The sequence below is a fragment of the Cerasibacillus terrae genome, from assembly GCF_008039555.1.
GTDB lineage: Bacteria > Bacillota > Bacilli > Bacillales > Amphibacillaceae > Cerasibacillus > Cerasibacillus terrae.
The window spans coordinates 57,672-115,342 of sequence record NZ_VDUW01000001.1 but is presented as its reverse complement, the minus strand read 5'-3'; the positions used below and the strand labels follow the sequence as shown (position 1 = coordinate 115,342).

At 34.7% G+C, this 57,671-nt stretch carries 56 protein-coding genes and 1 riboswitch (2 of these 57 cut by a window edge); of the genes, 29 read left to right on the top strand and 27 right to left on the bottom strand.

The annotated features are described in order from the left end of the window. From FHP05_RS00560 to tenI, 6 genes are all read right to left on the bottom strand, one after another. Window positions 1-1,222: the 5' portion of a PTS galactitol transporter subunit IIC gene (locus FHP05_RS00560; protein ID WP_147665053.1), read on the bottom strand. Its footprint begins 128 nt before the window's first position; the window shows 1,222 of its 1,350 coding nt (coding positions 1-1,222); it begins with the start codon at window positions 1,220-1,222; its stop codon lies off the left edge, out of view. A 78-nt stretch (window positions 1,223-1,300) separates the two neighbouring features. Next, window positions 1,301-1,759 (bottom strand): PTS sugar transporter subunit IIA, encoded by a 459-nt coding sequence (locus FHP05_RS00555; RefSeq protein ID WP_147665051.1) that lies wholly within the window; start codon window positions 1,757-1,759, stop codon window positions 1,301-1,303. A 42-nt stretch (window positions 1,760-1,801) separates the two neighbouring features. Next, entirely contained in the window at window positions 1,802-2,821 is a 1,020-nt protein-coding gene (locus FHP05_RS00550; RefSeq protein ID WP_147665049.1) for a thiazole biosynthesis adenylyltransferase ThiF, read from the bottom strand. A 98-nt stretch (window positions 2,822-2,919) separates the two neighbouring features. Continuing rightward, the gene (locus tag FHP05_RS00545; protein ID WP_147665047.1) at window positions 2,920-3,684 is read right to left on the bottom strand and encodes a thiazole synthase; all 765 of its coding nucleotides are present in this window, start codon (window positions 3,682-3,684) and stop codon (window positions 2,920-2,922) included. A gap of 3 nt (window positions 3,685-3,687) precedes the next feature. Beyond that, entirely contained in the window at window positions 3,688-3,891 is a 204-nt protein-coding gene (thiS, locus tag FHP05_RS00540) for a sulfur carrier protein ThiS (RefSeq protein WP_147665045.1), read from the bottom strand. Further along, window positions 3,888-4,532 (bottom strand): thiazole tautomerase TenI, encoded by a 645-nt coding sequence (tenI, locus tag FHP05_RS00535; RefSeq protein WP_147665043.1) that lies wholly within the window; start codon window positions 4,530-4,532, stop codon window positions 3,888-3,890. Before tenI ends, thiS begins: the two co-directional genes overlap by 4 nt. A 171-nt stretch (window positions 4,533-4,703) precedes the next feature. Continuing rightward, a riboswitch (TPP riboswitch) is annotated at window positions 4,704-4,812 on the bottom strand. Between the two features lie 250 nt (window positions 4,813-5,062). Between tenI and FHP05_RS00530 the strand changes: the two genes are divergently transcribed. Beyond that, on the top strand, window positions 5,063-5,920 hold the full coding sequence (locus tag FHP05_RS00530; RefSeq protein WP_147665042.1) for a metallophosphoesterase: 858 nt from the start codon (window positions 5,063-5,065) through the stop codon (window positions 5,918-5,920). 102 nt (window positions 5,921-6,022) lie between these two features. Continuing rightward, the gene (locus tag FHP05_RS00525; protein ID WP_147665041.1) at window positions 6,023-6,478 is read left to right on the top strand and encodes a YkyB family protein; all 456 of its coding nucleotides are present in this window, start codon (window positions 6,023-6,025) and stop codon (window positions 6,476-6,478) included. Between the two features lie 292 nt (window positions 6,479-6,770). Here FHP05_RS00525 and FHP05_RS00520 read toward each other — a convergent pair whose 3' ends face one another. Continuing rightward, window positions 6,771-7,088 (bottom strand): hypothetical protein, encoded by a 318-nt coding sequence (locus FHP05_RS00520; RefSeq protein WP_191126191.1) that lies wholly within the window; start codon window positions 7,086-7,088, stop codon window positions 6,771-6,773. Window positions 7,089-7,225: 137 nt separating this feature from the next. Between FHP05_RS00520 and FHP05_RS00515 the strand changes: the two genes are divergently transcribed. Further along, window positions 7,226-8,137, top strand: a complete 912-nt coding sequence (locus FHP05_RS00515) for a DMT family transporter (protein ID WP_147665039.1) — start codon at window positions 7,226-7,228, stop codon at window positions 8,135-8,137. A 73-nt stretch (window positions 8,138-8,210) separates the two neighbouring features. On the opposite strand, the gene FHP05_RS00510 is transcribed toward FHP05_RS00515, so the two are convergent. Continuing rightward, window positions 8,211-8,354, bottom strand: a complete 144-nt coding sequence (locus tag FHP05_RS00510; RefSeq protein ID WP_147665038.1) for an FbpB family small basic protein — start codon at window positions 8,352-8,354, stop codon at window positions 8,211-8,213. Window positions 8,355-8,456: 102 nt separating this feature from the next. Beyond that, window positions 8,457-8,633, bottom strand: a complete 177-nt coding sequence (locus FHP05_RS00505; protein ID WP_147665037.1) for an aspartyl-phosphate phosphatase Spo0E family protein — start codon at window positions 8,631-8,633, stop codon at window positions 8,457-8,459. Window positions 8,634-8,814: 181 nt separating this feature from the next. On the opposite strand from FHP05_RS00505, the gene lepB reads away from it, so the two are divergent. Continuing rightward, on the top strand, window positions 8,815-9,339 hold the full coding sequence (lepB, locus tag FHP05_RS00500; RefSeq protein ID WP_147665036.1) for a signal peptidase I: 525 nt from the start codon (window positions 8,815-8,817) through the stop codon (window positions 9,337-9,339). Window positions 9,340-9,896: 557 nt separating this feature from the next. On the opposite strand, the gene FHP05_RS00495 is transcribed toward lepB, so the two are convergent. Beyond that, window positions 9,897-11,261, bottom strand: a complete 1,365-nt coding sequence (locus tag FHP05_RS00495) for a TrkH family potassium uptake protein (RefSeq protein WP_147665035.1) — start codon at window positions 11,259-11,261, stop codon at window positions 9,897-9,899. Between the two features lie 180 nt (window positions 11,262-11,441). Continuing rightward, window positions 11,442-11,852, bottom strand: coding sequence for a YwpF-like family protein (locus FHP05_RS00490; RefSeq protein WP_147665034.1), 411 nt, complete (start codon window positions 11,850-11,852; stop codon window positions 11,442-11,444). A gap of 248 nt (window positions 11,853-12,100) precedes the next feature. Between FHP05_RS00490 and FHP05_RS00485 the strand changes: the two genes are divergently transcribed. From FHP05_RS00485 to spoVAE, 4 genes are read left to right on the top strand one after another with little or no spacing between them, the layout of a single operon-like run. Continuing rightward, window positions 12,101-12,556, top strand: coding sequence for a YhcN/YlaJ family sporulation lipoprotein (locus FHP05_RS00485; protein WP_147665033.1), 456 nt, complete (start codon window positions 12,101-12,103; stop codon window positions 12,554-12,556). An 18-nt stretch (window positions 12,557-12,574) separates the two neighbouring features. Next, a complete protein-coding gene (gene spoVAC, locus FHP05_RS00480; protein WP_147665032.1) occupies window positions 12,575-13,054 on the top strand; it encodes a stage V sporulation protein AC in 480 nt (159 codons plus the stop codon). Continuing rightward, the gene (gene spoVAD, locus FHP05_RS00475) at window positions 13,054-14,070 is read left to right on the top strand and encodes a stage V sporulation protein AD (RefSeq protein WP_147665030.1); all 1,017 of its coding nucleotides are present in this window, start codon (window positions 13,054-13,056) and stop codon (window positions 14,068-14,070) included. Before spoVAC ends, spoVAD begins: the two co-directional genes overlap by 1 nt. After that, entirely contained in the window at window positions 14,067-14,417 is a 351-nt protein-coding gene (spoVAE, locus tag FHP05_RS00470) for a stage V sporulation protein AE (RefSeq protein ID WP_147665028.1), read from the top strand. Before spoVAD ends, spoVAE begins: the two co-directional genes overlap by 4 nt. 26 nt (window positions 14,418-14,443) lie before the next feature. Here the strand turns inward: spoVAE and FHP05_RS00465 are convergent, their stop codons facing one another. From FHP05_RS00465 to FHP05_RS00450, 4 genes are all read right to left on the bottom strand, one after another. Then, complete coding sequence (locus FHP05_RS00465) at window positions 14,444-16,234, bottom strand: M3 family oligoendopeptidase (RefSeq protein WP_147665026.1); 1,791 nt, start codon at window positions 16,232-16,234, stop codon at window positions 14,444-14,446. Between the two features lie 113 nt (window positions 16,235-16,347). After that, window positions 16,348-17,202 (bottom strand): VanW family protein, encoded by an 855-nt coding sequence (locus FHP05_RS00460; RefSeq protein ID WP_147665024.1) that lies wholly within the window; start codon window positions 17,200-17,202, stop codon window positions 16,348-16,350. A gap of 356 nt (window positions 17,203-17,558) precedes the next feature. Beyond that, a complete protein-coding gene (locus FHP05_RS00455) occupies window positions 17,559-18,767 on the bottom strand; it encodes an NAD(P)/FAD-dependent oxidoreductase (RefSeq protein ID WP_147665022.1) in 1,209 nt (402 codons plus the stop codon). Window positions 18,768-19,003: 236 nt separating this feature from the next. Next, window positions 19,004-19,708 carry a hypothetical protein gene (locus tag FHP05_RS00450; protein ID WP_147665020.1) on the bottom strand — a complete coding sequence of 235 codons (705 nt, stop codon included), beginning with the start codon at window positions 19,706-19,708 and terminating at the stop codon, window positions 19,004-19,006. Window positions 19,709-20,118: 410 nt separating this feature from the next. Here FHP05_RS00450 and uraA point away from each other — a divergent pair, with 410 nt between their 5' ends. After that, a complete protein-coding gene (gene uraA, locus FHP05_RS00445; RefSeq protein WP_147665018.1) occupies window positions 20,119-21,411 on the top strand; it encodes a uracil permease in 1,293 nt (430 codons plus the stop codon). A gap of 43 nt (window positions 21,412-21,454) precedes the next feature. Here uraA and FHP05_RS00440 read toward each other — a convergent pair whose 3' ends face one another. From FHP05_RS00440 to dacB, 3 genes are all read right to left on the bottom strand, one after another. Then, the gene (locus FHP05_RS00440) at window positions 21,455-24,094 is read right to left on the bottom strand and encodes a YhgE/Pip domain-containing protein (RefSeq protein ID WP_147665016.1); all 2,640 of its coding nucleotides are present in this window, start codon (window positions 24,092-24,094) and stop codon (window positions 21,455-21,457) included. Between the two features lie 144 nt (window positions 24,095-24,238). Further along, on the bottom strand, window positions 24,239-24,814 hold the full coding sequence (locus FHP05_RS00435; RefSeq protein WP_147665014.1) for a TetR/AcrR family transcriptional regulator: 576 nt from the start codon (window positions 24,812-24,814) through the stop codon (window positions 24,239-24,241). 113 nt (window positions 24,815-24,927) lie between these two features. Beyond that, window positions 24,928-26,328: a D-alanyl-D-alanine carboxypeptidase/D-alanyl-D-alanine endopeptidase gene (dacB, locus tag FHP05_RS00430; protein WP_230973898.1), complete on the bottom strand. Its 1,401-nt coding sequence runs from the start codon at window positions 26,326-26,328 to the stop codon at window positions 24,928-24,930. 147 nt (window positions 26,329-26,475) lie between these two features. Here dacB and FHP05_RS00425 point away from each other — a divergent pair, with 147 nt between their 5' ends. From FHP05_RS00425 to FHP05_RS00400, 6 genes are all read left to right on the top strand, one after another. Then, window positions 26,476-27,024, top strand: a complete 549-nt coding sequence (locus tag FHP05_RS00425) for an NfeD family protein (protein WP_147665012.1) — start codon at window positions 26,476-26,478, stop codon at window positions 27,022-27,024. A 163-nt stretch (window positions 27,025-27,187) separates the two neighbouring features. After that, the gene (locus FHP05_RS00420; RefSeq protein ID WP_147665010.1) at window positions 27,188-28,723 is read left to right on the top strand and encodes a flotillin family protein; all 1,536 of its coding nucleotides are present in this window, start codon (window positions 27,188-27,190) and stop codon (window positions 28,721-28,723) included. A gap of 254 nt (window positions 28,724-28,977) precedes the next feature. Beyond that, window positions 28,978-30,939, top strand: coding sequence for an acetate--CoA ligase (acs, locus tag FHP05_RS00415; RefSeq protein WP_147665008.1), 1,962 nt, complete (start codon window positions 28,978-28,980; stop codon window positions 30,937-30,939). A 216-nt stretch (window positions 30,940-31,155) separates the two neighbouring features. Beyond that, a complete protein-coding gene (locus tag FHP05_RS00410) occupies window positions 31,156-31,653 on the top strand; it encodes a DUF3231 family protein (RefSeq protein WP_147665006.1) in 498 nt (165 codons plus the stop codon). 79 nt (window positions 31,654-31,732) lie between these two features. Next, window positions 31,733-32,920, top strand: coding sequence for an MFS transporter (locus FHP05_RS00405; protein ID WP_147665840.1), 1,188 nt, complete (start codon window positions 31,733-31,735; stop codon window positions 32,918-32,920). A 372-nt stretch (window positions 32,921-33,292) separates the two neighbouring features. After that, window positions 33,293-34,075, top strand: coding sequence for a DUF2268 domain-containing protein (locus FHP05_RS00400; RefSeq protein ID WP_147665004.1), 783 nt, complete (start codon window positions 33,293-33,295; stop codon window positions 34,073-34,075). 90 nt (window positions 34,076-34,165) lie between these two features. On the opposite strand, the gene FHP05_RS00395 is transcribed toward FHP05_RS00400, so the two are convergent. Beyond that, a complete protein-coding gene (locus FHP05_RS00395; RefSeq protein ID WP_147665002.1) occupies window positions 34,166-34,414 on the bottom strand; it encodes an LSm family protein in 249 nt (82 codons plus the stop codon). A 217-nt stretch (window positions 34,415-34,631) separates the two neighbouring features. Between FHP05_RS00395 and FHP05_RS00390 the strand changes: the two genes are divergently transcribed. The 4 genes from FHP05_RS00390 (at window position 34,632) to FHP05_RS00375 (ending at window position 36,281) form a co-directional block, all read left to right on the top strand. Further along, on the top strand, window positions 34,632-34,739 hold the full coding sequence (locus FHP05_RS00390; protein WP_147665000.1) for a YjcZ family sporulation protein: 108 nt from the start codon (window positions 34,632-34,634) through the stop codon (window positions 34,737-34,739). A 26-nt stretch (window positions 34,740-34,765) separates the two neighbouring features. Then, the gene (locus FHP05_RS00385; RefSeq protein ID WP_147664998.1) at window positions 34,766-34,903 is read left to right on the top strand and encodes a YjcZ family sporulation protein; all 138 of its coding nucleotides are present in this window, start codon (window positions 34,766-34,768) and stop codon (window positions 34,901-34,903) included. Window positions 34,904-34,931: 28 nt separating this feature from the next. Continuing rightward, a complete protein-coding gene (locus FHP05_RS00380; RefSeq protein ID WP_147664996.1) occupies window positions 34,932-35,075 on the top strand; it encodes a YjcZ family sporulation protein in 144 nt (47 codons plus the stop codon). 267 nt (window positions 35,076-35,342) lie between these two features. Continuing rightward, complete coding sequence (locus tag FHP05_RS00375; protein WP_147664994.1) at window positions 35,343-36,281, top strand: c-type cytochrome; 939 nt, start codon at window positions 35,343-35,345, stop codon at window positions 36,279-36,281. Window positions 36,282-36,350: 69 nt separating this feature from the next. On the opposite strand, the gene FHP05_RS00370 is transcribed toward FHP05_RS00375, so the two are convergent. From FHP05_RS00370 to FHP05_RS00345, 6 genes are all read right to left on the bottom strand, one after another. Next, window positions 36,351-37,331: a zinc-binding dehydrogenase gene (locus tag FHP05_RS00370; protein ID WP_147664992.1), complete on the bottom strand. Its 981-nt coding sequence runs from the start codon at window positions 37,329-37,331 to the stop codon at window positions 36,351-36,353. Between the two features lie 163 nt (window positions 37,332-37,494). After that, a complete protein-coding gene (locus FHP05_RS00365; RefSeq protein ID WP_230973897.1) occupies window positions 37,495-37,932 on the bottom strand; it encodes a CBS domain-containing protein in 438 nt (145 codons plus the stop codon). A 78-nt stretch (window positions 37,933-38,010) separates the two neighbouring features. Further along, entirely contained in the window at window positions 38,011-39,162 is a 1,152-nt protein-coding gene (locus FHP05_RS00360; protein WP_147664990.1) for an MFS transporter, read from the bottom strand. A 328-nt stretch (window positions 39,163-39,490) separates the two neighbouring features. Further along, a complete protein-coding gene (locus tag FHP05_RS00355) occupies window positions 39,491-41,014 on the bottom strand; it encodes an AbgT family transporter (protein WP_147664988.1) in 1,524 nt (507 codons plus the stop codon). A gap of 184 nt (window positions 41,015-41,198) precedes the next feature. Beyond that, window positions 41,199-43,949, bottom strand: coding sequence for a UPF0182 family membrane protein (locus tag FHP05_RS00350; RefSeq protein ID WP_147664986.1), 2,751 nt, complete (start codon window positions 43,947-43,949; stop codon window positions 41,199-41,201). Window positions 43,950-44,624: 675 nt separating this feature from the next. Next, complete coding sequence (locus FHP05_RS00345; RefSeq protein WP_147664984.1) at window positions 44,625-45,782, bottom strand: iron-containing alcohol dehydrogenase; 1,158 nt, start codon at window positions 45,780-45,782, stop codon at window positions 44,625-44,627. Between the two features lie 278 nt (window positions 45,783-46,060). On the opposite strand from FHP05_RS00345, the gene FHP05_RS00340 reads away from it, so the two are divergent. The 3 genes from FHP05_RS00340 (at window position 46,061) to hemQ (ending at window position 48,922) form a co-directional block, all read left to right on the top strand. After that, entirely contained in the window at window positions 46,061-46,948 is an 888-nt protein-coding gene (locus FHP05_RS00340) for a c-type cytochrome (protein ID WP_147664982.1), read from the top strand. Window positions 46,949-46,973: 25 nt separating this feature from the next. Next, on the top strand, window positions 46,974-47,852 hold the full coding sequence (locus tag FHP05_RS00335) for a c-type cytochrome (protein WP_147664980.1): 879 nt from the start codon (window positions 46,974-46,976) through the stop codon (window positions 47,850-47,852). Between the two features lie 323 nt (window positions 47,853-48,175). Continuing rightward, complete coding sequence (gene hemQ, locus FHP05_RS00330) at window positions 48,176-48,922, top strand: hydrogen peroxide-dependent heme synthase (RefSeq protein WP_147664978.1); 747 nt, start codon at window positions 48,176-48,178, stop codon at window positions 48,920-48,922. A 269-nt stretch (window positions 48,923-49,191) separates the two neighbouring features. On the opposite strand, the gene nadX is transcribed toward hemQ, so the two are convergent. Then, the gene (gene nadX, locus FHP05_RS00325; RefSeq protein ID WP_147664976.1) at window positions 49,192-49,974 is read right to left on the bottom strand and encodes an aspartate dehydrogenase; all 783 of its coding nucleotides are present in this window, start codon (window positions 49,972-49,974) and stop codon (window positions 49,192-49,194) included. A gap of 217 nt (window positions 49,975-50,191) precedes the next feature. Here nadX and rpoN point away from each other — a divergent pair, with 217 nt between their 5' ends. Together rpoN and FHP05_RS00315 are read left to right on the top strand one after the other, a co-directional pair. Further along, complete coding sequence (gene rpoN / locus FHP05_RS00320; RefSeq protein WP_147664974.1) at window positions 50,192-51,505, top strand: RNA polymerase factor sigma-54; 1,314 nt, start codon at window positions 50,192-50,194, stop codon at window positions 51,503-51,505. Window positions 51,506-51,793: 288 nt separating this feature from the next. Beyond that, window positions 51,794-52,369, top strand: coding sequence for a Maf family protein (locus FHP05_RS00315; RefSeq protein WP_147664973.1), 576 nt, complete (start codon window positions 51,794-51,796; stop codon window positions 52,367-52,369). Between the two features lie 218 nt (window positions 52,370-52,587). On the opposite strand, the gene FHP05_RS00310 is transcribed toward FHP05_RS00315, so the two are convergent. Next, the gene (locus FHP05_RS00310) at window positions 52,588-53,145 is read right to left on the bottom strand and encodes a GbsR/MarR family transcriptional regulator (RefSeq protein WP_147664971.1); all 558 of its coding nucleotides are present in this window, start codon (window positions 53,143-53,145) and stop codon (window positions 52,588-52,590) included. A 502-nt stretch (window positions 53,146-53,647) separates the two neighbouring features. Between FHP05_RS00310 and FHP05_RS00305 the strand changes: the two genes are divergently transcribed. From FHP05_RS00305 to FHP05_RS00285, 5 genes are all read left to right on the top strand, one after another. After that, the gene (locus FHP05_RS00305; protein ID WP_147664969.1) at window positions 53,648-54,781 is read left to right on the top strand and encodes a betaine/proline/choline family ABC transporter ATP-binding protein; all 1,134 of its coding nucleotides are present in this window, start codon (window positions 53,648-53,650) and stop codon (window positions 54,779-54,781) included. Window positions 54,782-54,865: 84 nt separating this feature from the next. Further along, the gene (locus FHP05_RS00300) at window positions 54,866-55,519 is read left to right on the top strand and encodes an ABC transporter permease (protein ID WP_147664967.1); all 654 of its coding nucleotides are present in this window, start codon (window positions 54,866-54,868) and stop codon (window positions 55,517-55,519) included. Between the two features lie 18 nt (window positions 55,520-55,537). Further along, on the top strand, window positions 55,538-56,461 hold the full coding sequence (locus FHP05_RS00295) for an osmoprotectant ABC transporter substrate-binding protein (protein WP_147664965.1): 924 nt from the start codon (window positions 55,538-55,540) through the stop codon (window positions 56,459-56,461). A 15-nt stretch (window positions 56,462-56,476) separates the two neighbouring features. Further along, window positions 56,477-57,151 (top strand): ABC transporter permease, encoded by a 675-nt coding sequence (locus tag FHP05_RS00290; RefSeq protein WP_147664963.1) that lies wholly within the window; start codon window positions 56,477-56,479, stop codon window positions 57,149-57,151. A 111-nt stretch (window positions 57,152-57,262) separates the two neighbouring features. Continuing rightward, a protein-coding gene (locus FHP05_RS00285; protein ID WP_147664961.1) for a CocE/NonD family hydrolase crosses the window boundary here: on the top strand, window positions 57,263-57,671 show its beginning. 1,322 nt of this gene lie beyond the right edge of the window; the window shows 409 of its 1,731 coding nt (coding positions 1-409); it begins with the start codon at window positions 57,263-57,265; the stop codon falls past the right edge of the window.

Here is a 57,671-nt window from a genome sequence, read left to right as displayed (position 1 = left end):
CGAAAATATATGTTGTCCAAACCGCACCATCAACTAGGGATGAAATACTTGAATTCGCCCCCATGTCAAAACTGGCTGCTTGTGCTGCATTTGTAAATAATGGTGCTATCCATGTAGCAATATAGAGTCCAATACCAATATAAAATGACCCTGCGATAACAGTCCGAATAATATCCCCTTTAAATACAGGTACCATCAAACAAATCAAAAAGGGAATTGTTGCTAAATCACCAAAAGGTAGCACGGTGTTTCCCGGTAAAATAACGGCTAAAAATAATGTGATAGGAACAATGATTAATGACGCTGACAAGACAGCTGGATGACCGACAGATAATGCACTATCCATTCCGATATATAAATTTCTATTAGGAAATCGCTTTTTCACTATATTACCTGCTGCTTCAGAAACAGGTGATAATCCTTCCATTAAAAGTGCAACCATTTTTGGCATTAACAACATAACGGCGCCTGTTTGAATAGATAATTGTAAAATTTCTGTTACATTATATCCAGCTAAAATTCCAATGACAGCTCCTATTAAAACACCTAATACGGTCGAATCACCAAAGATACCTAATCTCTTTTGAATTATCTCGGGATTTGCTTCCAACTTATTGAACCCTGGTATTTGATCAAATAACCAATTTAAAGGTTTAGCCACTAAGTAAGAGGGAACAGATCCTGCATGGGGAAATGTGATATTTTTAAATCCATAGAATTTCTCAATATCCTTCTGAAGAATGTCGCCTAATAAAAATATGAACAATAAATGAACGATAATGGTAAACAAACCAAGACCAAAATCATCTGTTAATACATAAACAAGTGACCCTGTAAACGCACAGTGCCAGTAGTTCCAAATATCAATGTTTAGTGTCTTCGTTAATCCAATTAACAATAATAAAATATTTATCCCTATACCGATTGGGATTGCTAAACTTCCCAATGCTGTTCCATAAGAAATGGCAGCAGCTGCTGGCCAACCGATGTCTATTGTATGTAGTTCAAATCCAAAGTTATTAACCATTGCTTGTGCAGCAGGTCCAAAGCTGTCCGTTAAAAGCCCGATGACCAAATTTAAACCTATAAAACCAATTCCAACCGTTATTCCTGCTCTAAATGCGCGTCCAGGTGCGGTTCCAAGTATACGTGCAAAAACAAAAATAATAATTGGCAGCATGACACTTGCGCCAAGGTCAACAAACCATTGTAGAATATCCATTAATTATCTCCTCTCCTGCCGTTATACATCTTCATTTAGTAATCTATCTTAAGCTTTCTCGTAGACTGGCTGGAAACATTACTTATAATCTAATTGTTCCTGTAGTATTGCCATAATCTTACCCGTTTCTTCTAACAAGACTAATTTATTCATTGTCACTTTATCCTGAAACATTTCCATAAGTTTTTGTAATAGTATTGGTTGATCCTTCGGTGTCGTTAGCGCTAACATGAATATTAGTGAAACCTCTACATTTTTATAGACATTTCCCATTTCCATAAACGGAACAGGTTTTTTCAGCGAAGCAAAAGCAAGTTGTGATTGAATCACCTTATCTCCATCTGTATGTGGAATTGCGACGCCATATGGTACAAAATGTAATCCTGTTGGAAATTTTTCTTCTCTTTCTAAAACACTTTCCGGGAATTTTTCTTTGACATAACCTGATATATGTAACTGGCTTCCAAGGATTCCCAGTGCTTCCTCTTTGGTTTCCACCTCTAGATTGATGAAAATCAAATTAGGATCTATTTGCATATAATGCTCCTTTCCTGACTTGGTGTTAGGTCTCAAGTTAACTTAGCCAAAATACCGATGATATAATGTTTTTGCCTTAGCAATATCATTAGTTCCATGGACAAGTGTGCGTCCATCTTGAAACATCACAAGACGGTTGGTCTCAATCGTAAATGACAGGAGAAAGGGATTTTGCTCTACTTTTCCACCCTTTCCATGGAGAACGTTAGCAAGAGATTGTAAGTCACGCTTTTGCTCATGGGGTGGTCGAATTTGAACAGAATTTCTGCCACAAAGAACTGCTGATTTCGTTTGATTTTCAAATGCAAGAAACGGATATGTTGGGTTTTCTCCACAAGATGGACAATTCATTTTTTTCATCCGTGAAACATCAACAGTCGATTGCTGATTATCCCAGAGATCAAAGGAAATCAACTTTTGTCTTAATGCGTCCCGGTTTTCTGTCAATATTTTTAATGCCTCTGTCGTTTGTTGAACGACGACCATTCCAACAGCCGGACTAATAATCCCTGCAGTATCACAGGTTAAGCCACCAATTGGTACATCTTCCATCAAACAATGGAGGCAAGGTGTTTCATTTGGAATGATGGTGTAACTAATCGCATAGCTACCAACACAGGAGCCATAAATCCATGGTATTTTGAATTTTTGTGAGGCATCATTCACTATCATCCGGATATCAAAATTATCAGTTGCATCTAATATAAGATCAACGTCCACGATAAGGTTCTCTAATGTTTCTGGAATGACATCCATAATATGAGCTGTAATTTTTACCTCTGAGTTAATTTGTTGTAATCTTTCCTTGGCAGCAATTGCTTTTGGAATCTTTTTCATCGCATCGTTTTCTACATAGAGCTGTTGTCGTTGTAAATTACTCCACTCAACATAGTCACGATCTACAATCGTAAGTTCGCCAACACCAGCTCGAACAAGTGATTCAGCATTCCCAGTCCCAAGCGCTCCAGCTCCAATGATTAAGACATGCTTTTCGCTTATTCTTTTTTGCCCTTGTTCACCAATTGGTGTAAACAAAATTTGCCTAGAATAACGATCATTCATTTGTAATCATTCCTCTCAATTACAACCAAGAGGGAAGTTTAGGTTTTATCCTAAACCTCTTTCTTGGCCTTAATCAGATCTACTTAATTTAAATTCATTCAGATGCTCATTCCCTCCATTGGACTACTTGCAGTTGCAGTTCGCTTTTTCGGAATTCTTTCTGCTTCATAGCCTAAACGCCCGGCTTCAATTGCAAGTCTCATTGCTTTAGCCATCTTTACCGGATCTTTTGCTCTAGAAACTGCTGTATTTAAAAGAACCGCGTCTGCACCTAATTCCATAGCATATGCAGCGTCAGTTGGTGAACCAATCCCAGCATCGACAATAACCGGAACCTTTGATTGTTCAATAATAAAGCTTAAATTAAGCGGATTGATAATTCCTTGCCCTGAGCCGATTGGTGAAGCACCAGGCATAACAGCATGTGCCCCTAATTCTTCTAATTTTCTAGCCAACACAACATCATCAGATGTATATGGTAGGACAGTAAATCCTTCTTTTAATAACTCTTCGGTTGCTTTAAGTGTTTCAATAGGGTCTGGCAACAATGTTTTATTACAACCTATCACTTCTACTTTAATCATGTCACAAAGTCCAGAAGCCCGTGCAAGCTTGGCATGACGAACTGCTTCTTCTGCTGTTTTTGCCCCAGCCGTATTAGGTAAAAGACTCACTCGATCAATGTCAATATTTTCAAGGAAATTGGGCTGACTCGGCTCATAAATATTCATACGACGAACCGTGAATGTTAAAATTTCTGATTCTGCCATTTCTACTGCTTTTTTTTGGATATCAAAGTTAGGGTATTTTCCTGTACCTAATAATAATCTAGATTTAAATTGCTTTCCGTTGATTGTTAACATTTCTTAACCGCCTCCTACAAATTGAACTAATTCTATTGTGTCTCCATCTGATACTTTCACTTTTGCATGTTCTTCTTTTTCTAAAATCATATGATTGTGTTCTACAATCACAACAGGATTTTGAATCTGAAAATGTTTGATTAATTCCGTAATCGTTTTTATTTCCTCTGGCACAGTTATAAGGTCACCATTTACACGTAAGTTCATGAAATCACCTCCTCTATATGCATCGCTTTTTGATAATCGACAACTGCTTGCACAGGGTCCTTTGCTAATAAAACCCCTGATAATACAGCAATACCTTTTGCACCTGTGGCTAGTATTTCCTTTGTATTTTTAGGAGTAATTCCTCCGATAGCAATAACTGGTAATGATACATTTCGAATGACTTCTCGTAAATTTCTTAACCCTTTTGGCTCTTGACCACGTTTTGATAGAGTTGGATAAATATGTCCATAAAGAAGATAATCTGCCCCTTTCCTTTGTGCTTCAATCGCCTCGTTTACCGTGTGAACAGAAGAGCCAATTAATAAAGATGGAAAAGCCTTCTTCACAAGTGATACATCGATACTCCGGTAACCAAGTTGAACCCCACCTATTTTCATGCTATAGGCAACATCAACTCGGTCGTTTACCATAATTTTCTCAAGTGGTACGCCTTTTGTTACAAGTATTTGAATGACATATACTAGTTCTTTGGCTGTCCACCCTTTTTCCCGAATATGAATGGCATCAACATGATTGTGGATTTCACTAATAATACGTACAAATGTTTCCATTGACTGCTGACCTGTTGAGATAATATGTATACTTTTTCTAACGCCATGCAGTTTTGAATTTTTTTTCATCGTTTCTTTTTACTCCCTCCCCTCGGTTATTTATCCAAACAATAAAAAACCACTTTCTTGATACCAGCGTATCAAGAAAGTGGTTGAAGAATTAACTGCACACAAAATATAGAGGGTCTAAACAGATAAATAGAAGTAACTCCATCTACTTCCATTCTCTATACCTCTTTTAAGTACGACTTCTCACTTCCCTCCGCTGGCACCAACCAGATCAGGTTCCAAGAGTCCCAAAGCAACACTTTGATCTCAGCCTTTTTAAAAGGCACCCCTAGTGGATGAATTATATATGAAGTTTTTGAACTATAATTTTATAATATCATGGATTTTATCTTTGTCAATCGATTTTGAACTTTCTATAACTAACTCTCCATTTATAACAGAGAGGTTCTACTGCCCTAAATATTTTTACTCCTAATCTCAAAAAAACAACTATAAATATGCTCGATTTTCATGTATAATTTTAGCAGTGGAAGCTGTTTTTTTGATTATATAACTTTAATACTTGAAATCACTATAAATGAGGGTTAATGATGAATAGAAGAGTATTTCTAAAACAAATAATTGGCGGTGGTTTACTCCTACTTGGTTTAGGTAGTGGTTCTTACTACTATGCTCGCAATATTGAACCAAAATCATTACATATTCAGGAAGAGACCATTCTTTTACAAAAAATACCTCCTAAATTTCATAACTTTAAAATCGTCCAGTTTTCTGACACACATCTCGGTTTTCATTATACAACCGAACAATTTAGTGATTTGATTGCTACAATAAATGAAATGAAACCGGACATGGTTGTTTTTACAGGGGATTTCGCAGATCGTCCTCAGCAATTTAATTGGAGTAACAATCTTATCAAACTATTACAAACCATACATGCACCATATGGAAAGTATTGGGTATATGGTAATCATGATCATGGTGGTTATGGAACTGAAATACTAAGGGACTTTATGAAACAAGCAAACTTTCAATTATTACAAAATGAACATACAACAATCACTTGTGATAAAGAAAAAATCATTGTTGCTGGTATTGATGATGCTATTCTTGGAAATCCTGATATTTCTAAAGCATTACAAGGTGCGGATGAGAGTCTATTTACAATACTACTTGCACATGAACCCGATATGGCAAATGAAGCGAAAGAACATGCAGTTGATGTACAATTTTCTGGGCATAGTCATGGAGGGCAAGTTCGTTTTCCTGTATTAGGACATCTTTATACCCCTGCGTTTGCAAAGAAATATATTGATGGAAAATATCACATCACAGAAGATTTCTCGCTTTATGTGAATAAAGGAATTGGCACAACGAGACTACCTTTTCGCTTTCTTTGCAAACCAGAAATACATGTATATACATTACAACATCAGAAGAAAGCATAGTCATCTTTTTTTAATTTTGTTTGCCATGGGGCAGGCTTTACGATACGATAGAATTAGGATTTTATGTTAACAAAATATATAAACTAGAAAGGAGTAAAAATAATGGGGAAATATACAACAAAAGAACTTGCACAAGCAATTTATACGATCAATCGCCACGCAAAAACAGCACCAAAACCACAACATTTATACTATATAAAAAAAGAAACTATTCATAAATTGCTACAAGAAAAGAAAGCGAAAAAAGTCGGCCTACACTTCTCTGACAACCCAAAGTACAGTAATCAACATTCCACTCTCCTTATCCAAATTGATGATTACTATTTTCATATCCCGCCGTCAAGGGAAGATTTTAAAAAACTAAAACATTTAGGAGAGTTAGACCGTACGTATCGAAACCCACAAACAAAAATGGCCTTATCAAAAGCCAAAAAAATGGTTTATCAATATATTGACTGGAAACCTAAAAAAGTGACGAAAACAAAAAAACACTCTTCTTACTACATCCCTTCTTCCCTTGGAAAAATGGAATGGCCACCAACAAAAAGGTTTTATTAATAAAGTGAAAATTCAATCAGTGGGAGTTTTTTCAACTCCCACTGATTGTTAGTTGAACCAATCGGGCCTTTACTGGCTGTTGATCCTCCACTTATAATTCTTAAGCATCTCGAATTCTTCAAGTGAAGGTCTTACAGCCAGTTAATCTGCGATAAAATGAATGTGGGTCTTATAGCCAGTTAACCTATGATAAAAAGACTTGATTCAGATGGATATTTTGCGCTATCTGAATCTTAGTCATATCTTATTTTAAAGATTGATATTGCTTGTCCTTTAATATAAAAATATTCATTTAATTTTTTCTGATTCCCTTCACTAAATAAACAGTAAATAAAACTCCACCAAATAAAGCTACTGCTTGTAAAGTAAATTGCAATTGATCATAAATAATCAATTGCCACTCATCTTTCCATAGAGCAATTCCAAAATAAAGTGTAAAAAATAGTAAACTACCTAAAATATAATTCAATAACTTTTCTAATTTTAATGCCATCATAAATGAAATAAGAGGTTTTACACTGAAATAACTACCTAAAATACCTAGAAACACAAATATATAAAGTATATCATTCTCATTTAGCCCAATAAATGTAACCATTAAAACCGTCATTGCTTTCTCCCTTCTTTTCATATTATCTTCCAGTGTAAACATGTAAAGAGGAGAATATACATAATATTTTCTTATATATATTTTTATTGGTAATATAGTGACAATTCCGAGTATAAGTGAAGAAGGAGAGAAATGGTATGAACCGAATTGCTTTTCTTTGTATTGTTTTAGGAGCAACCCTTTGGGGAACCATTAGCTGGTATGTCAAACATTTATATGAATTTGGATTTACGGCGATGGAAATTGTTACGATTAGAGTCGTTACATCCACTATCATTCTACTAATCTTTTTATTCATTGTGTCGCCAAAAGAACTAAAACTACAATCATGGCTGGATATAAAATATTTTATCGGAACAGGGATCATTAGTATCATCTTTTTTAACTATTCTCTGTTTAAGGCAATAGATTTAGCAACAATTCCTATCGCAACTGCATTACTGTATACAGCCCCTGCATTTGTTACCATTATGTCTGTTTTTTTATTTCAAGAAAAGTTTTCAAAATACAAGGTAATCTCCCTTATCATGACGTTTATCGGGATCTGTTTTATTGTAGGACTTGTACCATTTGATATGGCTAATATCTCTTTCATTAGCATTATTTTTGGTTTAGGGTCTGGAATTGGCTATGCTTTATATAGCATTTTCAGTAAGTTCGCATTAAAGAGATATTCTAGTTTAACAATCACCATCTATACGTTTTTAGTAGCATCCATTGTTCTAATCCCTTTTTTCCCTCTTGAAAAATTAGCATTATTTTCAGAAACGACTGTTTTAATGTACGGTTTTGGGCTTGGCTTTTTACCGACGGCTCTCGCTTACATCATTTACACCTTTGGATTACAGTACATGGAAACTAGCAATGCATCGATTTTAACAACAATTGAACCAATAGTCGCCACCCTTATTGGCGTTTTTATCTTCCGGGAAGCATTTTCATTCTTACAAATGATCGGAATGACTTGTATCCTCGGTGCAGTTATTCTCATTCATCGTTCGCCACAAAAAGAAGAAACCATTCCGACACCACAAAATCAGTTACATTAAAGTAAAAAAATATCTTGCATGAATAAAAAATTAAAAACAGAAAGATCCTACCATTAGATCTTTCTGTTTTTAATCATGCTTGTTTTTGTTTATCTAAATGACTAGCTAGTCTCTCTTCCATACGTAATTCAATTTGAGCAACCTGCTCTTCATCAGCCATTAATTCTTGCTTAAACTGTTCAACAAGTTGTTCATAAGTTAATTTGTTTGTCCGCATTATGTGTCACCCCTTTTGACCTTCAACTACATTTATTCCCAATACAATACTTTTCTATACACTATTATTAGAAAATTTAATCATCAATGGGGTAAAATTCAATTATATATTTTTAAGTTTGTCTTTTTCCTTATGCAATTCATACAAATTCAATAATTTGTCCAACTTTTTACTAATAGCCAATGACTTCGGGCTATGATAGCCTTCTTCTTCTACAACAACTATCAATTCCTTTCTTACAGATTCAATTTTTTCTATAAGTTGTTTTTGCGTACCCATACTGTATATAAAGCCTCCCTAATTTTCAGACTTAAATCTATTAGAAACCTTTAAAGAGCTATGTTATTATATTGGTAGGAAACATGTTATATATATCCCCTATGTATCAATTATTAAACATAGATGGATTTATTAGTCGTTATCATTTATTTTATTAGGTATCAGAAAGGGATGTCTCCATTTGAAAAATACAAAAATAAAAAATGAAATAGTAGGATGGATAAAAGCATTTTTAATCGCTATATTGGTTGCAGTTTTCTTAAGATCATTTGTGTTTGCAACCTCGATTGTTGAAGGTGACAGTATGTATCCTACACTAGAGGATGGTGAGAGAGTCATCTTTAACAAAATGATTTATTTTATTGGAGAACCAGCCCGTGGAGATATCGTTATTATCCAACGTCCCTTAAAAAATTACGTAAAAAGAATTGTTGGCTTACCTGGAGAAACAATAGAGGTTAAAAATCATACGTTATTTATAAACGGAGAAGCTAGTGGTCAAGAATACCTATCTAATGATTCAAAAAGTTTAACAGGTAATTTCGGTCCAGTAAAAGTCCCAGAGCAAAGTTATTTTGTAATGGGGGATAATCGAGCAAAAAGTAAGGATAGTCGAAATGGTTTAGGGTTTATTGAAAAACATGAAATTATTGGTCGATCCGAAATTATTATTTTTCCATTTAGTGAATGGTCTTTTACAAGATAAGGTGAAACTTCAATCAGTGAGGGTCTTACAAACTTGCATTAAACATTAAATTACGGTCCATACATATGATTGTATGGACCATTTCCATTTATCATGGATTTTATTTCTCATTGTCAACTAAACAGCTTCCAGCATTCAATAATAAAATTCCGACACAAACAGCACCCATAAAAATTTCAAGCATGTCTGTCCACCTCCTAATGTGTCCAATATGTACGATATAACGCGATATGACTATCAATGCTATTATTACTCTTTACTATCATATCAACTAATACTAGTAAAATAAAGCAATTTCAAATGACAATCTTGGTAACTTCCTTTTGAATTTTTTTACTCCGATTTAATATCTTTCACATTGAATAAAGTGAAACTTCAATCAGTGGGAGTTTTCTTCAACTCCCACTGATTGTTAGTTGAACGAATCGGGCCTTTAATGGCTGTTGATCCTCCATTTTTAATTCTTGGGTATCTCGAATTCTTTCATTGGAGGTCTTACAGCCAATTAACCACATTAAATAAGAAAAAGCAGAGGACAACTATTTCAATCAACATATCTACCCGATGATAATTCTTTCTTTTGGATAGTGATAATTTCCACCTTTTTTGTTTCTTTTAAACATAAACAGAGCTGTTACAATTCCGACTCTACCGATAAACATTAATACCATTAAAATAATTTTGCTAAAAGTAGTTAACTCACTTGTAATTCCTAAACTCAATCCAACCGTACCAAAAGCAGAAGTAATTTCAAAGAAAAGCTCAGTTACAGAGAATGGTTCAATCGCTGTTAAAACAATCAAAGCTGTATAGGCCACAAAAATTGCTAATAAAGTGACGACAACTGCTTTTACTAAATCTTGTTTATGTACTTCTCTTTTAAATAAATGAATGGAATCACCACCTCTTGCATATGTAAAAATGAAAATGACAACTAATGCAAAAGTGGTCGTTCGAATCCCACCACCTGCACTGCTCGGTGATGCCCCAATAAACATTAGAAATGACATAAATAAATGATTTTGCTCTGTTAGTTGACTCACATCCATTGTACTTAATCCAGCACTTCTTGTCGTAACGGATTGGAAAAAGGAATAAAAGAACTTTTCATGCCAAGGTTTTCCAACAAAGAACTGATTCATATCAAGTAAAAAAATGAATATCGTTCCAAACACAATAAGAATTAAGAATGTTAAGGTGGTTAATTTCGTAAATAAGCTAAAACGAAAAAACACCCGATTACGTTTTTTAGAAAATAAGTATTCCTTCACTTCGATTAAGACCGGAAATCCAATTGCACCAAAAATAATTAATATGATTGTATAAAACTGAAGAAAATAATCATTCTTATAAGGAATTAGAGAGCTTCCTGTTATATCAAATCCTCCATTGGAAATCGCACTAATCGTACTAAAAAAACCATTTAAATATGCTTCATTTAGAGGGAAATATCTTAAATAATATGTTCCCAAGATAACGAAGCTAATAAACTCAATCACAAATAACACAAGAAATATTTGTTTTACGAGGCGCACCATACCAGAAAACTGTGTCTGGTTTTGATCTGTCATGATTAAACGTCTTTCTTTTAAACCAATTTTTTTCCCTAATATAATCCAAACAAAGGTCCCGAGTGCCATAATCCCAACTGCACCTAATTGTAGGACAATTGCTAGTAATATATAGCCTATTTCATTAAATGTTTCAGAAATTGTAATTGGTGTTAGACCTGTCACACTGATGGCACTTACAGCGACAAATACCACATCAATAAACGCGGGATCGGCTCCCTCTTTATAGGCAAAGGGTAAAGATAATAAGATTGTAGAAAAGATAATTGCAACCACATAAAAGAACAAAATTGCTCGAAATGGGGAAATTATATTTGCTTTCTTTATGAATGTTTTCTTTGAATCATACATAAGAATCTCCTTCTTGATTTTCGACAAAATTTCAATAAACTTTACATAATTATAGCAAGCAATGAAATATATTTCTCGTTTTTTTACAACCTTTTTCATAAATTGTTTTCATTTTTATTAATCTATAATTAAAAAAGGAGATCCTGCCATTCTTTCAGAAATAGGACATCCAGTACCATACTAAAGTATTGCTTTAAACTTACGTAATAATTCTTCCCCTTTGTATCCTTCCTTTACTAAACGTTCTAATAAGTCTTCAATATAATGAATACGTCTATCTACAATTGTTCCCATAAATAAAACGTTCATTCTGTCTCCTATTTCGTTTACACCAATGATGTTTGTAATAAACGTTGCAGGTGGATTGCTTTCTTTTGTAATCTTTACTTCTAACATGATTTCCTGTCTTTCTTCCTCTAGTCGCTTAAAAAACTCTAAATAGCTTTGGTCTATAAATGCTTCAATTAACCATCTGTTTTGTTCATCTTCTCGATTAATAATTAAACCATCCAATAATTTAATTTCATGTTGCAAAAGTTTTGCCTCAATACCTTCTTTTACAATTAACTTTTTCAATTTAAATGTTTTCAATCATTTCACCCCTCAACTAACCATCTTTAATCTCATTGTAACATGGAAGATAAAAAAAGAAGTATAAAGAAAAATGAAGCTGTGTAGTTTGTACTTTCAAGTGTTTTCGATTTTAAAGCTGGGGCTCTTTTAGTATCTATTTATCGAAGTTCATTATAAAAAGAAAATAATACGTATAATTCAGAAGGAACAACTGAAAATATAATGTAAGCTTGTATCTTAATTTTATTTCTAGAAGGTGATGTGTCGTGATTATAAAAAAAGTGATTCCTATATCGATGATTTTGTTCTTTCTTATCGGATGCCAAGCTACCTCAATGGAACAACCCAATGATGAAGAACCGTCTTACACGAAATTATCTACACAAAATGAATTTGATCAACAATTATCAAATCAAGTAAAAGAATACTTAAAAGATAATAAAGATCTTACATCTGTTCAAGCAGTAAACGATGAAGAAAAAATCCTCATTACATTCGAGATTCCACATATGAAACGTTTTAAGCTTGCTGACATTCGCAAGGAACTAAAGAAAGATATTAAAGAAAAATTTCAAATTAAAAAAGTAGAAGTTTCTACAGATCAAAAAGTTATCCTTGAATTAGATAAGTTAGAGGAAGAAATCCAAGATAAATCAGTGAATAAAAATGAACTAAAAAAGGAATTAAAACGAATTATCAAATTATCAAAAAAACAAACATAATGAAAGGTATGAATATAAATGGCAAAGGAAAAGAATCAAAGAAAAAGCCCAGATGAAACACAATATCAAGCAATCCAGCAAGAAAAAGAAATTAAACGTCCGATTATACAAAATTGTATCAAAGCATTTTTTGTTGGAGGATTAATTTGTCTAATTGGCCAGGTGATTACCACTTTTTATATTTATTTCTTTGATTTTACCGAACAGACAGCTGGAAATCCCACTGTTGCTACAATTATCTTCATAACCATGCTTTTAACTGGATTTGGTTTATATGATAAAATCGGCCAATTCTCTGGTGCTGGTTCTGCTGTTCCAGTAACCGGATTCGGAAACTCTGTCATATCATCAGCTATTGAGCATCGCACAGAAGGTTTTATTTTAGGTGTTGGTGCGAATATGTTTAAGTTAGCTGGACCTGTAATTGTGTATGGCGTATTTGCAGCCTTCGTTATTGCCATCATCAAAACAATTTTAATGAAATGGATGGGATTATAATGCTTTTAGGAAAAAGAACATGGAACTTTCCTAACAAACCAGTAATTATTTCAACTGGAACTGTTGGTGGGCCATTAGAAAAAGAAGGAAAAATCCCGGATGCCTTTGATGTTCTATATGATGAAAATTGGTTGGAACAAAATTCATTCGAACAAGCACAACAAGTCTTGTTAGAAGAAGCAATTGACCAAGCAATTAAAAAAAGCTCTATTCAAGAAGAACAAGTCGAATTTTTCCTTGGTGGAGATTTAATCAATCAGATTACACCTACTACTTTTGCCATAAATTCAAAGGATTTCGGGTATATGGGTTTATTCAATGCTTGTGCAACTTCAACAGAAGGTTTAGCTTTGGCCGCGCATATGGTAGACAGTAATGCTGCAAATTTTGTTTTAACAGGAACATCTAGTCATAACGCTGCAACAGAACGCCAATATCGTTATCCGACTGAGTACGGAAGTCAAAAACCCCCAACAGCACAATGGACAGTCACAGGTGCAGGCTGTGCGTTAGTGGCTAAACAAGGCACAGGCCCCGTCATTACATCAGCAACAATCGGAAAAGTGGTTGATATGGGAATGACTGATCCTTTTAATATGGGTGGTGCAATGGCTCCTGCAGCAGTTGACACGATTATGACGCATTTAAAAGAAAGAAATGTTCCTCCTTCCTATTATGACCTTATTATTACTGGTGATTTGGGAAAGGTTGGAAGAGAAGCTTCTTTAGAATTATTAAATCAAAAAGGTATTCATATTAGCCAAGATAAATTTATTGACTGTGGTTTATCTATTTATAAAAATGATCAGCCAGTCTTAGCAGGTGGAAGTGGAGCAGCTTGTTCAACGGTCGGTATTTATGGACATTTTTTGCAAAAGATAATTAAAGGTAAGGTAAATAGAATATTAGCTGTTGCTACAGGTGCACTTCACTCTCCCCTCACTGTTCAACAAAAGGGTACAATTCCTTGTATCGCACATGCCGTATCGATTGAGTCTGGGAGTGGATTATCATGATATTCTTTTGGGCATTTGTTGTGGGTGGAATTATTTGTGTCATCGGACAAATATTAATGGATGTTTTTAAATTGACACCTGCTCATACATTAACGACATTTGTCGTCTTTGGCGCTATCCTAGATGGCCTAGGTCTATATGAACCATTAATTGATTTTGCTGGTGCAGGAGCTACCGTACCAATTACCAGCTTCGGGAACTCACTTGTTCATGGTGCTATGGCAGAGGCAGAAGAACATGGTTTAATTGGTGTTGTAACAGGGATGTTTGAGGTGACTAGCTCGGGAATCTCAGCAGCTATTATTTTCGGTGTCATTGGTGCGCTTTTATTTAAACCAAAAGGATAACCCTCTCTGAAAGGGGTTATCCTATTTCATTTGGACAATTCCACAAATTTTTCCAAGTCTTTTATACATAAATCAATTCCATGTTCCCAAAAGTCTGTTTTTGTAATGTCTACCTGGAGATGTTTCATTGCTAAGTCCTCTACTTGCATCCGCCCAGTATCCTTTAATAAGCCAATATAATCATCCTCAAAAGTCCCACCCTTTTCTTGGGCATAAGCGTATATTCCAAGACTGAATAAATAGCCAAAGGTGTATGGGAAATTATAAAACGGAGTACCAGTAATATGAAAATGTAATTTAGATGCCCAAAATGTCGGATCATACTCATCAAGCGTATCACAATAAGCCTCTTTCTGAGCATTTTCCATTAATTCATTTAACCGTTCGATAGAGACCATTCCTTGTTTTCTTTCTTTATAAAACCGCGTTTCAAATAGAAAACGTGCATGGATATTCATAAAAAACGCAATGCTTCGTTGTAATTTATCATCTAATAATGATAATTTCTCAGTTTTTGTTTTCGCCTGTTGCACTGCTGCATCACTAACAATCATTTCTGCTAATGTGGAAGCTGTTTCAGCTACATTCTTGGCATACCGTTGATTCATTGCCGGCAAATCATCCATGACATGCTGATGAAATGCATGTCCTAATTCATGGGCTAATGTCGCAACATTAGACATCGAATTTGAATAGGTCATAAATATACGCGTTTGTTTACTTGCAGGAAAGCTTGTACAAAACCCTCCAGGTCGTTTTGCGGGACGGTCCTCAGCTTCGATCCATCTTTCTTCAAATGCTTTTTCTGCAAAGCGTGCCATTTTTGGGCTGAATTTTTCAAAATGATTGATGATAAAATTTGCACCTTCTGCATATGTATATGTTTGTCCCTTTTCAGATAATGGTGCTCCAACATCATAGAAGCTCATTTTATCAATACCGAGGATTCTCGCTTTTTTCTGAAAGTAGTGTATAAAATATTTCTTTTTATTCGTAATCGCTGTCCACATGGCATCCAATGTATCTTGTTGCATTCGATTGATAGTTAAAGGTTCTTTTAATACATTGTCCCAACCACGTAGTTTATAGGTTTGTAAGCGAAAACCCGCTAAATGGTTCAGTGTATTACTAAATAAATCGGCATTTTCTTGCCACGCTTCTTGCATTTTCGCAAATACTGATTGACGAATATTCCGATCTGGACTAGATAGTTTGTTTGCTGCTTGGCCGATTGAATATGGAACAGTTTTCCCATTTTCTTCAATGGAAATAGTCATTTTTCCAACAATTGTTTGATACATTTGTCCCCAGGCATGATATCCATCAATGCCAAGCTTATTTAAAATAATTTCTTTTTCTGTTGAGAGTAATTGTTTGGCATTGTTGCGACACTCATTTAAATAAAATGTAAACTCTTGTAAAGCAGAATCTTTCATTAATTGATTCCATTTATTTTCAGATATTTCCGCTAATTTTTGGTTCCAAATTGTTTGAACAGAGCCAAGCTGTGCCCCTAATTCACTTCGTTCTGAGACAAGTAAATTAGCTTTTGTATCATTTACATTTTGTGCACTTAAACAACTAATAAATGCAGATGCTTCCCGGAAACGCTTTATTAGTGGGTTCATTTCATTGATGATTTTTATAATATCTTCGTTTACGGATATTTCATTTGCATGAAAATTTTTCACGTTTATTTCAAGATTTATCATGTCTTTTTTTATTGACTCGATATAGTGTTGCAATTCCTGTGAACTACTTCCACCTGGAAAAATACTATCTAAATCCCATGTTAATTCATACTCCTGTTTCTGCATGCAATTCCCCCTTATTTTTAGTATATTTTAATTATATAATGTTTTTAGTAAAAATTAAAATATAAATATTTTCACTAAAATAAAAAGGCATGTCAACAATGACAAGCCTCCTATTATGAAATATGATCTGATGAAAAGATACGAATAATCATTGTGCCATTCTTTGCACTGGCACGAATAAGAAGTGGTTGTTTATATTTATTTTTAAAAACAAAATCAGGCCCCCACCAACTAACGGTTGCATCTTTTCCTGGTGGAACATAGGGAACCTCTCTACTGTGGGAATAGCGCTCCATGATTTGGATGCCTTGTAAATTCACTGCATTAAATAGAGTGGATGATACTTGGCAAATGCCTCCACCTATATCTTCTGCCAATTCTCCTTTCACAATGACGGGAGCCCGTTTATAGCCTTTTTCCTTTGTTCTTTCTCCTACTACTTTATTAAAAGAGAAAGTCTCCCCAGGAAATAATACATGATTATCAATTGCTTCTGCTGCCAAACGGATATTATGAGAACGTTCTTTATTTGTCTCATTATAAGAAGTGGAAAAAAACCCAATTTCTTTTGCACTTATTTCTGTCAATAATTCACCATCCACTTTTGGATGAACGGCTTTCGTCGGTATACGCATTTTTCCTTGTTTATTTTGATAAAAAAATGCTTGAAATTGTTTGATGAATTTATTTTTATCAAGCATTTGACCAGGTATACCGGGAATAATTTCATTGTTAGTACTTAATTTTGCATCAATCGGGGCTTTGTACATTTGTTGATTGATATTTTTCATCATTTGCTGTAATAAATGCATATCGACAAAAAGTGAACCCGTTGTATCTACGTTAAATTCATCAATTACAACGGTTTCATTAACCTTATCATCATCTGATATGATAAATGTTTTAGCCAAAACAGAGCTTGGTTGTATGAACAGACAAATACTAAGTATAAAGCATATTTTTTTCATTATTTTATATCACCCTATCCATAGTATTTGATAAGGATAGGATTTTCATGTATGTAATAGATATATCGTAAAAAAACTTTATTACTATGCACATGCATTTTCATTTAGTTTTTGGGAGATAGATCCTACAATAAATATAACCTTTCAGGAAATAGCCTTTAAAAAACCACCCTGTTCAATAACAAGGTGGTTAAGAGTAGCATTTTTTTATATTAACGAAAATCTCTTGTGTCTTCCAATTTTCTAGTTACAAACATATAGCTAGCAATAGAAGCTACACCTAAAAGTAAATAAAATGTTCCTTTTTTCATTTAGTATTGCCTCCCTTTTCGGAGTATTTTCTCCCTATTTTTTGATTAGAATGGACGAATTTTTCCTTTTTTCAAGAACATATTTAATCCACCAATTAAAAATAGTGCACGGTTATCAACAACTTTTTTCATTGTTGCAGCAGATTTACCAGATAATTTCGTACCATCTAAAATAGTAGCAATACCATCTGTTACTCCTAAGGATGCAACTGTTCCTTTATCATCAAAGACAAAATTTTCTAATGGATAGTTGTGAAGAAGTGCTTCAATATTATTTGCACAAGTTTCTGCATGTTGCATTGCAGCTTGAGCTGTTGGTGGGAATGGGCGTCCTGCTGCTTCATCCATCACCCATGCACAGTCACCAATAATAAAGATATTTTCTTCACCTGGTGCACGTAAATCACCATTAACAGTTACTTTACCACGAGTTAATTCAAAACCAGACTCACCAAGAACAGGGTTTCCTGTTACACCACCAGTCCATACGATTGTGCCAGCTTTAATTAATTCATTATCTTCCCCAACGATGAATCCTTCTTCTGTACATTCATTGATTTTTGTACCAAGACGGAACTCTACACCACGTTGTTCTAAAGAATGAATGGCATAATCTACTAAGTCTTTATCAAACATTGGTAAAATGGATGGTGCTGCCTCCACATTAATAATACGAACATGACGGCGATCAATATCATATTTCTTACATAACTGTGGAACTTTTTCTACTAATTCACCAACAAATTCTATTCCGGTAAATCCAGCTCCACCAACAAGAATTGTTAAATCATCTGTATTCTTTTCTTCACTATTTTTGTATTGAATAAATTGGTATTCCATATGTTCACGAATCATTTGTGCTGTATCAATATCTTGGATAAACATAGCATGCTTATCCATTCCTTTGATACCAAATGTATTCGTAACAAAACCTAAGGAAATAACAAGATAATCATATGATAATTCACTATTTTCCAAAACAACTTTATTTTCATCTTTTTCTACTTTTGCAACACTATCATAAATTAAGCGTACACGATTTGGGTTTATCACATCACTAATAATAGTACGTGCTTGGTTGTGATTAATTGTACCTGCTGCTACTTCATGAAGCCATGTCGATTGATAATGGTAATTATGTTTGTTTACTAAAACAATCTCCGCTTCTTCTGGATTTAATTTTTGTGTTAATCTTTTTGTTGTCATCATGCCAGCGTAACCCGCACCTAAAACAACGATTCTTGGCTTACTCATGTACAAAATCCACCTTTCTTTAGTGAGGAAAAATATTAACTCTATTTCCCCCTCTATCCTGATTGATATCTTACTTCACATTGCAAACCTATGTATAATAATAACAAAATTCTTTTAAAAGGGCTAATAATGTTACATTTTAGTCACAATTTAGCTATTGATTTGTTATCACCTTTTAATTATAAAAAAACTTATATTATAAAGTCAACTGCGATTCTAATGCAAGCAAAATTTTTTTATGGATTATCTGGGGATTCGGGTGTTGGATCATCTCCATTAATATCTCCGTCTCCTTCTTGCTCACCGTCTTCATTTTTCTCTTCATCAGATGGATCTTTTTCTGGTTTTTCCTTATCTTGAGGTTTTCTTTTGTCATTTTCTTTATTTGTTTCTTTGCTTTTTTCCTCTTTTTGCTGATTTTCTTCTTTCTTTATTTCTTTTTCATAATCCTTTTCTTTATTATCTTTTTTCGCTGGCTGTTTTCTTGGATCATTTTGGCCTTTATTTATATGTTTTTTAGAAGGTGTTGGATTTGATTGACCACCGCTATTATTTGGTTGGTATGTCTGTACATTTATATATGTTTGTTCTTCGGGTGTCGATTCCTCTTCCTCTTCCTCTTCATATACTATACTTTCTTGTTCTTCCTCCTCTTCTTCTTGTAACTCTATTTCGTCCAATTTTTCCTCTTCCAATTCCTCTTCATCTGGTATTTCTGGGATTGGTGGTTTCCAAATAGAAAAAACGGATAATCTAAGCTCTGATTTTTTTAGTTCTTTTTCCTCGTCTTTCACGTTATCTTTAGACTTTGTATTTTTTTGTTCTACTGTAGATTTAAAAGATTGCTTTTTACTTTCTGCTTGAGAAATGCCGTAGCCTACAACTAAAAAGAATGCAATTAAAATAACTATATTAAATAATAATAATTTCCTACTCTTCATTTTTTACCTCCATTACCATTTATATCCTATCTAATATTGTAAACAAATCAAATCGTTATTTTCAAATATTTTTTGAAAATTAATTGTACTACTATATATAAATTCATTTACAGATGCAAAAGCGAATGAAACTGACTATAAACTAGGATAAAATAAAGAACTAAAGTGAAAGAACATAAAACCCTTTCCTAGAAAGTAGTATTTGTGATATAGTATATTCAAGTTCATAAGTTACCTTTAAATCAGTCCAGTGAGGCTGGCAAGGTCGATAGTGGATTAATATGTCTAATTTAGGAGTATATCCTTATTTATAACCACTTTTCGTCTATTCAAAACACCTTGCCAAAATGTTGGCAAGGTGTTTTTTTAATGTGTAACTGTTGAAACAACATCAAAAAGGAGTAATACACATGGCAAATTATAAAGAAATACAAGTAGATGAAAAACTACCTATCTTACAAAGTATTCCACTTAGTTTACAGCATTTATTTGCAATGTTTGGTTCAACGGTCTTAGTGCCGGTGTTATTCGGCGTAAATCCGGCAACCGTTTTGCTAATGAATGGAGTTGGCACACTGATTTATCTTTTTATTACAAAAGGAAAAATACCTGCCTATTTAGGTTCTAGTTTTGCATTTCTTTCCCCAGTTTTTGTCGTTTTAGGGCATTATAGTGGCTTAGAAGGATATCAATATGCATTAGCTGGCTTTCTTGTTGTCGGGATTGTCTTGGCCCTTGTTGGCCTGCTAATAAAAGTAGCTGGCACAGGTTGGATAGACGTCTTATTCCCACCAGCGGCTATGGGAGCAATTGTTGCTGTAATAGGTTTAGAACTTGTTCCAGTGGCTGCAGAAATGGCGGGATGGATTGCACCAGATGGAACAAATCCAGAGAAATGGACAATGGATTCAGATGCAGCAATGGTTGCATTATTAACGTTATTAATTACAATTATTTGTTGGGTGACATTACGAGGCTTTTTAAAAATCATCCCAATCTTAATCGGAATCATTTCCGGGTACCTTATCGCTCATTTTGGTTTTGGTATGGTTGATTTTACAACAGTTAAGGAAGCAAATATGTTTTCTTTACCAGAGTTTTACACGATGAAATTTGATTGGTCAGCGGTATTGATTATTTTACCAGCCGCACTTGTATTAATTCCAGAACATATCGGACATTTATTAGTTACTAGTAACATTGTTAAGAAAGATTTGGTCAAAGATCCAGGCCTTGATCGTTCCTTTATGGGGAACGGAATTTCAACCATTATTTCCAGCTTTTTCGGATCTACACCAAACACAACTTACGGTGAAAATATTGGTGTATTAGCTATTACAAGAGTGTATTCAACATGGATTATTGGTGGAGCTGCTGTTCTTGCTATTATCCTTTCCTTTTTTGGAAAGCTCGCAGCACTTATCTCTTCTATCCCACAACCAGTAATGGGTGGAATATCGATGTTATTATTCGGGATTATTGCCGCCAGTGGGATAAGGATGCTTGTTGAGGCAAAGGTTGACTATAATAAGGCTCAAAATTTAATTTTAACCTGTGTTGTCCTTGTAATTGGGATTAGTGGGGCTTCTATTAAATTAGGAGCAAATGTAGAATTAACTGGAATGGGACTTGCTACAATTGTAGCGATTGTCTTAAGCCTCTTCTTTAAAATGTTAGATATGTTAAACCTATCCAATGAATAAATAAAAAGCGTTGTGGAGCAATCCACAACGCTTTTTATTTACTTTAATATGCTTCTTCCATTTGTTGTTCATGTGCATGATCTGTCTTTTTACTTTTGATTAAGAAATAGGAGTATGTTAATCCCATTGCTACAACGATATAAGTAGCAAGGATACCAACATTTTTCCACATAAAGGCGTAATCTCCACTTGAAACAACTGCTTTAAATGCTTGCACACTATATGTCATTGGTAATAATGAGTTAAATGTATGCAATACATCAGGAATCAATTCTAATGGGAATGTTCCTGCACTTGTTGTTAATTGCAAAATAAGAATTACTATCGCGATAAAACGCCCTGGATCTCCTAATACCGTTGATAGGAACTGAACGAGTGTCATGAACACTAAACTTGTAACAATGGATACAAACATAAATAATGGAACACTTTTAACTTCTAACCCTAATCCTAAAAGGAGAATAGCATCTAATATTAATGCTTGGATTATACCAACAACCGCAAGCATGCCGAATTTACTTAAAAATAAGGAAAGGGCATTTCTTGGTTCAATTATTGGATCATTTAGGTTTAGAACGATTGATATGACAAGAGCCCCAACAAATAATCCTAATGAGATAAAGTACGGAGCAAATCCAGTACCATAGTTAGGAACTTTATTGATTTCTTCTTTCCCCATCGTAACTGGACTTCCCATCATATCATATGTCTCATCGTCGGATTTAACGGATCCAACCTCATCTGCTGCTTCGTCCAATTTTTCATGTAATTCCTTCGTACCGCCTCTTAATTCTTTCGTACCATCAGATAGCTCACCGGAACCATCAGCTAGTTTATGAGAACCATCATTAAATTGATGCGCTCCATCTGATAGTTGATACATACCATGATTTAGAATACCTGCACCATTAGCTAAATCACTTGCTCCAGTATCTGCTTTCTGGAAGCTACTTGTGAATTTATACATGTTATCCACGTAGCTATTTTGTCCGGATACCAATTTCCCTGATCCATCTCTTAATTGACCTGTTCCATCAGATAATTGATTGACACCATTTTGTAATGTCTTTTGACCATCATTTATCTGTGTAAGACCACCTTGTAATTGGCCAATCGGATTGTCTAAAGCTGCCTTAATCTCAGTTTCTAATTCTTTTGTAATATCATCTAAATGACTCATAATTTCTTTTTCATAATTATCAAGTCTATAATCTATTTTCTGATTCGCATCATCTAATGCTTGATTTACACCTTGTTCAACTTTAGGTTCCGCTTTTTCACGAATGATATTTTCAATTTTTTGTTGTTGCTCTTGAGTTATTTCAACTCCAGCAAGAACCTCTTCCAATCCAGATTGTAAAGTTACTTGGACAAATTCCTCAATAGAGTTATAGTCAACTGTCAAACCGTCAATTTTGTTAATTACTTCATTAATGGTTTGATCGGGTACACCCACATCACTTAAAATGGATGAAATATCTTCTTTGATCTGTTCCGTCTTTGCATCTTGGGCCTCTTTCAAATAGTTGACAATATCCTTTGCAACACTTTCGGAAATTGCCTTTGGTGCCTGTGGAATAAATTTATTAACTTCTTTTACTACTCCTTCTGACGCACCTTGTGCAATACCATTTGTTATTTGTTCTTTAACTTTTGGAGCAATTTCCTTTTCTTTTTGAGCAATTGTATCATCGATTGTTTGACGGACTTTACCCTTTTTATCTTTAACTGTTTGGTTCACTTTTTTGGCCATTTCTTCTGGAAGCTGGTTATGCAGCTGTGTTAATCCATTTTGCACTTGTTGGGTACCGTCAACTAATTTAGGTACGTTTTGTTTCATTGCGGTCACACCATTATCTGCTTGTGCAATACCATTTGCTAATTGTCCAGCACCTGCTTGTAAATCTTCTGAAGCATCGCGAAGTTTATTACTATTCAAATAAAGTTCTGACACCCCACTGGACAATGTTTGAGCACCTTGTGCTAACTCAGATGATCCTTTAGCAGCTGTATTTACACCATCTTCAAATTGAATGGATTTACTAGCAAGCTTTTCTAGATTAACTTTTAATTCTTTTGAACCATCTTTTAATTTAACTGCGCCATCATCTATTTTTCCACTACCATCACTTGCTTCTTCAAAACCATCTGCAATTTCACCTAACTTATCAAACATGGTTTCTGCATAGGTTTTCGATACTTCGCCAGCAATTTCGGTCTTAATTTCTTTGACAGCAGACTCCCCAATTTGTGAAGATAGGAAATTATAACTTTCATTTGGAATATATTTTAACTTTAATTTTTCTGGATGATCATCTAGTAGTGTTGTTGCGTTTTTAGAAAAATCTTCGGGTATTTCAACGAGCATATAATATTCTTGATTCTCTAGATCTTGATATCCCTTTTTTCTAGAAACAACATCAAAATTCAGCTCATCCAGATCTTGAAGATTCTCTACAAGCTCATCTCCAATATCAAGATGTTCTCCTTCAAAGTCTGCACCTTGGTCCTCATTAATTACAGCAATTGGTAATTTGTCTAAATAATCATATGGATCCCAAAATGCCCAAAGAAACATTCCAGCATACATTAGTGGAACAAACAACACTGCTGTAAGTGAAATTAGCAATTTCTTGTTTGTAAAAATATTTTTCCATTCCGTGAGAAACATCGATTTTTTCATCTATCTAAACCCCTTTTAACCAATTGACCACTTCAACCATTTAGTCATTTTACTGCAAAAAATTAAGTTCGTATGTTCCCCTAGTCCCAACAATCCCAGGTGACTAATTCATCCAACTAGTCATATTTTTGTAAAATCAAGGGATTATCTGTTTGATAACCCGTTCATTAAATACAGATGGAAAAACTCTGATATTTGTTCTTTTTCTAATGGTTCCCTCGTTTTCTCCCAATCAAAGATAAGTGACACATACAGCTTTAAAATCACAAATGCTGTTAGTTCTGGATCACAATCTTTAATTTCACCAGATACAATTCCTTCTTTAATAATATTGCTCATATACTTTACAATTGTGTCTTCCAGCTTTTGCACTACTTCTGTGACCGCTGGAGTACCGATTTCTTTTTCTTCCTGAAGTAATTTAATCATTAACTGGTGTTCTGTCCGGAATTCAAGTAATGTATAAAGTACACGATCAGCATTAATAAAGAAAGGATCATCATTATCCATGACCTCTTCAGCAGCTCGTTTCATTTCCTTGATTAGAGACGAGATGATTTCATGAAAAAGTTCTTCTTTATTTTTATAGAATGTGTAGATTGTACCTTTCCCTACCTTTGCGAGTTTTGCAACCTGATCCATCGTTGTTGCTTTATAACCAAAGGCTGAGAAAGACTTCGATGCAGCATCTATTATTAATTGTTTTCGATCAATATTCAATTGTATACTTCCGCCCCTTTGACAGAGTGACTAATTTAGTTTTATGGTCATTAACAGTTTTTATAATAACACATCCATTTTCACTATGCAAGAAGTATTTATTAAAAAAATTATTAGTGAACCTTTAAAATATCTCCTATCCATGTTATAAGTTCACCTTCTAAGTCTGGTCCATCTTCTTCATCCATTAAATGGTTTAACATGATAGAAAAAATAACCTGCCCTTTATTTTCTAAATTCAAATATCCTGATAAAGTGCTTACTGTATGAAGTATTCCTGTCTTTGCTTGAACTGAATAATGAAAGGAACGGTCTTTCATTGTGCCACCAACCATTCGATCTTTCTCTCCTGCTATCGGTAATGCCTGCAAGAATATTGCATACCATTGTTTCTTTTGAACATGATAGAGTAAATTACATATTTCTCTTGGCGGAATGGCCGTAACATGGGATATCCCAGAGCCATCCCGAATGACACAATGATCCAAACAAACACCGAGCTTAGATATTTCCGTTTTTAATACTTTTAAACCTTTTTCCCAGCTTCCTTCATTATAGATGATTTTCCCCATCTCTTTTACAAACAATTCACCTAAACCATTATTGCTCAATTTCATAAAGGGAATAAGCAATTTTTTTAATTGTGGTGATTTTTTTTCATACAAAATAGTGGCATTATTTGGCGTTGTTTCCTTCCTCAGCTTCCCACTCCAATTAATATTCTCCTTTTCTAATGCTTCTTCAAATAACGTAAGTGTGTAAAAGGTGGGATCCGAAATAGCAATCCATTCTTTTTGAATTTTACTTTGAACAGAGATTTCTCCCTTTATAATAATGGTATTTCCTTCGCGTATTCGTTCAATTACTAAGGCATCTTCATCCACTTGATGTGCTACTGTTTGTACTTTATTTTCGATTTTCACATAATCAGTTTCAGGATATATGGTAATGATTGGTTCTTCACCAGGACGATTGGAAGGTTTGATGCTTAATATAATTGTCCCTGTATCATAATCTGCATTGGGTGAAGTTGTTAGTGCCGAAACTTGTGATCCATAATACCAAACTTCATCACTCCAGATCATGTCCTGTGAAAGACGAATATCATCATACCACGTATCATCTGCAATGATATCACCATCTATATATGTAACTTTTTGTTTTGTTAATTGCTTGACTAACTTTTCAATATCTTGAGGTAAAAGGCTTGGATCACCCTTTCCTTTTATGTATATATTCCCATATAACACACCATTTTCAATTGTACCATCCGTTAAGATAGTTGTTGTAAATGTATATTCTGCACCTAAAACAGAAAGTGCAGCTGCCGCTGTAAATAATTTCATATTGGAAGCAGGGCGCATGCGTAATTCTCCCATATGGTCAATAAGGATTTCTCCTGTTTTTCCTGAAATAACACGTATACCTACTAATGTTCCTTTTAATGTTGGCTTTTGTCGAAAATATTCCTCTAATTTAGAAGAAAGCATTTCATTTTCTTTCCTTTTATCCATCAAAAGATTCACCTCTACTCTCTACGTTTCAAAAGGTATGATATTAACCAAAACATAAAATTAACAAAAATATGTATCATTTTTCTGAAACTTATTATATAGTAAAAACGTATATAAATACAGGAAGTTTTGAAAGGGGGATACTTTTTGAGTATTTTCGGATATCCAATCGAACAAATTTATTTAGTGGCATTGATTATCTCTAGTGTTCTTATTGTTTTATTTATGCTATTTGGTGATTTTCTAGACGCTGTTGGAGACCTTTTTAATCCGACTCTTATTTTAGCATTTATTATTTTTTGTGCTTCTTTTGGACTTATTTTTGAAAAAATATCATCTTTATCAAGTGGCATCATAATATTAATATCAGCCGTTATTGCGCTACTATTAACTACCCTTCTAAACGTATTTATACTATTACCCTTCCAAGATGCCGAGCATTCTTTAAGCTATACAGAAGATTCATTAGTTGGTCGTGTTGGTAAATTAATCGTTTCCGTTCCAGAAAATGGATTCGGTGAAATATTCATTGAAAGTAAGAGTGGCATGATCACAAAACCTGCTGCAAGTTTAAAAAATAATCCAATTGCTGAAGGTGAACAAGTACTTGTTCTTAAAGTAGAAAAAGGAGTGCTATATGTTATTCCCTATGAAGTAGATTGGATGGAACAAACAGATGCAGAAAGTGACATTTAAATCAGTTGGGATTATCTCATCCCCCACTGTTTGTGAGATGAACGAATCGGCATTTACCTTACTGGCTGCTCGTCTTTTAGCAAGTTAACCTAGGATAAATATCTACGTTTTTCTTAAAATCGTAGTTTATTTTATAAACTCAATTATAAAAGGAGGAATTTATATGTTTGATAGTATATGGATTATTATTGGAATCGCTGTTTTTTTACTTATTGCATTAATAGCTGTTTTTATTTCGAAATATCGAACAGCAGGTCCAGATGAAGCACTTATTGTGACAGGTAATTATCTGGGTGGTAAAAATGTACATACGGATGAATCAGGAAATAAAATTAAAATAATTCGTGGTGGTGGTGCATTTATTTTACCAGTGTTCCAACAGGCGTCCCCACTTAGCCTCTTATCTAGTAAACTAGATATTTCTTCACCAGAAGTATTTACAGAACAAGGTGTTCCTGTCATGGCGGATGGGACCGCGATTATAAAAATCGGTGGCTCAATTGAAGAAATTGCTACAGCTGCAGAACAATATTTAGGTAAACCGAAAGAAGAACGCGAAAGTGAAGCAAGAGAAGTATTAGAAGGTCATCTTCGTTCCATATTGGGTTCGATGACTGTAGAAGAAATTTATAAAAATCGTGATAAATTTTCACAAGAAGTACAAAGAGTTGCGTCACAAGATTTAGCGAAAATGGGCTTGGTGATTGTTTCCTTTACCATTAAAGATGTTCAAGATAAAAATGGTTATCTAGATTCATTAGGTAAACCACGAATTGCTCAGGTAAAACGAGATGCTGATATAGCTACAGCAGAAGCAGAAAAAGAAACACGAATAAAGCAAGCAGAGGCTGCAAAAGATGCTAAAAAGGCAGAACTAGAAAGAGCAACCGAAATTGCTGAAGCAGAAAAACAAAATCAACTAAAAACAGCGGAATATCGCCGTGAACAAGACCATGCAAAAGCCCGCGCAGATAAAGCATATGATTTAGAAGCTGCTCGTGCACAACAAGAGGTTACCGAACATCAAATGCAGATTCAAATTATTGAGCGACAAAAACAAATTGAATTAGAAGAAAAAGAGATTCTTCGTCGTGAAAGACAGTATGACTCAGAAGTGAAGAAAAAGGCCGATGCAGACAGATATGCTGTGGAACAATCCGCTGTTGCTGATAAAGCAAGACAAATTGCAGATGCAGATGCAAATAAATATCGTATTGAAGCTCAAGCACAAGCTGAAGCAGAAAAAGTCCGCATCGATGGTCTAGCCCAAGCCGAAGCAGAGAAAGCACAAGGTGAAGCAGAAGCAGATATTATTCGTTTAAAAGGTCTGGCAGAAGCCGAAACAAAACGGAAAATTGCCGAGGCCTTCGAACAATATGGTCATGCAGCTGTCTTAGATATGATTCTAAGAATGCTTCCAGAATATGCAAAAGAAGTTGCTAGCCCACTTAGTAATATAGATAAAATTACGGTCGTTGACACCGGTAATGGTGAAAAAAATGGTGGAGCAAATAAAGTCTCCGGATATGCAACAGATTTAATGGCAACCTTGCAGGAATCACTTAAAGCATCTTCAGGAATTGATGTAAAAGAATTATTGGAAAATATTTCAGGTAAAAACCAATTAAATGATATCGATAAATACGCATACAACCTAAAAGAAACAGAAGAACAATTAGCAGCAGATAAAGAAGAATAATAACAGAAGGCGGCCATATCAAATTTCAAATGGTCGCCTTCTTTTTCAACTTTTCACCTTTCAAAGCAATTTATTTGTATTTTTTACCAAAAACAATCATATAGTAGCAATTGATATATTTATTTTTCAGAATTTTGTATTTTCGTATTGAAAACGGATTCATTTTCATTTAGTATTAAATTATAAGACCAAGTATTAATATTTAAACATCATCATATTATTACAATGGATGAACCATAAAAAGGAGGATTTTCATGGACGTTACTGGAATTCAACAAGTTGTTAAAAATAGTAAACTCATTTATCCAAATGAAGAAAAGGTGAGAGCAACAAATATTGGAAGTATGTCCGCATTCGAGGAATTGTTAAAAAAATCACAACAAGATCCCGCTTCCTTCTGGGATGATGTCGCAAAAGATTTTATTTGGTACAAACCATGGACAAAAACAATTAGTGGTGATTTACCATCATTCCGTTTTTTTGTTGATGGTATCAGTAATCCAAGCATTAACATGCTGGATCGCCATATTGAAAATGGTGCTGGAAATCGAACAGCTTTAATTTGGGAAGGCGAAAATGGTGACACATCATTTTACACGTATAACATGCTACTTGCTGAAGTAAATCGTTTTGCCAATGCACTAAGGTCCTTTGGTGTAAAAAAAGGAGATTGTGTTGCTATTTACTTGCCCAATCTTGCGGAGTCATTTATTGCTGTTTTAGCTTGCTTACGAATCGGAGCTATTTACAACGCTATTTTTTCTGGATTCTCTGAAAAATCACTTCAAGATAGATTAGTTAGCTTTGAACCGAAAGTAGTCGTTACTGCTGATGCTACCGAACGACGCGGAAAAAAAATCTACTTAAAAGAGAAATTAGATGAAATTGTTTCAGATATTCCTTCTATCAATGCTGTTATTGTTGTAAATAGAATGAATACCGATGTTACAATGAAAAAAGGTCAAGACTATTTTTGGGATGAAATAGTTAGTCAAATGAGCATTCATTGTGAACCTGAAAAACTGGAAGCAAATGACCCTGGCATTGTTTTTTATACAAGTGGAACAACTGGAAAGCCAAAAGGTGTCGTTCACTCAGCCATGGCCTTTGTCCTACAAAATTATATCTTTGCCAAATATCATATGGACCATCATGATGATGATGTTTTTTGGTGTACAGCAGATATCGGTTGGCTAACCATGCATATATGGGGGATTGCAGGAGCGCTTGCAAATGGCGTGACAACCATTGTATATGAAGGTGCTCCAGATTATCCGACAAAAAATCGTTTTTATAAAATAATTGAAAAATATCGTGTCAATAAATTATTTACTGCTCCTACTGCTTTAAGAATGTTAAAAAGTTTAGGAGATGAAGAATTAAAGAAACATGATCTCTCTTGTTTAGATGTTATTTCCCTTGTAGGCGAACCATTTGATCCTGAAACATGGCATTGGACATATGAAAAACTTGGCAAGAAAAAAGTTTATATTAATAATACGTGGGGACAGACAGAAACAGCAGGTACACCATTAGCAAATGCAGCATGGTTGACGCCAATGAAACCTGGCTCAGCTGGGGTTCAGTTTTTAGGATGTAGTCTTGATGTGGTGGATGATGTTGGTGAACCGGTCGAAAAAGGAACTTTAGGGAATTTAATTATTCGTAAGCCCTTTCCAATGTTATGTCGTACCCTATGGAAAGAACCAGAACGTTACTATGGTTCATACTTTAGTCAAGTAGATGGTGCCTATTTCGCAAGCGATTTAGCATTAGTTGATGATGATGGTCATTTCTGGGTAGTTGGCCGCTCTGATGACGCATTCAATGTAGCTGGGCACCGATTAAGTACAATGGAAATGGAAAGTGCTGTCTTGGAAGTTCCTGGAGTTGCAGAAACGGCCGTTATCGGTGTTCCTGATAAAATAAAAGGAGAAGTTCCACTAGTATTTATACGTCTAGATGAGGCAACAACCCTCACAGAAGATATTAAACACAAAGTAAATAACAGTATTGAAAACGAAATCGGTAAAATTGCCCGTCCGAAAGAAGTCATCATTGTGGATGCATTACCAAAAACAGTCAGTGGAAAAATTATGCGTCGCCTACTCTCTGAAGTTGTTACAAGTGGAACTGTGAAAGGTGATGTTACTGGACTGGAAAACCCTGAAATCGTTGAAAACCTTAAAGAAAAATTAAACATAAAACAAATATAATAAATTCTTCAACATATGTAAGCAGTCCCTTCGATGGGATTGCTTTTTTTTGCAGTAAAACCCTCCATAAAGTGAAACTTCAATTAGTGAGGATTCTACAGTTAGTTAACCTGCGATAAACAATAATATCTCCTCTCCATTTATTTAATTGTGAACATAATTTTCATGATTAAGGATAAGCTAACTTGACAATTCATTTAAGGAGTGAGTCTTTTTATGGGAAAAATGACATCATCTCAACAGGATCCTTTTCATTCTGGTGAGGTATATCATCTGTGGTCTTACTTATATGATACAAAACTGCACATTGTTACCATGCAAGTATATATAAACCATACGAATGAATTAAAATTAAAGAACTTTTTAGAAGATCTTTTAGAGGATAATTATAAAGAAGAAGAACAGCAAATTGAAGCCATTTTAAAAGAAGCCGGGATTCGACTCCCACCAGGACCACCTGACCGTCCAAATGTAAATGTGGAAGATATCCCTGCTGGTGCCCGCATAAATGATGATGAAATTACCCGATTTATTCAAAAAAAATTAATGGCCGAAAAACTCGTTTGTTCGTACATGATAAGCATGCTTAATCAAGAGGATATCATCACCCTATTCGAAGATTTCCACTCTCAAAAAACGGAACATGAAAAGAAATTAGTGCTTTTAATGAAGGAAAACGGATGGTTTGTTCAACCACCTACAAATATTAAGTGAAAAATTATAGGAGTGTTCTAAGTTGTCATTAAAATCAAATAAATCAACAATCATTGCAATTGGTTCTGTCCCACTAATCATGACACTAGGAAATTCTATGCTCATTCCTATTTTACCAGCTATGAAAGCTTCCCTAGATTTATCACAAATGCAAGTTAGCTTAACCATTACGGTATATTCTATTGCTTCTGCAATTTTTATTCCCATATTAGGATATTTATCTGATCGATTCACAAGAAAGATAATTATGATTCCATCCTTGATTTTATTTAGTTTGGGTGGGCTTTTATCTGGTTTTGGGGCAGCACTGTTTTCACATGCTTATGTATGGATTTTAATTGGACGAATATTGCAAGGAATTGGTGCAGCTGGTACTGCTTCAATTGCAATGGCATTAACCGGAGATTTGTTTAAAGGTGGAGAACAAAGCCGTGTTCTTGGAATTTTCGAAGCTTCTAATGGATTAGGGAAGGTTCTATCACCTATTTTTGGAGCCATTTTCGGATTACTTGTCTGGTATGCTGTTTTTTTTGCCTTTCCAGTAATGACGGTTATCGCATTACTACTTGTTATTTTTTTCATTAAAGAAAAAGGCTATCGAGAAGCTCCTCCCCCTTTTCGAAAATACGCCCGTGCCTTATTAAATGTTTTTCATGTTGAAGGAAGATGGCTTTTTGTTACCTATCTAGCTGGAGGAGTTTGTTTATTTACATTATATGGAATTCTGTTTTTCCTATCAGATATTCTCGAAAAGCAATATGAAATTGAAGGTGTTTTGAAAGGAATTGTCTTAGCAATTCCCTTACTGTTTATGGTAACAACATCCTATGTTACAGGGAGTAAAATAGGAAAAAATTTCATACGTATGAAAAAATTGATGATACTGGGATTTACACTAATGACGGTAAACTATGCAATATTAGCTATGATTGAAAATTTATTTCTTTTTATTTTCCTTCTTGCTTTAAGCAGTATTGGTGTTGGTCTTGCTTTACCATGTATTAACAGCTTAATCACCGGGTCGGTCGGAAAAGAAAATCGTGGATTCGTTACATCTTTATATAGTTCCGTACGTTTTATTGGAGTTGCAGCTGGTCCCCCTATTTTTGCTCGTTTAATGGATTGGTCAAGGGCAGGGTTGTTTCTTTCTCTTACAGGCCTTACATTACTTGTTACATTGCTAATTATTTTTCTAATAAAAGTATCAGAAAAAGACGATAAACCAGATAAAGATAAAGATAAACCTTTTCGCTATACATATGTATAGTATTTTGAGGGTTTGGCGATTATACCTTTCACTTTAGAAAGTATGTATAATCGCATTTTTATTTACACTTATCCCTTTCTTCAAACATACAATAAGGTACACTATATGGTCATGTCCGAATAATTGTGTAAATATTAAATGGACCAAGTAACATGAGCGAAAGAAATATACGTAGACTCCTGCGGGAAAAAAGGCCTCGCTTAAGACCCCCGAGAGCGTAGCTCGAGGAGGCTCAGCAGCCGCCCGCGGAAAGCGAAGTATATTTCTGTAGCGATAACCATTATAAAGTTATCACACACAATTCCGGACATAACCCACTATATTCCTCTCTTGAAGTAAAGAGAAGATATTATTATTGTTTGAGGTGATCAAATGGGTGTTGTCCGAACAGATCAATGGTTACTACATACTTCTCAAAAGCCACAGGAATTTTGTAAAAAATTAAAAAAAGCTTTCCGATATGCCACTGAAATTGAAATCTACGATAAATTGACAGCACATGGAATGTTTCAAATAGAATTACCTAATTCAAAGGAGTATATAAACACATTTACTGAAAAAAACTTCTGGAACATGGTCCGTGAAGAAGAATTAAAATTAAGTAAGCTGTGGAACGGACCTGAAGTGCCCATTTTTATTTTTCCATCTGATCCATTTAATCGAGAATTAAATATGGAACATAATGGAAAATCTGGATTAGCATTTCATGACAAATTATTTTTATTTGTGTCCACCAAGAATAGTGCGGAAGAAATCAGAGCATTATTTACACATGAATACAATCATGTATGCCGCCTAGCAAAGTTTTCCAAGAAGGAAACAGAATATACACTACTTGATACGATGGTTTTAGAAGGAATTGCAGAAAATGCTGTTCAAGAATTAATAGGAAAGGATTATTTAGCAAATTGGGCTACTTTATATACAGAAAAAGAATTGAAATTATTTTGGAAGCAGTTATTACCAGTATGCCACTTACCGATAAATCATCCAAAACATAATCATTTTTTATATGGTTATCGGACTTTACCTAAAATGCTTGGTTATAGTGTTGGTTATTATTTAGTAAAGCAATTTTTAGAAATATCTGGTTTAACGATAAAGGAAACTTTAGCTAAAGCATCTAAAGAAATTGCTCAATTACCCAATTCCTAATTCATTTTTTAATATGAAGCATTGTTCTAATAATAAAAAAGGAAACAGACAGCTATCATAGTAGCCGCTGTTTCTTTTTCATTTTCTTCTCTACCAAAAGAAAAATGGAAGTAATGCCAGAGTAAGGATTGACCCCAATGCAACACCAAAACCAAAACCTCGTGGAGCAAAAAAGCCGTATCCAAATCCACCTAAATTTCTAGAACCAATTGGTTGTAAATATACATTTCTACGATCTACATGATTAATAAACCCTCTATGGGTTCTTCCGTCTTTCGTTCGAATAATAACAGGTTTACCATGATATTGTTTGCATAGTGAATAATAATATTGAGACATCTTTTCCCCTCCGTTCTCTCAAAGACTACTGCATTATATGCCCCTTAGGAAAAAGACGTAAAGGATACATGCCCTCTTCTAAGCAGAACAGAAAGATAAATAGCTAACTTATTATTTTGTATTTGCCTAAAATGGGCGAAATCTAGGGGAATGTCTAGGTCACATTTTTCCTTATTGACATATATTGTAGTGTAACTATCAGGAGGTGTTGTTAGAAATGAGTAAAGATGTAGGCACTGGATACGGTCAAGGTTTTGCTTTAATTGTTGTGCTGTTTATCCTACTTATTATTGTAGGTTCAGCATATGTAGGTTATGGATATTAATCGGAGTACTAAAAGGAGGAATGAACATGGGTTACGAAAACTATTGTGGATATGGTTATAGTGCACCTGTAGCAGGAACAGAATATGGTTCAAATCAAGGCTTTACACTCATTGTTGTTCTGTTTATCTTACTAATTATCGTTGGCGCAACATTTTATTGTTAATTTAGAATAGAAAGGAGCGTTCGTTATTATGTCATTCGGTTGGGGTTGTCAAAATTACGGTTACGGCTATACTGCACCAGCTACTGGAAACTATGGTTATGGAAGAGGATTCTCTTTAATCGTTGTACTATTCATCCTACTTATTATTGTAGGTGCAGCTTGGTATTGCTAAACAATCTAGAAAAGCGATGTCCCTAGGGCATTGCTTTTCTTGTGCTTATCTTTTTTGACTATGTTACGATAACTAATTTATTAAATACCCTTATTATGAAAATACAAACAATAAAAATTAATTTATGAACTATTCTTGAAATATATATGGCAAAATATTGAATCCTTCTATTTTATTCTACTTATATCTATTTATAAAAGTCATCCTAATATATAATGAAAATATAGAGATATAGAATTTTCACAAAAAAGGGAGGATTTGATTCTTATGTTTAAGAAAAAAGGATTATGCTTAGTAATTTTATTAGTTGTTCTTTTATTTACCGCTTGTTCAAACAGTAGTAGTGAAGAGGTTTCTCCTAAAGAAGATGAAAAAGTAAAGAGTAAAACAGAAGAATTAGCTTACAATCCACCTTCTCTGGAAGACTTGGATCCAGATGACCCTGCAACAGAATATATTCAATATGGGGAAGAAGTATTTAATGAAACACATGTTGTTCTAGAAGAAAACGTTGGAAATGAACTATCTTGCCAAAGCTGCCATGCCGATGGTGGTGTTGCACAATCTTCTTCCATGGTTGGTGTAACAACACAATTTCCGCAATATCGTCCACGTGAAGGAGTGGTATTTACACTCGAAGATCGTATCAACGGATGTATGGTTCGAAGCATGAATGGAGAAATGATTCCAAACGATAGTAAAGAAATGCGTTCACTAGTAGCTTATCTAACTTATATTTCAGAAGGCATTGAAGTTGGCGAAGAAATTCCTTGGCGCATGTTAAATACAATGAAAGAAATACCTGAACCTGATGTTACTCGTGGGGAAGAATTATATGAAGAGAAGAACTGTATGTCATGTCATGCCACAGACGGATCAGGTACAGGAGCAAATTCAGGACCGGCTTTATGGGGAGATGACTCCTTTAATGATGGTGCTGGAATGGCAAGAATGGTAAAAATGGCCGGGTATTTAAAAAACAACATGCCCCCAGCAGAAGAACCTCAATTAACCGATCAAGAAGCAGCAGATTTAGCAGCTTTCATATTATCTCAAGAACGTCCAGAATGGAAAGGACATGATACAGACTGGCCAGAAGGTGGTCGTCCAACAGATATCATTACAAAAGACCGTCGTGAAAAAATCCGTGAAGGAAAATTTGACTGGACTGAAATTGAAAACGTTATTCCAGCAGAAGAAAACTAAATATTACAATCAATAGTAAGGAATGCACACCAATACCTTCTTGGAGAATAGGTGTGCATTCCTTATACTCTATTTTATTCGTAGCGCAATCTTTCCAAATTGTTTATTTTCTTCTAGATAATCCATTGCCTCGTGGATATCCTCCATCGGATATGTTCTATCTACAACAGGATGGGTTTTATATGTATCCATATGTGCTAACATTTCTCGTAGCTCTTCCCTACTTCCCATTGTAGAACCAAACAACTGATATTGGCCATAGAAAAATTTCCGTAAATCCAAATCAACTACATCTTCTGTTGTTGCACCAAATACAACGATTCTTCCACCTTTTTTTAATATATTAAGTGATCGATTAAATGTAGCTTTTCCTACACTTTCAATTACAAGATCGATTGTCTCATCTTGTAATTCTTTCTCCCAATCACTGTTTGTATCCAATGCGATATCCGCTCCAAGTTCTTTCGCCTTAAGTCGTTTTGCCTCACTTCTTGATGTAACAATTACTTTCGCCCCAATGTTTTTTGCAAATTGAATGAGATAGGTTGCTACACCACTACCTGCACCAGGGATGAATACTGTATCATCTTTTTTTACAGATCCTTTTGTAAATAATGCACGATATCCTGTTAATGCAGACAATGCAAGTACCCCGGCTTCTTCCCAACTTATATACTCAGGCTTCTTTTCAACCTGTTCGGCAGGCAAGGCAATTTTTTCTGCAAATGTTCCATGATCAGGCATCCCAAGAATATCGAACGTTTCTGGTGGGGCGTCACAATTTTCATCCCATCTTAATGATGGATTAATAATGACTTCATCCCCTACTTTTAAGGTACTGACCTCTTTTCCTACCGATTCTATTACACCCGCACCATCTGACCCAATAATTAATGCGCTTGCTTCATCTCCACGCCTGTTTGGGATGTAGAGATCCCTTCGATTCAATCCTGCAACACGTAATTGAACAATTACATCTTTGGGTCCAGCAATTGGGGCTTCCATATTTTTTAATTTCATTTTCCCATATTCATGTACAAATGCTTTCATAAAAATCATCCTCTCAACAATAGTTACTGATTTTTTACAATTGTTCTTCTTTTATAATATCATATACTTAGAAAGGAATATAGGTGTGTCACCCTATTACTCTTAGATTGAACTCAAAAAAACCAATCCTCTTGAAAAAAGAGAATTGGTTTTTTCTTATAATTTATTTTGTGGTTGGTGATGAAGGATTCGAGATACCACTAAGAGCTTGGCCAGCCTTTTGGTCATGTTGCTGTTGGACTGCTAAATCTCCCAAAGCAACCATCCCGATAATTTGTCCATTCTCAAGAACAGGAAGGCGTCGGATTTGTTGGTCAGACATAAGTTGCGCAGCTTCCTCAACACCCATATTCGGTGTCGCACTAACCATTTGTTGAGAAGACATAACTTGAGATACTGGTACATTCGGTGTCTGACCTTGTGCTGTAGATCGAAGCGTAATATCACGGTCTGTTAAAATACCCGTCATTTGTCCTTGGTTATTTACGACTGGAATTGAACCAATATTATGCTGTCTCATCAAACCAGCAGCTTCTTGAATGGACTGTGATTCCTGTACTGTTATAACATTCGATGTCATAATATTACGTAATTGACTCACAACAAAACCTCCCTTTCATATCTTAGGATGGACAAACAGCACTAAAATATAATAGGAAAGTTTTACAAAGAAATCCTTTTATTGAACGTTTACTTCATGTTGGTGAAACTTTGCGATTAATAGTAAAATGACCCCGCAAATGATCATGATTACTGCACTAAAAATAAATGGCATACCTAAATACTGTGAAACAATACCAGAAAGCAGCGAACCAGCAACAACACCTAATGAGAAGAAGGCATAAAAAATACCATATGCTTTGCCTCGATCCTCTTTTTCAGATGCATCAGCAACCATTCGATTCATTGATGGGAAAATAAATGCAAAACCAATACCATAAACAACCATTGCGATAAAACCAGTCCAAAACACACTAATAAAACTTACAAAAAATAAAGAAACACCGATTAAGCCAATGCCAATAACAACCAGTGGAATAGGAGAATATCGATCATATATTCGATTAACAGGTGTTAAAAATACTATTAAAGCAGTAATACCGAATGTGCTCAATAAAATCCCCGTCGCTTCTGTTGTCAACATAATTTCCTCCACTTTTAATGGAAGGGCAAAGGCAAGTGTCCCATTACTTATCATGAGCGCAAAAGCTGCTAAAGATGCCTGCAAAATAAGTGGGTTTTTCAGTAATGGAATAAATTGTCTTGGAGAAGTCTTTCCCCTTTCTGTTGTAACATAAGACTCTTGAATAAATTTGATTACAATGACGGAAGTAATGGCAAATAAAATCGCAACAAAGATAAACACGTACTCTACTTTCGACCTAGCTGCCATTGCACCACCAATAGCTGGTCCTGCTATTGCTGCAATCCCAATGGACCCTCCGGTAAATGCCATTGTTTTCCCACGTGTCTTTTTCTTTGTTTGATCACCAATAAATGCAAAAGCTGCTGGGATTAATACACCACCTGCTAATCCATGTAGAAATCGAATAATTAATAATTGCATCCCTGTTTGTGCCAGTGGGTAAAATAACAAAATAACTGCAACTGTACTCATTCCACCAACCAACATTTTCTTCCTTCCGAAGCGGTCAATAAAATGCCCACCAACAACATTTCCAACCATATTAGTTAATGAATAAACTGCAACAATCGCACCTGTTAACAAATGTGATGCACCAAGGTCAATTGCATAAGGGGTGATAATTGGTAATTGAATAAATGTATCTAAAAAAGATACAACGATAACAATATAGAGCAATTTTGTCATGATGGATTCCTCTCTTTCCTCTATATTATATCTTAAATCCCAACAAATTCGAAAAAAACAACCTTTTAATAAAGTATAAATTCAATCAGTGAAATTTTCCTCGTCTCCACTGATTAATAGCACCACAATGGCTATGACCTAAAGTCCTTGAACGAATCGGGTGTTTCACTTGTTCTCTGCCTCCTCCACCTATAATTATTTATTCTCTTGAATACTTGAAGTGGGAATCTTACAGCCAGTTAACCTCAGATAAATTCAACTGAAGGTTTACTTTAAATAAAAAAGGAAGTTGCTCTATACGTGATAGACAACTTCCAGTAATTTAATATTAGAATGTGATGGGAGATGCTGGTCCAAGATCAATTCCAAGGAATATCCACACAATTAGTAATAAAGTCCAACCAACAAGGAAAATAAGTGAATATGGTAACATAACAGAAATCAATGTTCCAATCCCCATTTTCTTGTCATACTTTTGCGCAAACGCAATAATTAACGCAAAATACGTCATTAATGGTGTGATGATGTTTGTTGATGAATCCGCAATTCGGTATGCCATCTGTGTCAACTCTGGTGAATAACCCAATTGCATCATAATTGGCACAAATACTGGAGCCATCATTGCCCATTTGGCGGAGGCGCTACCAATAAATAAATTAATAAATGCAGCAATAACAATAAATAAAAGAATTAATGGGATACCAGTAAGCTTAATTTCCTGTAAGAATTCAGCACCCTTTACACCTAGTACAAGTCCCATATTAGATTCATTAAAATACGCAACAAACTGTCCTGCTGTAAATGCTAGCACAATGAACATTCCCATGGATGCCATCGTATCGGACATTTGCTTTGCTACATCTTTATCACTTCGAATAGTCTTTGTGATAATTCCATAGACAAGACCTGGTATGAAAAACAATACCGTAATAATCGGAACAAGTGATTGCATAAATGGTGAATTAATAATAATACTGCCATCTTCTGCGCGTAAAGGTGCATTTTCTGGTAAAACTAAGAATGATATTAAAACAGCTCCAACAATACCAGAAAGAATAGCCCATATAATTCCTTTTTTCTCTATGGAAGTAAGCTTTTCTAATTTTTCCTTATGTTCTCCTGTATACGCTCCCAAACGTGGTTCTACGATTTTTTCAGTTATCCAAGCACCAAGAATGGTTAACCAAAATACAGACACGATGATAAAGTAGTAGTTCATCGCAATACTCATTGATTCTGCATATGCAGGATCGATAATAGCTGCTGCATCAATGGTCATTTCACCTAACATCGCATCTGTAGAAGATAAAAATAGGTTTGCACTAAAACCAGCAGAAACCCCGGCAAATGCTGCTGCTAGCCCTACTAGTGGGTGACGTCCCAATGCTGCGAAAATAACAGCTCCAAGTGGTGGCAAAACAACATAACCTGCATCAGAAGCGACACTAGACATAATCCCTGCAAAAACTAACCCAGCTGTAATCAATTGTTTCGGTACAGCTAAGACAAACCCTCGAAGTACCGCACTAATTAAGCCAGACCTTTCAGCTACACCGATTCCTAGCATTGTAACGAGTACTACTCCCAGAGGAGCGAATCCAACAAAGTTATCCGCTAAACTTGTAAATAAATATCGTATTCCATCAGCATCAAGGAGATTCTTAATTTCAACTATTTCTCCTTCTTTCCCCGGATGTTCTACACTAATTCCAAATGTAGACAGGATAGCCGATAATACAAGAACAAGAATGGCTAACAACGCAAACAAGGTGATTGGATTAGGTAATTTATTACCTGTTTTTTCAATCATGTCAAGAAAACGTTGAAAGATCCCTCTCTTCTTTTTTACCATAAATAAACTCTCCTTATTTTTTTAAACAAATTGACAGTGAAAAAATTGCCATATCATTGATTATATAGACAAGTTCAAAAAAAATAAATAGAATAATTAAAGTAAAAAAATTGGTTATTTTCTGTTTTGGAAGTAAAATGCAAAAAAAGATGCCGTTTCTACTTTTAGAAACGGCGTACATTGTTTATTTTTTTATTTCATTTAATTTTGCTTCGATTTCTCGCATCATTTCTGCAGATTTCTCCCAATCTCCATTTGATAAGGCTTCTTGATATGCATTAAATAAATCTGATACTTCACTTAGGACTTCATCAGAATGTTCCATTGGTAAATCTTCATCGGCATCTTGGTCGTTATCTTCTGCTTCATCTTTAGATGGTTTTGATTTTTCATCATACTTTGAATCTGTTAATTGGAGAATTTTATCAAGTGATTTCTCAAATGTTTCTTCCATTACAATATGCTCACCATATGCCATCACTACTTGTTTTACTTCAGGAAGTGATGTTTCATTTGAAGATTCAATATAAATAGGTTCTACGTATAAAACGGTATCTTCAATCGGTATAGCAAGTATGTTACCCCGGATAACCTCTGAACCACCTTGTGCCCACAGGTTAAGTTGTTGCGAAATCACACTATCTTGGTTAATCCGATTTTCAATTTGTTGTGGCCCATAGATGTTTTTCTGTTTTGGGAAACGGTATACAAACATTTCTCCATAATTATCCCCATCATTACGAACACCCATCCATGCAATCATATTTTGTCGTTTTTTAGGCGTATATGGCGTCATTAAAACAAATTCTTCTTTGTCTTCTTCAGGAAGTGCCATTGTAATATAGTATGGGTTCATCTCAATATCTTTATTGAAATATTTTTCCGTTGGGAATTGCCAGTAATCCTCCCGATTATAAAATACTTCTAAATTGGACATGTGATAGGTTCCATACATTTTCGCTTGTATTTTAAACATATCTACTGGATAGCGGAAATGATCCTGCACATCTTCTGGAATTTCCTCGGTAAATAAATCCGGGAAAATTTTAGCATATGTCTGTAATAATGGATCCTCTTTATCTGAAATATAGAAATCCACTTCACCTGTATAAGCATCAATAACCACTTTCACTGAATTACGGATATAATTTTCACTTTTTTCATGTGGTTCTGAGTATGGATAACGTTCTGCAGTTACATAGGCATCAATAATCCATGCTAAGCTTCCATCTTCACGAACGAAAATATATGGATCATCATCATATTCGAAAAACGGCGCGATTTTTTTCACGCGTTCCATAATATTTCGGTTTTGGAGTAACTGGCTTTCCTTCGTTAACTGATCAGAGACAAACATCCGGAAGGAACCTTCATTTATTGCAAATAGAATTTTATTTATTCCTTTTAATGGAATTCCTAAATCAGCTTCATAACGGTGAGTTTCATTTGATTCCCCTTCCGGATAATCAAATTCATCTACTTTCGAATTAACAATGACATTCGGATAATCTTCTTCACCGAAATAAATTTGTGGCCGAGTAATGTCAATGTCGCCTTCTGGTGGTAAATTTTTCACCATATAATTTGGTTGACCTTGCTTTGTTACTTTATTTACATGACTCATCGCTATTCCATATCCATGCGTATAACGTAAGTTCCTGTTTACCCATGTCTTTGCTTGTGATGGTAAATCGTTCGTACTCAATTCTCTTGCACCAATAAATACTTGTTCATAATTGCCATCTACCTTATAACGATCTATATCTACATTATTAAATTTATAATAGGTACGAAATGTCTGGATTTGATTATAGATATCAAGTAATGGTCTATTATCATTCAAACGAACATTATTGAGTGTTAAATCATTTCGCTCAACCATTTCTTCTGACAATGAATGATTACCTGCGTGCTCTTTTACTTCAATGGAATCAAGACCATATGCAGCACGAGTAAATTCTAAATTATGTTCTAAGAAAGGTTTTTCTTTAGCGAATTCATTTGGTGACACAACGAAACTTTGCACAACAATTGATGCACCTTGCCCAATAAGCAGTAAAGCAATATAAATGATAATTGGCTTCATCATAGAGGCTAGCTTCCCCCGATATAAAGCGATAATCATCCAAATTGCACCAATCAATGCAGCTGCAGCAAGTACATATGCTTTCGGGATATTAATAAGTTTATCGGTATAACTTAACCCATGAACAACACTATCTTGAAAAATATTTACATTATTCGTTAATAATGTCCCATAACTTGATAGAAAGTGAAAAGCCGCGAGTAAAATACCGATAATACCTAATGTTATTCCCATATGCAATTGCGCGGAACGATTTTCACGGTACATATGGAAAACGGAATACGCCCCTATTTCTACTAATAAGAAGAAAATAGTAAGTCCTAATAAAACAAATATAACAAATTGCAAAAATGGTAAAACAAACATATAAAACGATACGTCCATATTAAAATACGGATCTGTAATACCGAATGACACATGCTTCAATAATTTTAAAGCTGGTTCCCAACCAATTCCTTGGACAATAACACTTCCCATTAACCCAATAATAATGGCGATAAACGAAATAATTGAGTTCATTACTTTTCCCTTAGTAACAAAGGGTGGAAGTTGCTGTGGTCCAAAATGTCCCATGTATGTACGACGAATCCAAAATAATGTAATAAACGTCGTAACAGAAAATAGAACAAATCCAACTGCACCGAGTATTATTTTACTCGAAAGAATTGTTGAAAACACATCACCGAACCCTAATGTTTCCATCCAAATATAATCTGTAAACCATTTGAATGTAGGCCAACCAAGCACTATTACAATAAATAAAATTCCTATAGTAATCGCAAGACGTTTTCCAGCTCGGCGCCATTTTTTCAGTTCATTTATATTGATTGTTTTCCTAAAATCATCCATATAAATCCTCCTTCAAAATCTCCCTATCTATCATAACAGATATAGTTGTTTGTTACTTCTATTTATTACGTATGAAAAGAAAAAAAGTTTCATTACTTAGGTTTTTTTAAAATGAAAGGTATAGGATTGAATAGTAGGATTTTGTAGAAAATAATTAGCGGCTATTCATGATTATATTTACGGGGTTTTACCAAAGGCGGGCACGATTAACAGATATTCGTGACCATAATCTCCGGATTTCACCAAAATTGAGCACGATTAACGGGTATTCGTGCCGTAATCTCCAGGTTTTACCGAAATTGAGCACGATTAACAGTAAAATCACTTATTCTGTGTAAATTCCATCGTTCTTTTTCCATGAATTTATTTAAAATAACGACTATTAAAGATTTAACTACTTTACAACTTTTCCTTTGATTTTATCGAAATCTAATGTATTATTAATTTGAGTCATTTCCAATTCCTCCTGACAATATTTTTGGGTTAAAAACATTGTACCAGGAATTGGGGTGGCTCATTCTCTTTTTACACAATTATATAGACTTAATCCAGATTTCAGCAAAAGCACGCACGATTCATAGTTATTCGTGACCACACTCACCAATTTTTCCAAAATGAGCATGCTTATCAACTATCAGAAACGCCCCTTTGATACAATCAAAGGGGCGTTTTTATTTACATAGCATTTCTAATTATTTGTTCTACTTCTTCTTTTTTAGGTTTTCGTGGGTTTGTTAGTCCAGACACGTCTTTCATTGCATTTTCGGCTAATGTTGGGATATCCTCTTCTTTTGCACCCATTTCTTTAAATCCTGAAGGTATGCCGAGATTACGCCCCATTTGGACAATTGTATCGATTCCTATTAGGGCTGCATCATAATTACTTAAACCTTCCACATTTTCACCTAAAAATGCTGCGATATCTGCATAGCGCTCAACATTCGAAATAAGGTTATACTGACAAACATGTGGTAGAAGAATGGCATTACATACACCGTGTGGGAAGTTGTAAAAACCACCAAATTGGTGTGCAATTGCATGAACATATCCTAACCCAGCATTGTTAAACGCCATTCCTGCAAGTGATTGTGCGTATGCCATTTTTTCACGTGCTTCCATATCTTGTCCATTTGCTACTGCACGTGGTAAATATTTTGATACAAGCTGCATCGCTTGAATTGCAAGGGCATCTGTAATTGGCGTAGCATCTGTTGCAACGTATGCCTCAATCGCATGTGTTAATGCATCAAGTCCAGTTGCAGCTGTTAATCCAGATGGCATTCCAGCCATTAGTTCTGGATCATTCACAGAAAATGTTGGCGTAACATGTTTATCAATAATAGCCATTTTCACTTTTCGCTCTGTATCTGTAATAATCGTAAATTTTGTTAATTCACTACCAGTTCCTGCAGTTGTATTAATACCAACTAATGGAACCATTGGTTTTTTCGATTTATCGACACCTTCATAGTCTTCAATTTTCCCACCATTTGCCGCTACAAGTGCAATTGCCTTTCCAGCATCATGGGAACTCCCCCCACCAAGTGTTACAACACTATCACAATTTGCCGCCTGAAATGCTTTTAAACCTTCTTCTACGTTTTTATCCGTTGGGTTCGGTTCTGCTTTCGGAAAAATACTAACATCAATACCTGCCTCACGAATGATTTCCGAAATTTTATCTGGTACACCGAGCTTGTGTAATCCCTCATCTGTAACAAGTAAAGGTTTTTTCACACCAAGACCTTGTAGTCGTGTACCAACCTCATTTACACACCCTGCACCAAACAAGTTAAGTGAAGGCACTTGAAAAGTAATTTGTTTATTAGCCATAAGATGTCCTCCATTTAAATATTTGTTTTCATCAGATATAAAGAAAAATGATGAAAACTGCACCTCTTAACATTTACAGTTTGCCATCAAAACATTGTTATATACATTTTAATTGAAAGTAATTTATCCCTTAATTCCACGCTTATTGATTTCATATGTTTAACGGAACCACTAATATTCTAAATACTTTAACAATACAATTATACTGGACCCGTTTTTAGGAAAATAAGAATAGAAAGGTGGATGGATTATGCGACGTAATCAGATACTTTTTTTACATGTTATTGATGATTGTTCTGCTCGTTGCAGCTTGTTCACAAGATGGAAGTAAAGAGGAGGAAATTGGAATCCCAGACGATGTCCCTGCCCTTGAGGATTTAGATCCAACTGACCCAATGACACCCTATATAAAATATGGAGAAGAGATATTTAGTGAAACAAGTGTCGTATTACCTGAAAAAACTGGTAATGAATTATCTTGTGCGAGCTGCCATGCAGATGGCGGTTTATCAAATACAATATCCATGGTCGGAGTAACAACAAACTATCCGGCCTTTCGTCCACGAGAAAATACCATCTTCACAATTGAGGACCGTGTAAATGGATGTATGCTACGTAGTATGAACGGTGAACCACTTGAATATGAAAGTGAGGAAATGCGAGCAATCACTGCATATTTAACACATGTTTCTGAAGGAATAGTTGAAGAAGAAACAGAATGGCTTGGCAACAAAAAAATGGAAAAAATCCCTGAACCTGACGTGGAAAATGGTCAGGCACTATATGAGGAGAAAAACTGTTTAGCTTGTCATGCAATCGACGGATCTGGTAAAGGAATGAATATCGGTCCAGCTTTATGGGGTGAAGGTTCATTTAATGATGGTGCTGGGATGAATCGCCTTTCAAATGCTGCTGGCTTTATTAAAAATTATATGCCAAAATATGATCCAAATTCTTTAACAGATCAAGAAGCAGCAGATATAGCTGCTTTCATCCTATCACATGAACGCCCAGTTTGGAGGGGGCATGATACGGATTGGGAAGCTGGCGGACGACCAACAGATATTATTACACAAGATCGTCGTGAAAAAATTCGTAACGGAACATTTGATTGGACAAAATTAGATAATATTATTCCAAAGAAAAAATATAAACATGAAAAGTAATGAATAGATGACAAGGAGTGAGCTTATGTTAAAAAACAAGGGGCTGTGGATTAATTTACTTATTTTAATCATCCTATTTACTGCATGTTCCAAGGATACAACAAAAGAAGTAGATAAGGTTACTGGTCCCCCATCTGTAGCTGATTTAGATAAAGATGATCCAATGACGCCATATATAGAACACGGCGAAAAAGCATTTAATGAAACAAACACTGTCCTCCCTGATGATGTTGGAAATGAACTATCTTGTATGAGTTGTCATGCAGATGGCGGGCTTGCTAAAAATGCATCACTTGTAGGAATAACAACACAATACCCAAAATATCAAGAACGAGAAGGCGCTGTTGTGACACTTGAAGAAAGAATTAACCAATGTATGGTCCGTAGCCTAAATGGAAATAAACTTGAATACGACGGAGAAGATATGCGTTCAATCATCGCATACTTAACCTATATCTCTCAAGATATTCCTGTTTATAAAGATATTTACTCGGATAAGGAAGAATCTAGTCTTGAATTCAGTGAATCAAGTATCGATCATGGTGAAAAACTTTATGCCGAAAAGAATTGTCTATCTTGCCATGCTGCTGACGGATCAGGTACTGGAGCAAATTCTGGTCCAGCTTTATGGGGTGAAGGTTCATTTAATGATGGTGCAAGTATGAATCGTCTGTTTATCATGACGGACTATATTCAAAAGAATATGCCAAAAGATGATGCCGGTTCATTAACAGACCAAGAAGCAATAGACCTTGCTGCATTTTTATTATCAAAAGAACGTCCTGAATGGAAAGGACATGACTCAGATTGGCCTCATGGTGGTAAACCAACAGATATAATCACAAAAGATAAACGAAAAAAGATTCGCAAAGGAACGTTTGATTGGGGACAAATAGGCAATTAAGTAGTGAATCAACAATGGGTGGTCTATTTTTCTATATATGGATAAACATAAATATTACAGTTTTTAAACTCTCACCAACATAAATTACCCCATAAGTCTCCTAGTATGTAACTAGGAGATTTTTTTGATTTTAAGAAGGAATGAAATAACGCTATATCATACAATTATTCCCTTGAGTAAGAATAAATAACAGAATCAATGGAGATGTAACATAAAATTCACAAGTTCCCTTTAAAGACGTGATATATGTCACACAGAAAGATTAAAAATAGGATTAAGCTAAGATATAGAAGCTCGATTGAATCCTTTTAGGAGTGATAAATATGGTAGAAACCGTTGAAACATATGATGGTTGGTATGCATTACATGATTTCAGAACAATCGATTGGGAAAAATGGCAAGCAGCATCAGCTTCAGAGCGAGAAAAAGCATTAGAACAATTTCATTCCTTACTTCATAAATGGCAAGAAATAGAAGATAACAAACAAGGCAGTCATGGTTTATTTTCTATTGTTAGCCAGAAAGCCGATTTAATGTTTATGGTGCTTCGTCCAACAATGAAAGATATCAACAAACTAGAAAACGAATTCAATAAAACAGCACTTGCTCACTACACGAAACCGGCTTATTCTTTTTTATCCATTATTGAAAAAAGCTCTTATACAAAACCCACAAAAAATCCTTATGAAGACCAAAATATGTTAAGCAAACTATATCCAAAAATCTTTAAGACAGACTATGTTTGCTTTTACCCGATGAGTAAACTTCGTGGGGAAACAAATAACTGGTTCCAATTACCAAAAGATGAGCGCGGAAGAATGATGTTTGATCACATTAAAACAGCAAAGCCATTTACAGAAGATGTAAAGCGAATTATAACAGGTTCCATGGGATTGGATGATTATGAGTGGGGTGTAACCCTCTTTTGTGATGACCCATTGCAATTTAAAAAGTTGATTTACGATACAAGATTTGATGAAGTAAGTGCAAAATATGGTGTATTCGGATCATTCTATATTGGTTGTCACTTACCTAATGAAGAAATTAATCCATTTTTTTCTGTGAAATAACATTTATAGTTTTCTCCCAGTTATTAAAGAAATGCCTGCCTCCTATATAGAGACAGGCATTAATTTATTCTGCAAATAGTGAATCTTACATGTTGTGTGACGTGTAATTTCTCTCATTATAACATCCATCTAAACCATCTACCATGACCATCTGTTTCGACTAATACTTCGTTATGTCCTACACTATTACCTGATATTTTTCACATTTATTCCTAAAGAAATAAAGAAGCTATATGAGATTTGTGATGTTCATTGGAGAAAACTTCTGTTTAACCTATTTTCACATTTCCATTTATTCGTTTTAATGTTCCTAAAATACTCATTGCTGCTAAATAACTTGTTTTTGGATTGTCGGGTAATGAATTATTTTTGATAGAAAATGTGGCTGAACCAAAATCTCCCTTTATTTCTACCTGATGATTATTTTTATCGACATGTGGATCTGCAATGATTGTCACTTTTGTTTTATCAATTCCTATACCAGCAAGCGATAAAACAATCGATACATTAATATTTTTCGGGAATTGTTTAATTGCATCTGCAGCTTTCCCTTCAAAAACAACAACCTCATCCATAATAGCATGGTCAACCAATGAATTTGCTGGTTTTCGTGTTGTTAACGATACTTCTTTCACTGTACCTAGTGTTTGTGCATTTTGCAGTAAATCAAGCCCACCAATTGCACCAGATGGTAGATAAATAGTATGTTGATGGATATTTGCTAAATGAAGCACATGCTGCCTGAAATATTCATCAGCTAGCGCACCAATACTAATGATTATGGTATCTTTTTCTTTAATAGCTTTAGGTAATATTGTTTTTACCGCTTCAACGTTTGCCGCTTCGACAACGATATCAATATTAGAACATAAAAATTCATTTAATTCAGTATACAATGTTACATTAAATTCTGATTGAAGTGATTCATACTTTCTTCGGTCCCTTACCAAAACACTTTCGATTTTTATACCATGAGCCTTATCTCGATTTATTTCCTTTAATAAAAAGTTCCCAATCGCACCTACACCAATTAACCCAATGTTCCGTCTCATTTGTCAACCTCCAATATATGTTCCTTTCTTAATTGTGACATAAAATAAAGAAGGTTAAAAGGTTTAGGTAACTTTTGAAAAGACTATATTTATAACAAGCTCGGATTACTTGTAATTAAATCCCACTGTACATTTTTATAATTACTCTATAAAATGGAGTAAAGATTTTATTATATACACACTTTTGTAAGCGTATACATTTACGGAGGTGAAAAATATGCAGATTGGATTATTTCAAAAGCAAACAACCAAATTAACAATGACAGCGGAATTAAGGCAAGCAATTGCACTTATCCAATACAACACAATAGACCTGTTGGAATTCATTCAAAATCAAGCTATTGAAAATCCCTTAATTGAATTAGAAGAACCTGAACTTGAATATCAACAAGGATTAGATTTCCATTTACAGACTACTTCAAAACAAAACAACCACATTGATCCGATTCCCTTAATCGCACAAAATCAAAATCATCTTATAGAAGACTTACTTGAACAAATTAAATATCTAAAAATTGATAACGAGAAACGCACCATTTTACAATACATCATTCTTAATTTAGATGACAATGGTTACTTAACGTTTAGTACACAAGAATTAGCTTCACAATTAAATAAAAATGAAGTAAAAATTAAAACAACATTACCCCTGCTACATAAACTGGAACCTATTGGTGTAGGAGCTAGAAATTTAAAAGAATGCTTACTTTTGCAAGCAGAACACTATTTTCCAGAGAAACCACTAATAAAACATATTATAGAACATTATTTAACTGAACTTGCTGATAAAAAGTGGCATGATATTTCACAAAAATCAGAACTAACTTTAACAGAGGTTAAACAGATTGCCAAAGCTATTTCCACCTTAAACCCAAGGCCATATGCTGGTCTTTTCAATAATGAACCAAACTACTTATTACCAGACCTAACAATTAAAAAAGAAAATGAGGAATATAAAATATTATTAGGTGATCACTTCTTACCTAAAATCAAAATAAACCAAAACTATTTACATCTAAAAAACAGCCATCCACAAACTTCATCATATATTCAGTCCAAATATAATAGTTACATGTGGTTGATGAATAGCATTGAGCAAAGAAGAACTACCATGATGAAAATAACAAACACAGTCATCAAGATGCAACCAGGCTTTTTAAAACAAGGTTTTTCACAACTTATGCCGATGACATTAAAGGAAGTAGCTAATGAAATTAATATGCATGAATCAACAGTAAGTAGAGCAGTAAGTAATAAAATTATTTGTACGCCTGTTGGTTCCTTTGAAATGAATAAATTATTCTCTTCAAAACTAAAAAAGAACGGTACAGATTATGCTTCATCTGCTCAAGTGAAGGTTATTCTTAAACAATTAATCCATGAAGAAGATCGCCAAAAAGCTCTTTCAGACCAAAAATTAGCAGATAAAATAAAAGAGGAAAATGGGATAACTGTTTCGCGTCGAACAATTGCCAAATACCGAGAAGAACTAAATATTCCTTCATCTTCAAAACGAAAACAAATTATTTAAATAATACAACTATCTTTTTGCGGTGAGAAATACCCATTTTTCTCTTGCATAGGCATGAAATAATTAGTAGATCCATAGTACTCGCTATCTTGCAAAAGGTAAGATTTTATCATATATTTCCCACGCACGATCAAATTTACCTTCTTCTACACTTTTAACTAATTCCGTTACTAGACGAGGAACAATATTATCTGCCAATGACCCCCCTGCTTTGTTAGGGATGGAGATGTGTTAACTAAAATGATAAGATTGACGAAAAAGTAGTCACCCCTATAGGAGGACTTAAATATGTCAAAAAAATTAATTCTTGCGTCATCTTCACCAAGAAGACAAGAATTGTTAAACCAAGTGGGAATTTCATTTACAATTCGAAAACCAAATATCGATGAATCACAAATCAAAACAAATGATCCAATGGAAAAAGTAAAACAATTAGCCACTCTAAAAGGACACAATGTACCTATTTCACATGAAAATGAAGTAATCTTGACTGCTGATACGGTTGTATCTTACAAACAAAAAATATTTGAAAAGCCAAAGAGTAAGGAAGATGCTTATCAGATGATTTCTAGGTTAAGTGGAAGTGTTCACGAGGTTTTTACTGGGGTCATGATTCGTTCTACAGAGGAAAGCAAAATATTTGTTGAACGAACTATGGTTGAATTTTGGCCTTTAAAAGAAGATGAAATCGATTGGTATCTATCTACAGATGAACCTTATGATAAAGCTGGTGCTTACGGCATTCAAAGCATCGGAGCGATGTTTGTCAAGCAAATTATTGGAGATTATTATAATGTTGTCGGACTCCCTATTTCGCGTGTGGTGAGAGAGCTTAGAGAATTTGATGGAGGCACTTGGAAATAATCCAAAGACCATGATTTTAGTTTTCTAAAGTCAACAATTGGATTGGAAACAAAGTGTAAATGTAAAACACAAAACTAATAGATTATTGTTTACTATAGGAAAATATCTCACATATGAAAAAGCCGATTGATTCAAACATCGATCGGCTTTTTAGTACCTTCAAAGTGTTAAAAGTTCCCACTTACCATTAATATAGCTTTTCGATTATTTTATTATCTTTATTTCTTTTCTATATATTTTGGTACATATTTAAAAATTTCACCTGACTCAAAAAACTCGATTAAACGACTAATCCAATTATAATAGTCAAACCACAACTTGATTTCTTTCAATAATTCATTCATTTTTTCTTCTGATATATCATCAAGTTTTTCGTCATGTGGCCTGTTTTCATTTATTGATTGTAACTGTTGACGTAAATGCTGTTCAAACATTCTACCCTTACTAACGGATTTTCGCCAACTGGATGTGAATAGAGCAATGAATGTCTGATAATAATCCCTTTCAACATTTATTAAATCTTTTCGAACCCCTTTTTTAAAAACTTTTTCAGCAATATTTAACTCTATCATTTCACGAACTACTTGGCTCATGCGCATTTTACTCATTCCTGTTGCTTCCGATAACTGGTCTAATGTCATCGGTTCTCTGTTCATATAAATTACTCCAAGCACTCTTCCTATTGTTTCTGAAACACCGAATGTGCGCATATTATCAGCAATTTTTTCAACAAATTGATGTTCCATCTCTTCCATTTGATAAGATAATTCTTCCATCCATATGGCTCCTTTTACACATCTTTTAATTACGTAAGGGTTAATATAACATACTTTATAACGAAAAGGAAAAAGCATATACCCTTGTAAATTGAAGCTAATCAAAGTAATTATATACAAATCACATATAAATTATATAAAATATATATTTTATAAACTTTATATAAAGATATGAGCTATTTTACTGTTTTTCATTTAGATGTAAATCCTTTACAATATACCCTGTAATACTTTCAAGGGTTCTAGTAAATGAAATCGTACAATCTTCAAGCTTCATTGTTACAAGTATACTTATATTTCAATAGACTTAGTTCAAAACTAGGCTTTTAAACTGCGATTACATTTCTCACCGAAAACATTTGTATAAGTTCATCCCTGCACGTTAATCGGAACGAAAGCCGTTCCAGGATCTAGTTATCCATATATTCATGCACGCAAAAGCACAATCGGTATTATCATTACAAGCAAAACATAAATTGAAAACTATGAAGGAGGTTTTTTTTTGCTAAAAATTAAAAATGTATCAAAAGTATATGAAGGCGGAAAGAAGGCAGTAAACAACATCAATTTACATATAAAAAAAGGTGAATTTATTGCTTTTATTGGTCCCAGTGGTTGTGGCAAAACGACAACTATGAAATTAATTAATCGTCTCATTGAAACAACCGAGGGTGATATCTACATAGAAGGTGAAAATATTCGCGATAAAAATGTTGTAGAACTACGTCGCTCTATTGGCTATGTTATTCAACAGATTGGGTTATTTCCTCATATGACAATTGCGGAAAATATTGCCCTTGTACCAAAACTATTAAATTGGCCACTAGAAAAACGACGTAAACGTGCCGAAGAATTACTTAAACTAGTTAATATGGACCCTAGTTACCTAGAGCGTTATCCAGATGAATTAAGTGGTGGTCAGCAGCAACGTATCGGTGTATTACGTGCACTTGCAGCTGATCCCCCACTTATTTTAATGGACGAACCTTTTGGAGCACTTGATCCGATTACAAGGGATGGATTACAAGACGAATTTAAAAATTTACAACAATCCTTAGGTAAAACTATAGTTTTTGTTACACATGATATGGATGAAGCTATTAAACTAGCTGACAGAATCGTTATCATGCGTGCTGGTGAAATTGTACAAGTAGGTTCACCAGATGACATTTTACGTGAACCAGCAAATGATTTTGTTGAAGAATTTCTTGGAAAACACCGCATTATGGAATCACGCCCTAATCTACAAACAGTGAAACAAATTATGAATAAAAATCCAGTTTCCATTACAGAGGATGAATCCTTATCACAAGCAATTAAAATGATGAGAGATAAAAAAGTCGATTCCCTTTTAGTTGTCGATAACGATAATATTCTTAAAGGATTTATTGATATCGAAATGATTGAAGAGAACAGAAAAAAACAGAGTTCTGTTTATCAAATAATGGAGACTAATCTTTATACAGTCGAACAAAACACTTTATTGCGTGACACCGTACGTAAAATTTTACGTAATGGAATGCGTTATGTTCCTATTGTAGATGAAGAAAAACATCTCACAGGTATTGTTACCAGAGCAAGCTTGGCAAATATTGTCTACGATTCCATTTGGGGTGACCAAGAACTAATTCCGTAATCGTACATAAATAGAAGCAGAGAAAGGCATTTTTAATGAACAATACAGTAATTACTCTATTAACCACACAAAGGAAGTGATAACGTGGAAGCATTTCAAACCTTTTTAATTGAATACGGGGACCAGCTACTATTTAAATCATGGGAACATCTGTACATTTCATTCATATCCATTTTCCTTGGTGTCCTTGTCGCTGTTCCACTTGGCATTGCCTTAACACGGGTTCCAAAAGTGGCCGACAAAATCATGTCATTAGTAGGGATTGTACAAACATTCCCCACACTAGCTATATTAGCTTTTTTCATACCATTACTAGGAATAGGAAAAGTCCCTGCGATAGTCGCCCTATTCTTCTATTCCCTACTCCCTATTTTACGTAATACATATACAGGGGTTCACAGTCTAGATCAAGGCTTACTCGATGCAGGACGTGGCATGGGGATGACACAGTGGGAAAGAATTCGAATGGTCGAACTCCCCTTAGCGATGCCAGTCATTATGGCTGGAATACGCATATCCACCGTTTATTTAATCGGTTGGGCGACACTTGCAGCGTATATTGGAGCTGGAGGACTTGGTGATTTTATTTTTGATGGTTTAAATTTATTTAAAACCGAATTTATATTAGCTGGAGCCATACCGACTACAATTATGGCCCTAGTTATTGATTATTTACTTGGCCGATTAGAAGAACGATTGACACCTGAAGGTATTAAAGATGCAACAGAAACGATTTAAAAAGGAGGAAGGGACGCGATGTTTCACAAACAGAAAAAATATTTAATAATTGTTTTAGTAGTTTCATTACTTGTTTTAAATGGCTGTTCCTTGCCTGGATTAGGTGGTTCTTCTAAAAACACGATTAAAATTGGAACACTTAACACATCAGAATCAATGACAGTTGCCTACATTATTAAACAATTAATTGAACATAAAACAGATTACAAAGCAGAAATTATAGGAAATATGGGGTCTTCCATCGTGCAACATCAAGCACTTGAACAAGGAGAAGTTGATATAACAGCAACTCGATATACTGGAACAGATTTACCTGGTGCATTAAATATGGATCCTGTTACAGACCCAGATAAGGCGTTAAAAATTGTACAGCGTGAATTTGATAAGCGATTTGACCAAACATGGTTTGATCCATACGGATTTGAAAACTCTTATGCGTTCACAGTAACGGGCGATTTAGCTGAAGAGAAAAACTTAGAGAAAGTTTCCGACATTGAAGAATATGCGTCTGACTTACGATTAGGAGTCGATAATGCATGGCTTAACCGAGCAGGAGATGGTTATCAGGGCTTTATTGAAACATATGGCTTTGAATTCGGAAAAGCCTACCCGATGCAAATTGGGCTTGTCTATAAAGCGGTCGAAAGTGGAGAAATGGATGTTGTTTTAGCATATACAACAGACGGACGAATTGAGGAATTTGATTTAGTAAACTTAGAAGATGATAAACAATTTTTCCCACCATATGATGCTTCTCCAGTTGCAAGCAACGATATTTTAAAAAAGTTTCCAGAAGTACGTGATATTCTCGAACTATTAGAAGGAAAAATTGAACAAGAAGCGATGCGACGGATGAATTATGAAGCGGATGTCAAAATGAAAGAACCAGCTGTGGTTGCTAAGGAATTTTTACAAGAACACAATTACTTTGATAATGAGTAGAAAGAGGTGACTTTTATGGATACATTAATTGAATTATGGAATTACTATGCACAAAATTATTCATATGTTTGGGAAGAGTTTTACAAGCACTTTCTTATGTCTGCTTATGGCGTATTATTTGCGGCGATTATAGCTATTCCTGTTGGGATTTTTATCGCCCGTCATGCTCATTTAAGTAAATGGGTCTTCTCTTTCACAAATATTATTCAAACCATTCCAGCCTTAGCTATGCTTGCTGTTTTAATGCTCGTGATGGGATTAGGACCGAACACGGTCATTGCAGCATTGTTTCTATATTCTTTATTACCTATTATTCGTAACACATACACTGGTATACGCAATGTCGATCAGGCTTTGATTGAATCCGGACGTGGTATGGGTATGACGAAATTTCAATTATTGCGTATGGTTGAACTACCACTAGCACTTTCCGTCATCATGGCTGGTTTAAGAACCGCCCTTGTGATTGGGATTAGTATTGCTACAATCGGTGCGTTTATCGGTAGTGGTGGTTTGGGTGCGATTATTATCCGTGGAACAAACGTCACAGATGGAACAGCTATTATATTAGCCGGAGCGATACCTACTGCATTAATGGCTGTTGTTGCTGATCTTGGAATGGGCTGGCTTGAAAAGCGTCTTATGCCTGGTAGAAAGAAATCAAACAACGAGCAATCTAATGCCATTTAATGTTAGGAATTATTCGACAAGTAACTCTTACGAAAATTCCTTCAAAGTTACTTGTACGTAATATCACAGGAGGAGGTCTTCCATTCATCTAATAAATTAGGAGGGATTTGTATGGAAATGGACCAAATCATTTTAGAAAAAAACGTTCCATGTACTGTACGGGATGGAACAACACTTTATGCAGATATATACCGTCCAAATCGAGAAGGTTCTTTTCCCATTCTCCTTACCCGACTTCCTTATAGCAAAGATGACCCATTTTATTCCCATCGATATTTAGATACCAATCGGATAGTACAGCATGGCTACGTCATTATTATTCAAGATGTTCGAGGACGATTTGAATCAGAAGGAGAATTCCAGCCGTTTAAAAATGAGGCACATGATGGGTATGACACGGTTGAATGGGCAGCCACTTTACCTTATTCATCAGGTAAAGTGGGGATGTTTGGCCTATCCTATTATGGGTTTACCCAGTTGTTAGCTGCCCGTAAACGGCCTCCTCATTTAAAAGCAATTT

What these genes read in the sequence shown, in the direction of transcription:
- FHP05_RS00405 (WP_147665840.1), top strand. Translation starts at nt 31,733, where the DNA reads ATGACACTAGGAAATTCTATGCTCATTCCTATTTTACCAGCTATGAAA.
- FHP05_RS00360 (WP_147664990.1), bottom strand. Translation starts at nt 39,162, where the DNA reads ATGACAAAATTGCTCTATATTGTTATCGTTGTATCTTTTTTAGATACA.
- FHP05_RS00400 (WP_147665004.1), top strand. Translation starts at nt 33,293, where the DNA reads ATGGGTGTTGTCCGAACAGATCAATGGTTACTACATACTTCTCAAAAG.
- FHP05_RS00310 (WP_147664971.1), bottom strand. Translation starts at nt 53,145, where the DNA reads ATGGAAGAATTATCTTATCAAATGGAAGAGATGGAACATCAATTTGTT.
- tenI (WP_147665043.1), bottom strand. Translation starts at nt 4,532, where the DNA reads ATGAAAAAAAATTCAAAACTGCATGGCGTTAGAAAAAGTATACATATT.
- FHP05_RS00295 (WP_147664965.1), top strand. Translation starts at nt 55,538, where the DNA reads ATGTTTCACAAACAGAAAAAATATTTAATAATTGTTTTAGTAGTTTCA.
- FHP05_RS00390 (WP_147665000.1), top strand. Translation starts at nt 34,632, where the DNA reads ATGAGTAAAGATGTAGGCACTGGATACGGTCAAGGTTTTGCTTTAATT.
- FHP05_RS00545 (WP_147665047.1), bottom strand. Translation starts at nt 3,684, where the DNA reads ATGTTAACAATCAACGGAAAGCAATTTAAATCTAGATTATTATTAGGT.
- spoVAE (WP_147665028.1), top strand. Translation starts at nt 14,067, where the DNA reads ATGATATTCTTTTGGGCATTTGTTGTGGGTGGAATTATTTGTGTCATC.
- FHP05_RS00355 (WP_147664988.1), bottom strand. Translation starts at nt 41,014, where the DNA reads ATGGTAAAAAAGAAGAGAGGGATCTTTCAACGTTTTCTTGACATGATT.
- hemQ (WP_147664978.1), top strand. Translation starts at nt 48,176, where the DNA reads ATGGTAGAAACCGTTGAAACATATGATGGTTGGTATGCATTACATGAT.
- FHP05_RS00385 (WP_147664998.1), top strand. Translation starts at nt 34,766, where the DNA reads ATGGGTTACGAAAACTATTGTGGATATGGTTATAGTGCACCTGTAGCA.
- FHP05_RS00315 (WP_147664973.1), top strand. Translation starts at nt 51,794, where the DNA reads ATGTCAAAAAAATTAATTCTTGCGTCATCTTCACCAAGAAGACAAGAA.
- FHP05_RS00290 (WP_147664963.1), top strand. Translation starts at nt 56,477, where the DNA reads ATGGATACATTAATTGAATTATGGAATTACTATGCACAAAATTATTCA.
- FHP05_RS00505 (WP_147665037.1), bottom strand. Translation starts at nt 8,633, where the DNA reads ATGGGTACGCAAAAACAACTTATAGAAAAAATTGAATCTGTAAGAAAG.
- FHP05_RS00510 (WP_147665038.1), bottom strand. Translation starts at nt 8,354, where the DNA reads ATGCGGACAAACAAATTAACTTATGAACAACTTGTTGAACAGTTTAAG.
- nadX (WP_147664976.1), bottom strand. Translation starts at nt 49,974, where the DNA reads ATGAGACGGAACATTGGGTTAATTGGTGTAGGTGCGATTGGGAACTTT.
- FHP05_RS00395 (WP_147665002.1), bottom strand. Translation starts at nt 34,414, where the DNA reads ATGTCTCAATATTATTATTCACTATGCAAACAATATCATGGTAAACCT.
- FHP05_RS00460 (WP_147665024.1), bottom strand. Translation starts at nt 17,202, where the DNA reads ATGAAAAAAATATGCTTTATACTTAGTATTTGTCTGTTCATACAACCA.
- FHP05_RS00555 (WP_147665051.1), bottom strand. Translation starts at nt 1,759, where the DNA reads ATGCAAATAGATCCTAATTTGATTTTCATCAATCTAGAGGTGGAAACC.
- FHP05_RS00345 (WP_147664984.1), bottom strand. Translation starts at nt 45,782, where the DNA reads ATGGCTAATAAACAAATTACTTTTCAAGTGCCTTCACTTAACTTGTTT.
- FHP05_RS00350 (WP_147664986.1), bottom strand. Translation starts at nt 43,949, where the DNA reads ATGGATGATTTTAGGAAAACAATCAATATAAATGAACTGAAAAAATGG.
- FHP05_RS00520 (WP_191126191.1), bottom strand. Translation starts at nt 7,088, where the DNA reads ATGACGGTTTTAATGGTTACATTTATTGGGCTAAATGAGAATGATATA.
- FHP05_RS00525 (WP_147665041.1), top strand. Translation starts at nt 6,023, where the DNA reads ATGGGGAAATATACAACAAAAGAACTTGCACAAGCAATTTATACGATC.
- FHP05_RS00550 (WP_147665049.1), bottom strand. Translation starts at nt 2,821, where the DNA reads ATGAATGATCGTTATTCTAGGCAAATTTTGTTTACACCAATTGGTGAA.
- FHP05_RS00450 (WP_147665020.1), bottom strand. Translation starts at nt 19,708, where the DNA reads ATGAAGAGTAGGAAATTATTATTATTTAATATAGTTATTTTAATTGCA.
- FHP05_RS00370 (WP_147664992.1), bottom strand. Translation starts at nt 37,331, where the DNA reads ATGAAAGCATTTGTACATGAATATGGGAAAATGAAATTAAAAAATATG.
- uraA (WP_147665018.1), top strand. Translation starts at nt 20,119, where the DNA reads ATGGCAAATTATAAAGAAATACAAGTAGATGAAAAACTACCTATCTTA.
- FHP05_RS00455 (WP_147665022.1), bottom strand. Translation starts at nt 18,767, where the DNA reads ATGAGTAAGCCAAGAATCGTTGTTTTAGGTGCGGGTTACGCTGGCATG.
- dacB (WP_230973898.1), bottom strand. Translation starts at nt 26,328, where the DNA reads ATGGATAAAAGGAAAGAAAATGAAATGCTTTCTTCTAAATTAGAGGAA.
- FHP05_RS00530 (WP_147665042.1), top strand. Translation starts at nt 5,063, where the DNA reads ATGAATAGAAGAGTATTTCTAAAACAAATAATTGGCGGTGGTTTACTC.
- thiS (WP_147665045.1), bottom strand. Translation starts at nt 3,891, where the DNA reads ATGAACTTACGTGTAAATGGTGACCTTATAACTGTGCCAGAGGAAATA.
- FHP05_RS00410 (WP_147665006.1), top strand. Translation starts at nt 31,156, where the DNA reads ATGGGAAAAATGACATCATCTCAACAGGATCCTTTTCATTCTGGTGAG.
- FHP05_RS00420 (WP_147665010.1), top strand. Translation starts at nt 27,188, where the DNA reads ATGTTTGATAGTATATGGATTATTATTGGAATCGCTGTTTTTTTACTT.
- FHP05_RS00380 (WP_147664996.1), top strand. Translation starts at nt 34,932, where the DNA reads ATGTCATTCGGTTGGGGTTGTCAAAATTACGGTTACGGCTATACTGCA.
- spoVAD (WP_147665030.1), top strand. Translation starts at nt 13,054, where the DNA reads ATGCTTTTAGGAAAAAGAACATGGAACTTTCCTAACAAACCAGTAATT.
- FHP05_RS00335 (WP_147664980.1), top strand. Translation starts at nt 46,974, where the DNA reads ATGTTAAAAAACAAGGGGCTGTGGATTAATTTACTTATTTTAATCATC.
- FHP05_RS00495 (WP_147665035.1), bottom strand. Translation starts at nt 11,261, where the DNA reads ATGTATGATTCAAAGAAAACATTCATAAAGAAAGCAAATATAATTTCC.
- FHP05_RS00465 (WP_147665026.1), bottom strand. Translation starts at nt 16,234, where the DNA reads ATGCAGAAACAGGAGTATGAATTAACATGGGATTTAGATAGTATTTTT.
- FHP05_RS00375 (WP_147664994.1), top strand. Translation starts at nt 35,343, where the DNA reads ATGTTTAAGAAAAAAGGATTATGCTTAGTAATTTTATTAGTTGTTCTT.
- FHP05_RS00515 (WP_147665039.1), top strand. Translation starts at nt 7,226, where the DNA reads ATGAACCGAATTGCTTTTCTTTGTATTGTTTTAGGAGCAACCCTTTGG.
- rpoN (WP_147664974.1), top strand. Translation starts at nt 50,192, where the DNA reads ATGCAGATTGGATTATTTCAAAAGCAAACAACCAAATTAACAATGACA.
- spoVAC (WP_147665032.1), top strand. Translation starts at nt 12,575, where the DNA reads ATGGCAAAGGAAAAGAATCAAAGAAAAAGCCCAGATGAAACACAATAT.
- FHP05_RS00340 (WP_147664982.1), top strand. Translation starts at nt 46,061, where the DNA reads ATGTTATTGATGATTGTTCTGCTCGTTGCAGCTTGTTCACAAGATGGA.
- acs (WP_147665008.1), top strand. Translation starts at nt 28,978, where the DNA reads ATGGACGTTACTGGAATTCAACAAGTTGTTAAAAATAGTAAACTCATT.
- FHP05_RS00440 (WP_147665016.1), bottom strand. Translation starts at nt 24,094, where the DNA reads ATGAAAAAATCGATGTTTCTCACGGAATGGAAAAATATTTTTACAAAC.